The following is a 57,671-nucleotide window of genomic DNA, read 5'->3' as shown; positions in this document are numbered from 1 at the left end:
ATACGAACAGCAATGCGCCGATCAGGTTGCCAACATAAACATTTAGCCAATTTTTGGCCAGTTGGCCCCAGGTGATACGGCCACTGGCTTTGGCGACGACGATCAATACGGTTGAAGTAAAGAGGTCTGCGCCGCAAATAACACAAAGAATCAGCCCCAGAGAGAAGCAGATACCCCCCACCAATTTAGCCATACCGAACGGCATCGTTCCGGTACCGGTTGTGGCGGTAATATAGAAAACAAAGGCGATTGAGATGAATACACCGGCAGTAATCGCCAGATAGAAAGTCTTTAGCGGATGTTTCGTTGCTTTATAGACACCTGCTTCTTCGGCCACTTTGGCCATTGCAGCAGGGAGTAAAAGATCAAAAGGGTTGTCAGCTTTCACACTAACTCTCTCTTTATTAAGTCGGCGACGAGATACTAACAAAGCATTATAGATGAGAATTTGATATAGATCATATCTCACCTGGCTTATAGGCCCTCAAGTCGCATGGTTTTTGCACGATTGTGATGTAATTTGTTGATTTATAAAATAAAAATAAATTTTAAAAGTTATAATGTGAGTTGAATTTTTTCTTTGAACCTCTGAAAATGCAGTTAATTAAAATGGAGTAATTGGTATGTACAGCAACACTTACGCATTATTTTATGTAATATCAACTACCAATATTTAACCTTGTTATTACATTTATTTTTGATAATTCAAAAATAAGTAAAACGGGGCACTAAAAGCGCCCCGTAATATAGCTCAACCGAGTGTTTAAGCCTACTTAGCGTAAGCTATTCGGTTTTATTTTGACCACCAGAGGGCTTTTGCACGTTGCAGTTTCTCATAGGCCTTCAGCAAAGACTGGTGCGATGGGAAAGCCAGTAAGTCGCCGTCAACTGCCTGTAGTCCATAAAACGCCGATTCGCCGCTTAATGCTGCGCTTGCCGCTTCAACGGCTTCTGCGCCATACATGCGAACAAAGGCATTCAGATATTGCAACGGTTCACGGTCGTCTTCCTGCGCCAGCAGCAGTAGTGTTTGCAGGCAACGGTAGTAGTTCGTGCGTTCAGCGCTGAAGACGGAGGCGTTAAATTCCATCGTCCATTCGGTCCAGATCAGCGCCTGTTCAAGGTCGCCGCCTGCTAACGCCAGCATCGCTTTTAGCTCGCCAATGCGCAGCGTATACCAGCCGTTATCCGGCCCGGTTGCCAGTCCCAGCAGTTCGCGTACGCGAGTAAAGTCGTCAAAACCTTCTTCATCGAGTTGTTCGATCAGATTCAGGTAGGCTTCTTTTTCCCACTCGCTGCCAGGCAGAGCAAGGATCGTTTCGCGCAGATGGCTACCCATGCTGTTATTGGCTAACCACAGATCTTCGGCTGGGTAGATATCAGACATACCCGGCACAATAATACGGCAGGCATATACGCCCAGGTGCTCATAATCGGCGATGTACACTTCTTTATCTTCAGCATTGAAGATAGCCATCAGGGTAGCGAACTCTTCTTCAGTGGTGCCGGAGAAATTCCAGTCAATGAAGGGATAATCAGCATTCTGCTTAAACAGATCCCAGGAGATCAGACCGCTGGAATCGATGAAGTGAGTTTCGAGATTAGTGTGTTCAGCCACTTCTTCGTCATCAAAGGTTGGCGGGGTGAAGACATCCAGATCCTTCAGACCACGGCCCTGCAGCAATTCGGTGACCGTGCGCTCCAGCGCCACGCCAAAATCCGGATGTGCGCCGAAGGAAGCAAAGCAAGTTCCGTTGGCCGGGTTGAACAATACAACACAGATCACCGGGTACTGACCGCCCAGTGAACCGTCGTAAGCGAAAATGGGGAAACCTTCAGCTTCCAGTTTCGCGATGGACTCCACCACTGCCGGATAACGCGCCAGGACATCGGCAGGGATTTCCGGCAGGCTGATGCTTTCAGCAATAATGCGGTTCTTCACATAACGTTCGAAGACTTCAGACAATCCCTGTACGCGCGCTTCATTAGGTGTGTTACCGGCCGACATCCCGTTAGAGACATACAGGTTGCCGATAATATTCATCGGAATATACACGGTCTTGTTATCAGACTGGCGGGTAAATGGCAGACCGCAGACGCCACGCTCTTCGTTACCGGACTGCAGGTCAATCAGCATGCTTCCGGTCAATTCATTTTCCGGATCGTAGAACGCGCGCAGACGCGCATCCAGCAGACCTTCAGGCATGTCGTCATCTTCGGTTAATGGAAACCATTTTTCGTTCGGGTAATGTACAAACGGACCATTGGCAATGGTTTCACCGAGCCAGAAATCAGCAAAGAAATAGTTAGTCGACAGACGCTCAAAATATTCGCCCAGCGCGGAGGCCAGTGCCGCTTTTTTTGTCGCGCCCTTACCGTTGGTGAAGCACAGTGCGCACTCTTTGTCGCGAATGTGTACAGACCAGACGTTTGGTACCGGATTCAGCCAGGAAGCCTCTTCAATATGGAAACCAAGGTCGAGCAGTTTTTGCTGGAAGCGAGCGATGGAATCTTCCAGGGCAGCGTCTTTGCCAGGGATAAATGTTTGCGTCATGAAAATCACTTTTGTCGTACGGAAAGCGCGCAATGATACGGGTTTTAAAGGCATGGCGCTATCATCACCAGTTCTTCGGCGTAAATAAAAGTATTGACTATGCTTTTACAAAACTCCCCCACGCAAAGGCATAAAAATGAAGGCGTTCGATTGGCAACGTATGGCGCTGGATAACGTGCCGCTGGCGTTTCTGGGTGAAGTCGCGCTGCGAAGTTTCTATACCTTTGTTCTGGTTTTCCTTTTTTTGAAAATGACTGGCCGCCGTGGCGTACGGCAGATGTCGCTGTTTGAAGTGTTGATCATTTTGACGCTGGGGTCGGCTGCCGGGGATGTCGCGTTTTATGATGATGTTCCGCTGCTCCCGGTGTTGGTCGTTTTTCTCTCGTTGGCCTTGCTTTATCGGCTGGTCATGTGGCTGATGGCGCACAGCGAGAAACTGGAAGATATGCTGGAAGGCAAGCCTGTGGTGATCATTGAAGACGGCGAACTGGCCTGGTCGAAGCTCGGGCGGGCGAACATGACCGAATTTGAGTTCTTTATGGAGCTGCGTCTAAATGGCGTTGAACAACTGGGGCAGGTGAAACTCGCTATCCTGGAAACCAATGGACAAATTAGCGTCTATTTTTTGCCGACGAAGAGGTGAAGTCTGGACTCAGTATTTTGCCTAAGCAGTGTACGCAGCGATTTCGTGTCGTTCCGGAGGCGGGGGACTACGCCTGTGTGCGTTGCAGCGAAGTGGTCGCGATGAAAGCCGGTGAGAATCAATTATGTCCACGCTGTGCAAATCCAGAATGGTCGAAGGCAAGTCAGGCAAAACGCATCACCTGACAGCCAAATTATCGGTTTTACCCCGGTAAACCGACAGATTCTGTTGTGTGATGTATTGCACATTTTTGCTCCGGTCAGTTTTACCCATTGCGGCGCGTGCCACTGAAATGATAAAACCGATATCCACAGGAATAACATATATCCAATGTCTGTCGTTCTGCTGTTCGCAACCGACGGGATGTTGAGTTGATAACAATACAACGTGGTGAGGGGAAATGGCTCAGGTCTTCAATTTTAGTTCAGGTCCGGCAATGCTACCGGCAGACGTGCTTAAACTGGCGCAACAAGATCTCTGTGACTGGCAGGGTCTTGGCACATCAGTAATGGAAATTAGCCACCGCGGCAAAGAGTTCATCCAGGTCGCAGAGGAAGCAGAGAAAGATTTTCGCGATCTCCTCACTATCCCCTCTAACTACAAAGTCTTGTTCTGTCATGGTGGTGGTCGTGGACAGTTTGCCGCTGTTCCGCTCAATATTCTGGGTGATAAAACGACGGCAGATTATGTTGATGCCGGATACTGGGCCGCCAGCGCCATTAAAGAAGCCAAAAAATACTGCGCCCCTCATGTGATTGACGCCAAAATCACCGTTGACGGTCTGCGTGCGGTTAAGCCAATGAGCGAATGGCAGCTGTCCGATAATGCAGCCTATTTGCACTACTGTCCGAACGAAACCATCGACGGCATCGCGATCGATGAAACGCCGAATTTTTCGTCTGATGTGGTCGTGACCGCCGATCTCTCTTCTACTATTCTCTCCACGCCGTTGGATGTTTCCCGTTATGGGGTGATTTACGCGGGGGCGCAGAAAAATATCGGTCCTGCAGGTCTGACGATTGTTATCGTTCGTGAAGATTTACTGGGCAAAGCGCATACATCCTGTCCGTCAATCCTTGACTACAGCGTGCTGAACGAGAACGACTCAATGTTCAATACGCCACCGACTTTCGCCTGGTATCTCTCTGGCCTGGTCTTTAAATGGCTGAAAGAGCAGGGTGGCGTGGCTGCGATGGATAAAATCAATCAGCAAAAAGCAGATCTGCTGTATGGCGTGATTGATAGTAGTGATTTCTATCGTAATGATGTGGCGAAATCTAACCGCTCCCGCATGAACGTGCCGTTCCAGTTGGCAGATAGTGCGCTGGATAAACTCTTCCTGGAAGAGTCATTTGCCGCAGGTTTGCATGCGCTGAAAGGTCACCGTGTGGTGGGAGGAATGCGTGCCTCTATCTATAACGCAATGCCGCTTGAAGGCGTTAAAGCGCTGACCGATTTTATGATCGATTTCGAGCGCCGCCGCGGCTAATGTGCTGTACTTTTTCATCCCCACAGCTTGTCTGTGGGGTTTTTATTTCCGTTTTTGAGAGTTGAGTTTCATGGAATCCCTGACGTTACAACCCATCGCGCGGGTCGATGGCACCATTAATCTGCCTGGCTCCAAAAGTGTGTCAAACCGCGCTTTGTTATTGGCGGCGTTAGCACACGGCACAACTGTTTTGACTAACCTGCTGGACAGCGATGACGTTCGCCATATGCTTAATGCGCTGAATGTGTTGGGGATTGATTACACCCTTTCTGCCGATCGTACCCGTTGCGAGATCAACGGCAACAGTGGTGTGTTACAGGCGGACGGATCGGTGGAACTGTTCCTCGGCAATGCGGGAACCGCCATGCGCCCACTGGCGGCAGCGTTGTGCCTGGGGATGAACGATATCGTGCTGACGGGTGAACCGCGCATGAAAGAACGTCCAATTGGACACCTCGTGGATGCCTTGCGTCAGGGCGGGGCGAATATCGAGTACCTGGAACAGGAAAACTATCCGCCGTTACGTCTTCGCGGTGGATTTACCGGTGGGCAGGTTGAGGTCGACGGCAGTGTTTCCAGCCAGTTTCTCACCGCATTGTTGATGACCGCGCCGCTGGCTGCGCAAGATTCGACGATTGTGATCAAAGGTGAGCTGGTGTCGAAACCGTATATCGATATCACGCTGAATATGATGAAAACGTTTGGCGTTGAGATTGAGAACCAGAATTACCAGCGTTTTGTCGTCAAGGGGAGGCAGCAGTATCAGTCTCCGGGCGGGTATCTTGTCGAAGGCGATGCTTCTTCTGCCTCGTATTTTCTGGCGGCTGGTGCCATTAAAGGCGGTACGGTGAAAGTGACCGGTATTGGCCGTAACAGCATGCAGGGCGATATTCGCTTTGCCGATGTGCTGGAAAAAATGGGCGCAACAGTAACCTGGGGCGACGATTTTATTGCCTGCACACGTGGTGAATTAAATGCCATTGATATGGACATGAACCATATCCCGGATGCGGCAATGACCATTGCAACAGCCGCATTGTTCGCGAAAGGCACGACGACGCTGCGTAATATCTATAACTGGCGTGTGAAAGAGACCGATCGCTTATTTGCCATGGCGACCGAACTGCGTAAGGTGGGGGCTGAAGTGGAAGAAGGGCACGATTTCATTCGCATCACGCCGCCTGCTCAATTACAGTTTGCCGAGATTGGAACGTACAACGATCACCGCATGGCGATGTGCTTCTCGCTGGTGGCGTTGTCTGATACGCCAGTGACGATCCTCGATCCGAAATGCACCGCCAAAACCTTTCCTGACTATTTCGAGCAACTGGCGCGAATGAGTACGCTTGCTTAATCTGAATGATTAGCGATGAACGCCGACCTTGAGTCGGCGTTTTTTTTCGGACTTTCTGGTCGCTCGCGACAATGTTAATCTCCGCGTGTATTTGTAACTCATTAATATTTCTATTAATTATGTTTAATCAACGGATGATTCACATGAATAATGCAAAGCTACTGCTGGCACTGGCCGTTTCCGCTACGCTGCTGAGCGGCTGTCAGAATACACACGGTATCGACACTAATATGGCGGTCAGTTCTGGGTTGTCTGCCTACAAAGCAGCGACGCTGACGGATGCTGATGCTAAAGCGATCGCGAACCAGGGTTGTCAGGAACTGGATAGCCAAAATCAAATGGCCAGCTCGTCCAGCAAATACAGCAAACGCTTAGCCAAAATCGCCAAAGCGCTGGGGAATAGTATCAACGGTACACCGGTTAACTATAAGGTTTACATGACCAGCGATGTTAACGCCTGGGCGATGGCAAACGGCTGCGTACGCGTCTATAGCGGCCTGATGGACATGATGAACGACAACGAAATCGAAGGCGTTCTGGGTCACGAACTGGGTCACGTCGCGCTGGGGCACTCGCTGGCAGAAATGAAAGCATCTTACGCTATCGTTGCCGCACGCGACGCTATCTCCGCCACCAGCGGCGTCGCGGCTCAGCTTTCTCAATCTCAGCTTGGCGATATCGCTGCAGGGGCTATCAATGCCAAATACTCGCGTGATAAAGAGTCGGAAGCGGATGATTTCTCTTACGATCTGATGAAAAAACGCGGTATCAGCACGCAAGGGTTAGTTGGCAGCTTTGATAAGCTGGCAACCATGGATGCGGGTCACGCTAAATCGATGTTCGATTCTCACCCGCCATCAGCTGAGCGTGCGCAGCATATTCGTGACCGTATCGCCGCGGATAAAAAGTAAAAGTTTGTCATCTTCCGGGCTGATACCCTCTCAGCCCGCTATAATTGCGTAATTATTCTGCATTCCATCTCCTGTTATCCGTAATTTGCAAGCAATACTCACTTTCCGTCGTACAGACGCGTATAATGCGCGGCGTTCACGTTAACGGTATGCCTTATAGGAGATAAAGATGACAGCAATTGCCCCGGTAATTACCATTGATGGCCCAAGCGGTGCAGGTAAAGGCACCTTGTGCAAGGCAATGGCGGAAGCATTGCAGTGGCATCTGTTGGACTCTGGTGCGATTTATCGTGTACTGGCGTTGGCAGCGTTACATCACCATGTCGATGTAACCTCTGAAGACGCGCTGGTGCCACTGGCGTCTCATCTGGATGTCCGTTTTGTCTCAACAAACGGCACACTGGAAGTGATACTGGAAGGGGAAGATGTGAGTGGCGAAATACGGACTCAGGACGTCGCCAATGCCGCCTCGCAAGTGGCCGCATTTCCACGCGTTCGCGAAGCGTTATTACGCCGTCAGCGCGCGTTCCGTGAGCTGCCTGGTTTGATCGCTGACGGACGTGATATGGGCACGGTGGTATTCCCTGATGCGCCTGTAAAAATTTTTCTTGACGCCTCTTCTGAAGAACGTGCTCATCGCCGTATGCTACAGTTGCAGGAGAAGGGCTTTAGTGTTAACTTTGACCGCCTTTTGGCCGAGATCAAGGAACGCGACGATCGCGATCGTAATCGTGCTGTAGCACCGCTGGTTCCTGCTGCTGATGCTTTAGTTTTGGATTCTACCCGATTAAGCATTGAGCAAGTGATTGAAAAAGCGCTACAATACGCGCGCCAAAAACTGGCACTCGCTTAAACGCGACCGAATTTGTAGTACCCCCGTTGCAATGGAATGACAGCGGGTATGTTAAACAACCCCATCCGGCATGGAGCCAGGTGGACGTTAAATATGAAACCTGAAGATTAAACATGACTGAATCTTTTGCTCAACTATTTGAAGAATCCTTAAAAGAAATCGAAACCCGCCCGGGTTCCATCGTTCGTGGTGTTGTTGTTGCTATCGACAAAGATATCGTACTGGTTGACGCTGGTCTGAAATCTGAGTCCGCCATTCCGGCAGAGCAATTCAAAAATGCCCAGGGTGAGCTGGAAATCCAGGTTGGTGACGAAGTTGACGTTGCTCTGGATGCAGTAGAAGACGGCTTCGGTGAAACCCTGCTGTCCCGTGAAAAAGCTAAACGTCACGAAGCTTGGATCACGCTGGAAAAAGCTTACGAAGACGCTGAAACTGTAGTCGGTGTTATCAACGGCAAAGTTAAAGGTGGCTTCACTGTTGAGCTGAATGGTATTCGCGCGTTCCTGCCGGGTTCCCTGGTAGACGTTCGTCCGGTTCGCGACACACTGCACTTGGAAGGCAAAGAGCTTGAATTCAAAGTAATCAAGCTGGACCAGAAGCGTAACAACGTTGTTGTTTCTCGTCGTGCCGTTATCGAATCCGAGAACAGCGCAGAACGCGATCAGCTGCTGGAAAACCTGCAGGAAGGCATGGAAGTTAAAGGTATCGTTAAGAACCTCACTGACTACGGTGCATTCGTTGATCTGGGTGGTGTTGACGGCCTGCTGCACATCACCGACATGGCATGGAAACGCGTTAAGCATCCGAGCGAAATCGTAAACGTGGGCGACGAAATCACTGTTAAAGTGCTGAAGTTCGACCGCGAGCGTACCCGTGTATCCCTGGGCCTGAAACAGCTGGGCGAAGATCCGTGGGTAGCTATCGCTAAGCGTTATCCGGAAGGTACCAAACTGACTGGTCGCGTGACCAACCTGACCGACTACGGCTGCTTCGTTGAAATCGAAGAAGGCGTTGAAGGCCTGGTTCACGTTTCCGAAATGGATTGGACCAACAAAAACATCCACCCGTCCAAAGTTGTTAACGTTGGCGATGTAGTGGAAGTTATGGTTCTGGATATCGACGAAGAACGTCGTCGTATCTCCCTGGGTCTGAAGCAGTGCAAAAACAACCCATGGCAGCAGTTCGCGGAAACCCACAACAAGGGCGACCGTGTTGAAGGTAAAATCAAGTCTATCACTGACTTCGGTATCTTCATCGGCCTGGACGGCGGCATCGATGGCCTGGTTCACCTGTCTGACATCTCCTGGAACGTTGCAGGCGAAGAAGCAGTTCGTGAATACAAAAAAGGCGACGAAATCGCAGCAGTTGTTCTGCAGGTTGACGCAGAGCGTGAGCGTATCTCCCTGGGCGTTAAACAGCTCGCAGAAGATCCGTTCAACAACTGGGTTGCACTGAACAAGAAAGGCGCAATCGTAAACGGTAAAGTGACTGCAGTTGACGCTAAAGGCGCAACCGTAGAACTGGCTGATGGCGTTGAAGGTTACCTGCGCGCTTCTGAAGCTTCCCGTGACCGCGTTGAAGATGCAACTCTGGTTCTGAGCGTTGGCGACGATGTTGAAGCTAAATTCACCGGCGTTGATCGTAAAAACCGTGCAATCAGCCTGTCTGTTCGTGCAAAAGACGAAGCTGATGAGAAAGATGCAATCGCAACTGTTAACAAACAGGAAGATGCAAACTTCTCTAACAACGCAATGGCTGAAGCTTTCAAAGCAGCTAAAGGCGAGTAATTCTCTTAATCTTCGGTTTTTTTCATCCTGAAGAATCACGAGTTTACTTGACAGATTGCGGGATTCGTCCTGTAATCAAGCACTAAGGGCGGCTACGGCCGCCCTTAATCAATGTAGCGACAGCAACAGCTAATTTTGCCTTTAAGGAACCGGAGGAATCATGACCAAGTCAGAATTGATTGAAAGACTTGCAACCCAGCAATCTCATATTCCCGCGAAAGCGGTTGAAGATGCAGTGAAAGAGATGCTGGAGCATATGGCCTCGACTCTTGCGCAGGGCGAGCGTATTGAAATCCGCGGTTTCGGCAGTTTTTCTTTGCACTACCGCGCACCTCGTACCGGACGTAACCCGAAGACTGGTGACAAAGTGGATCTGGAAGGGAAATATGTCCCACACTTTAAACCGGGTAAAGAACTGCGCGATCGCGCCAATATTTACGGTTAAGTTTTGCGTTAAAACTTGAGCCAGAAAAAAGCACCGTTGAGGTGCTTTTTTCGTTTCTGAAATCCCGTCAAATACGGGGAACTGGAATCCCCTTCGCATTTGTATTTATGCGTTTCAACTGCTACGTGAAAACAGCGGAACCCTTGCTGTAAATTGTCAAACCGCCACCGGACAACCACACCACAAAACGGCACACTTTCTCTAACAGGGAGGTGTCTATGAAAATAACAATAGTGAGCGCATGCGCATTGGCAGGCATTCTTCCTCTGTTGCTATTACCCACACTACCGGATACGAAGTATCTCGCTATGTTGTTCCTTCTGGCGTGTGTGTTCTGTTTTATTCCCCAGCGATGGGCGCGTTATGTCGCACTGATCATGCTCTTCTTTCTGTGGGGGATATTCGCGGCAAAACAGACTCTCTGGCCGGGAAACACATTGCCTGGAGCAACGCAACAGGCTGTAGTACGAATAACGGCGACAGACCATATGATGACGCATTATGGGCAAATTACACATGTGCAAGGGAAGCGACTATTTCCTGCGGTGGGCATCGTTTTAAACGATCAGTATTTGCCGGGCAGCGTGTGCGCCGGTCAACAGTGGGCGATGGCGCTAAAGATACGTGCGGTACATGGTCAACTGAATGACGGAGGGTTCGATAGCCAACGTTATGCGCTGGCCCAACATCAGCCCCTGACGGGACGTTTTTTGCAGGCAAGTGTGATTGACTCCCGGTGCAGCTTACGCGCTCGTTACTTGTCTTCTCTCACGACGGCGCTGGCAAACTATCCCTGGCGGCAGGTTATTCTGGGGCTGGGGCTGGGGATGGGGGAGCGTTTGTCGGTGCCGCGTGAGGTGACAGACCTCATGCGGGATACTGGCACAACACATCTGATGGCGATTTCCGGGCTGCATATTGCCTTTGCAGCGTTGCTCGCAGGGGGAATCATTCGATGTGTGCAGTTTGTTTTCCCGGCGGAGTGGATACGCTGGCCGGTTCCTCTTATTGGTGGGATAGGCAGCGCTCTGTTTTATGCCTGGCTTACGGGATTGCAACCCCCCGCGTTACGGACAGTCATCGCTTTGAGTGCATGGGGAGCACTTAAATTAAGCGGACGGCAATGGAGTGGATGGGAAGTCTGGCTTTGTTGTCTGGCGGCGATTGTTATTGCTGATCCTGTTGCCATTCTGTCGCAGAGTTTGTGGTTATCGGCATTGGCGGTTGCCGCACTTCTATTTTGGTATCAATGGGGGCCAGCTCCAGTCTGTTTGGTATCACGCGCGGGACGTTTGATATGGAGTCTTATCCATCTGCAGCTAGGTATTACGGTGTTGCTCTTACCCATGCAAATTGCGATTTTTCATGGCATCAGTGTGACCGCATTTCTGGCAAATCTGTTTGCTGTACCACTGGTGACATTTATTTCTGTCCCGCTCATTCTGGCAGGTATGGTGGTACACCTGACGGGACCACTCCTCATTGAAGAGGGGGGCTGGTATCTGGCAGATCGTTCACTGGCGCTCTTGTTTTGGTTACTCAGGAATTTACCGGAAGGCTGGATCAGTATCGATAAGCGGTGGCAATGGCTGGCATTGTCTCCCTGGTTAATAATTATTGTCTGGCGATTTGCTGTCTGGCGTACCTGGTCTGGGGTCTGCCTGGCAGGGACGATTTTAGTCAGTTGGCCCGTATGGCGTACTGAGCCCAAAGATGAATGGCAGGTTCACATGCTGGATGTCGGGCAGGGGTTGGCGATGGTTATTGCCCGCAATGGTAAGGCCATTCTCTATGATACCGGACGGGCCTGGCCGGAGGATGACAGCGGGCAGCAACTGATCATTCCCTGGCTACGCTGGCATAACCTGAAACCTGAAGGCATTATTCTCAGCCACGAACATCTGGATCATCGCGGTGGATTGCGCTCATTGCAGAAAGCCTGGCCAACGCTTTGGATAAGAAGTCCGTTAGGATGGGAAGGGCATCAGCCCTGTTTTCGGGCAGAGCAGTGGAAATGGCAAGGACTGACCTTTCGTGCGCACTGGCCGGTCAAAGGTAATAAAGATCTCGGGAATAACCGTTCCTGCGTCGTCAAAGTCGATGATGGTAAGTACAGTGTTCTGTTGACGGGGGACATTGAATCCGGCGCAGAACAAAAAATGCTAAGTCATTATTGGCGACATTTACAGGCGACATTTATTCAGGTTCCGCATCATGGCAGCAATACGTCATCGTCGCTGGCATTAATTCAACGTGTTGATGGTCAGGGGGCGCTGGCTTCAGCATCGCGTTACAATGCCTGGCGGCTGCCTTCATGGACAGTCAGGCAGCGTTACCGGCAACAGGGATATCAATGGCTGGATACGCCGCATCAGGGGCAGATTTCGCTTATCTTTTCCTCGCAAGGTTGGCAAGTACGCAGCCTGCGAGAGCAAATTTTACCTCGTTGGTATCATCAGTGGTTTGGCGTGTCAGAGGATAACGGGTAGAATATGCGGCTATTTCAACAAATGCTGGTTTTTTGAATGCATAACGATAAAGATCTCTCTACGTGGCAGACATTCCGCCGACTGTGGCCCACTATTGCGCCGTTCAAATTAGGTCTGATCGTGGCGGGGGTAGCGTTAATCCTTAACGCAGCTAGCGATACCTTCATGTTATCGCTCCTGAAGCCGTTACTGGATGAAGGTTTTGGTAAAACAGACCGTTCGGTGTTGCTTTGGATGCCATTAGTGGTTATTGGTCTGATGATATTACGTGGCATCACCAGCTATATCTCCAGCTACTGTCTTTCGTGGGTATCAGGTAAAGTCGTGATGACCATGCGTCGTCGCCTGTTCGGTCATATGATGGGGATGCCCGTCTCTTTTTTTGATAAGCAGTCGACAGGCACTTTGCTCTCTCGTATTACCTATGACTCAGAGCAGGTCGCATCTTCCTCTTCCGGGGCACTGATCACCGTTGTGCGCGAAGGGGCCTCGATTATTGGTCTGTTTGTCTTGATGTTTTACTACAGCTGGCAACTGTCGATCATTCTGATCGTACTGGCGCCGGTTGTCTCAATTGCGATTCGCGTAGTTTCTAAGCGTTTTCGTAGCATCAGTAAAAACATGCAGAACACGATGGGGCTGGTCACGACCAGTGCTGAGCAGATGCTGAAAGGCCACAAAGAAGTGTTAATTTTTGGTGGTCAGGAAGTCGAAACCAAACGTTTTGACAAAGTCAGCAATAAAATGCGTATGCAGGGTATGAAGATGGTTTCGGCTTCTGCTATCTCTGACCCCATCATCCAGCTGATTGCGTCTTTGGCGCTGGCCTTTGTCCTGTATGCGGCAAGTTTCCCGAGCGTAATGGAAAATCTGACCGCTGGGACGATCACCGTTGTCTTCTCGTCCATGATTGCACTGATGCGCCCGCTGAAGTCACTGACCAACGTCAATGCGCAGTTCCAGCGTGGGATGGCAGCTTGCCAGACCCTGTTTGCGATTCTGGACAGCGAGCAAGAGAAAGACGAAGGCAAACGTGTTATTGAGCGTGCGAGCGGCGATCTGGAATTCCGTAACGTGACCTTTACCTATCCAGGACGTGAAGTGCCTGCGCTGCGCAATATCAACCTGAAGATTCCGGCAGGTAAGACCGTGGCGTTAGTTGGGCGTTCAGGTTCAGGAAAATCGACGATCGCCAGCCTGATCACCCGTTTTTATGACATTGATGAAGGTCATATCCTGATGGACGGGCATGACCTGCGCGAATATACGCTGGCATCCTTGCGTAATCAGGTTGCTCTGGTTTCGCAGAACGTACATCTTTTTAACGATACCGTCGCCAACAACATTGCCTACGCACGTAATGAACAGTACACCCGCGAGCAGATAGAAGAGGCTGCACGTATGGCGTATGCGATGGACTTTATCAATAAAATGGATAATGGTCTGGACACGATCATTGGTGAGAACGGCGTCCTGCTGTCTGGCGGTCAGCGTCAGCGTATTGCGATTGCGCGTGCTCTGCTGCGCGACAGTCCGATTCTGATTCTGGATGAAGCCACTTCCGCACTGGATACCGAGTCGGAACGTGCGATCCAGGCTGCGCTGGACGAACTACAGAAAAACCGTACATCGCTGGTGATAGCCCACCGTCTCTCCACCATTGAACAGGCTGATGAGATTGTAGTGGTGGAAGACGGGCTGATTGTTGAGCGTGGAACCCATACTGAGCTGCTGGAACATCGTGGTGTCTATGCTCAGTTGCACAAAATGCAATTCGGTCAATGATCGCACGAATCTGGTCCGGTGAGTCGCCCTTGTGGCGACTGTTACTCCCGCTTTCCTGGCTATACGGTCTGGTGAGTGGGGGTATCCGCTTGTGCTACAGGCTGGGATTGAAACAATCCTGGCGTGCTCCAGTGCCGGTCGTTGTCGTGGGGAATCTGACGGCGGGCGGCAATGGTAAAACGCCTGTCGTAATCTGGCTGGTTGAACAACTCCAACAACGCGGTATTCGCGTGGGAGTGGTTTCACGTGGTTACGGTGGAAAGGCGTCATCCTATCCGTTACTCCTGGCGCATGAGACCACGACAGCAGAAGCGGGCGATGAACCGGTACTGATCTTTCAACGTACTGGCGCGCCCGTTGCCGTTTCGCCAGTCCGCTGCGATGCGGTGAAAGCCATTCTGGCTGATCATGATGTGCAAATTATTGTGACGGATGATGGGCTACAACATTACCGTCTGGCGCGAGATGTTGAAATTGTGGTGGTTGACGGGGTTCGTCGATTTGGCAATGGTTGGTGGCTACCGGCAGGCCCGATGCGCGAACGCGCGGGGCGGCTTAAATCGGTGGATGCGGTTATTGTTAATGGCGGTGTTGCTGAACCGGGTGAAATTCCTATGCATCTGGAACCCGGTCAGGCTGTTAATTTGCGTACCGGTGAGCGTTGTAACGTGGCACAACTGCGTAATATCGTGGCTATGGCGGGCATCGGTCATCCTCCCCGTTTCTTTGCGACGCTCTCAGCATGCGGCGCGCACCCGCAAAAATGTGTCGCGCTGGCAGATCATCAGTCGCTCAGTTATGGTGATGTCAACGCATTGCTCACCGAAGGCCAGACGCTGGTGATGACGGAAAAAGATGCCGTTAAATGCCGCTCGTTTGCCGACGATAACTGGTGGTATTTGCCCGTTGATGCTCAGCTATCTGGTGATGCACCAGACGCCTTGCTTAAGCAACTCACTTCGCTGGTTCGTTAGCTGATCAGGCTGCGGCGGCGAACGATTTATGGAGTGATAAATGTCGTTGCCGCAACTCTCTCTTACCGATGCTCGTCACCTTCACCTTGCAGCCCAGGGGCTGTTAAAGAAATCACGCCGTCGCGCGCAGCCCGGCGATATTCTCGCCACCATTTCGCGCATGTCACTGCTGCAAATCGATACCATCAACATTGTCGCGCGTAGCCCATATCTGGTGCTATTCAGCCGCCTTGGGAACTATCCGCCGCAGTGGCTGGATGACGCATTATTGCGCGGTGAGTTGATGGAGTACTGGGCGCATGAGGCCTGTTTCCTGCCGCGTAGCGACTTTACGCTCATACGCCACCGAATGCTGTCGCCAGAGAACATGGGCTGGAAGTATAAAGCGGCCTGGATGAAAGAACATGCTCATGAAATCGAGCAACTGATGCAGCATATTCATCACAACGGCCCGGTACGCTCTGCGGATTTTGAACATCCACGCAAAGGGGCCAACGGCTGGTGGGCGTGGAAGCCCCATAAACGTCATCTTGAAGGGCTGTTTACTGCGGGAAAAGTGATGGTCGTGGAGCGTCGCAACTTTCAGAGGGTATATGATGTGACTCAACGCGTCATGCCCCACTGGGATGATAAGCGTGACTTACTTTCTCAGGCGCAAGCGGAAATTGCCATGCTTGATAACAGTGCGCGCAGTCTGGGGATATTCCGTGAACAGTGGCTGGCAGACTACTACCGCTTAAAACGTCCCGCGTTGAATGCGTGGCGGGATACGCGCTCAGAGCAGCAGCAGATCATTCCGGTAGAGGTTGAAACATTAGGCACGCTGTGGCTCCATGCAGACCTTCAGCCGTTTCTTGAACAGGCAATAGCGGGCCAATTAACGGCGACGCACAGTGCCGTTTTGTCGCCGTTTGACCCTGTTGTCTGGGACCGAAAACGGGCTGAGCAACTGTTTGATTTCACCTATCGTCTTGAGTGCTACACTCCGGCGTCTAAACGACAATATGGTTATTTTGTCTTGCCGTTGTTGCATCGAGGGGCGTTGGTCGGGCGGATGGATGCCAAAATGCACCGTAAAACGGGGGTGCTGGAAGTCATTGCGCTGTACCTACAAGAAGGGACCAGGCCCGGTGCAACACTGCAAAAAGGTCTGTTTCAGGCGATTAGCGATTTTGCGCGTTGGCAACAGGCAAGTCGCGTGACGTTGGGCTTGTGTCCCCAGGGGGTGTTTAGTGATTGCCGCCAGGGCTGGGAAATAGACGCAGAGGTATAGACGATTATGATAATATTTACAGATTCACAATCCGGTCCATCTGGAGGAACTATGGATCATCGTCTGCTCGAAATCATTGCCTGCCCGGTATGTAACGGCAAACTCTGGTACAACCAGGAAAAACAAGAACTGATTTGCAAACTGGATAACCTTGCTTTCCCATTACGCGATGGTATTCCGGTATTACTGGAAACCGAAGCCCGTCCTTTGACCTCCGACGAGAGCAAATCATGAGTTTTGTGGTCATTATTCCTGCCCGTTTTGCATCGACACGCTTGCCTGGTAAACCATTGCTGGATATCAACGGCAAGCCGATGATTGTGCATGTACTGGAACGTGCGCGTGAATCCGGTGCCGATCGCATTATCGTGGCGACCGATCATGAAGATGTGGCGCGTGCGGTAGAGGCGGCTGGCGGTGAAGTGTGCATGACCCGCGCCGATCATCAGTCGGGTACGGAGCGACTGGCGGAAGTCGTGGAAAAATGCGGATTCAGCGATGATACCGTCATTGTGAACGTACAAGGCGATGAGCCGATGATCCCGGCGGTGATTATTCGCCAGGTCGCGGATAACCTGGCGCAGCGTCAGGTTGGTATGGCAACGCTGGCGGTGCCGATTCACAGTGCGGAGGAGGCATTCAATCCAAACGCAGTGAAAGTGGTGCTGGATGCTGAAGGTTACGCGCTTTACTTCTCTCGCGCGACGATCCCCTGGGATCGCGACCGTTTTGCAGATAGCCGTGAGACTATTGGCGATACCTTGCTGCGTCATTTGGGGATCTATGGGTATCGTGCTGGATTTATTCGCCGCTATGTGAACTGGCAGCCAAGCCCTCTCGAACATATTGAGATGCTGGAGCAGCTTCGTGTGTTGTGGTACGGCGAAAAAATCCATGTTGCCGTCGCTAAAGAAGTTCCCGGTACTGGCGTGGATACTGCCGAAGACCTTGAGCGCGTTCGCGCTGAAATGCGTTAAGCTTCAATACTGACACCCCTCTCAGTTATGAGAGGGGTGTCGTACCGTTACGATTTTCCTCCACTTTTCTTTTCATCAATTGATCTCATCAGGGTGACATCTGTCCATACGACGCTCATTATGAAAGCAGTAGCGTTTATGAGGGCAATCTGAAATGGAACAGCTGCGAGCCGAACTGAGTCATTTACTGGGTGAAAAACTCAGCCGTATAGAGTGCGTGAATGAAAAAGTAGATACGGCGTTGTGGTCACTGTATGACAGCCAGGGAAAACCGATGCCGCTCATGGCGAGAAGTTTCACCACACCGGGGATGGCGCAACAGTTGGCGTGGAAAACGACCATGCTGGCGCGTAGCGGTACGGTGCGTATGCCGGTCATTTACGGCGTCATGACCCATGAAGAGCATCCCGGTCCTGATATTTTACTGCTGGAAAGGATGCGTGGCGTACCCGTAGAAGCCCCCGCGCGAACGCCTGAACGGTGGGAACATTTAAAAGACCAGATTGTTGAAGGTTTGCTTTCCTGGCATCGTCAGGATAGCCGTGGCTGTGTGGGCGCGGTGGATAACACGCAGGAAAATATCTGGCCTTCCTGGTACCGTCAGCGTGTTGAAGTGTTATGGAGCACGTTAAACCAGTTCAACAATACGGGCTTAACGATGCATGACAAGCGCATTCTGTTCCGTACCCGCGAATGCCTGCCCGCGTTGTTTGAAGGATTTAACGACAATTGCGTACTGATTCACGGCAATTTTAGTTTGCGCAGTATGCTTAAAGATGCCCGCAACGATCAGCTTCTGGCGATGGTGGGGCCTGGTGTGATGCTGTGGGCGCCACGGGAATACGAGTTATTTCGCTTGATGGACAACGCACTGGCGGAAGGATTGCTCTGGCATTACCTGCAACGCGCGCCAGTCGCAGAATCCTTTATCTGGCGGCGTTGGCTCTATGTGTTGTGGGACGAGGTTGCGCAACTGGTCAATACAGGGCGTTTTAACCGCGCTAACTTTGATCTGGCAACCAAATCACTCTTGCCCTGGCTCGCCTGACGATCCTTTGAGCCACTGCCAGACTCGCCCTAATGTTTCATATCCGACGCGATCGCTGTGCATCAACCAGACGGGAGAAGGGATCGCGCGTTCCCACGGATTGAGTGGCGAATCAATCGCCAGCTGATTTGCCGGGGCCGGGAGCGGGTGAAGCCCCGCCTGCTGGAAGAAAATCATCGCGCGCGGTAAATGCGACGCAGAGGTGACCAGCAGGAACGGCGCGTCGCCGATAGCCTGTTTAACGGCAGCCGCTTCTTCTTCAGTGTCTTTGGGGGTATCCAGCGTGATGATATCGCTTAGCGGCACGCCGAGTGACTGTGCGACTCTGGCTCCGGCTTCAGCGGTACTGACATTATTCGTTTTTGCTCTTGCGCCGGTAAAAATCAGTTTTGCACCCGGATTGGCCAGCCAAAGCCGTACGCCTTCATTGAGACGCGGCAGACTGTTGCTGATCAAGTTGGAACTTGGCGCCCACTGCGGGTTCCAGGTATAACCGCCGCCCAGCACCACGACATACTCAACTTTTTGTCTGTTTTGCCAGGTGGGATACTGGTCTTCAAGCGGTTTCAGTAAGCGATCGGCGACCGGTTGCAGGCTTAACAGCAGCAATGCGAGCCAGCCCAGACTCAGACACACCTTTCCGGTTTTTTGAAAGCGACTAAACCACACCAGAGCCAGCCCCACCCCCATGATCAAGAGCATGAGCGGAAGCGGAAGCATCATACCGCCAATCACTTTCTTCAGAGTAAAAAGCATCCTTTTTGGTTCCTTTTTTAACCATACAGCAGGGGATCTGCAGGGATATTACACCAGACAGGTTCATTCTCGGCGTGGCTGTGACAAAATAGCGGTTTTATCAGAGAACCCCTTTGTTAGCCTGTGGAGAGCCCGATGCGGGATCGCAATTTTGATGACATTGCTGAAAAGTTTTCCCGTAACATTTACGGAACCACCAAAGGGCAATTGCGGCAGGCCATTTTGTGGCAAGACCTTGACCGTGTACTGGCGGAAATGGGTGAGCAAAAACTGCACATCCTGGATGCTGGTGGTGGTGAAGGGCAAACCGCGATCAAAATGGCTGAACGGGGTCATCGGGTCACGCTATGCGATCTGTCTGGCGAAATGATTGCGCGCGCGCAACTGGCGGCAGAGGCGAAAGGCGTAAGCGGAAACATGCATTTTATACAATGCGCCGCTCAGGATGTTGCTTCGCATTTGGAAAGCCCTGTTGATCTGATATTGTTTCATGCTGTGCTTGAGTGGGTCGCTGACCCCGTCAGCATGTTACAAACGCTTTGGTCTGTATTACGTCCCGGCGGCGTACTGTCATTAATGTTCTACAATGCTAACGGCCTGTTGATGCACAACATGGTGGCAGGGAACTTTGACTACGTGCAGGTAGGGATGCCAAAACGTAAAAAACGTACGCTTTCGCCAGACTATCCGCGTGAACCGGAGCAGGTTTACCAGTGGCTGGAAGAGATTGGCTGGCAGATTACCGGCAAAACAGGTGTACGTGTGTTTCATGATTATCTGCGTGAGAAACATCAACAGCGTGACTGTTATGAAATGTTAGTCGAATTAGAAACGCGCTACTGTCGCCAGGAGCCTTACATTAGCCTTGGCCGTTACATTCATGTCACCGCTCGCAAACCGCAGATGCAAGGATAACTTATGAGTGAATTTTCCCAGACAGTCCCCGAACTGGTTGCCTGGGCCAGAAAAAATGACTTCTCCATCTCGCTGCCGGTAGACAGACTTTCGTTCCTGCTGGCGGTGGCCACGCTCAACGGCGAGCGTCTTGACGGTGAGATGAGTGAAGGGGAACTGGTGGATGCATTCCGCCATGTCAGTGATGCGTTTGAGCAAACCAGCGAAACCATCGGCGTGCGCGCCAACAACGCCATCAACGATATGGTTCGTCAACGTCTGCTGAACCGCTTTACCAGTGAGCAGGCTGAAGGGAATGCCATATACCGTCTGACGCCGCTTGGGATCGGCATTACCGACTACTATATTCGTCAGCGCGAGTTTTCCACGTTGCGTCTCTCAATGCAGCTGTCCATTGTGGCGGGTGAATTGAAGCGTGCCGCAGATGCGGCGAGTGAGGGCGGCGACGAATTCCACTGGCATCGTAATGTTTACGCGCCGTTGAAATATTCCGTGGCGGAAATCTTCGACAGTATCGATCTGACGCAGCGCATCATGGATGAGCAGCAACAGCAGGTGAAAGACGACATTGCCCAGTTACTGAACAAAGACTGGCGCGCCGCGATTTCAAGTTGCGAAATGCTGCTGTCTGAAACGTCGGGTACGTTGCGCGAACTCCAGGATACACTGGAAGCGGCAGGCGATAAGTTGCAAGCTAATCTGTTGCGCATTCAGGACGCCATAATGACGCGCGACGATCTGCATTTCGTCGACAAGCTGGTCTTCGATCTCCAGAGCAAACTGGATCGCATTATTAGCTGGGGTCAACAATCCATCGATTTGTGGATTGGCTATGACCGGCACGTGCATAAATTTATCCGTACTGCGATTGATATGGATAAAAACCGCGTCTTTGCTCAACGTCTACGTCAGTCTGTTCAGACCTATTTTGACGATCCGTGGGCGCTAACCTATGCCAATGCAGACCGCCTGCTGGACATGCGTGATGAAGAGATGGCCCTGCGTGACGAAGAGGTGACCGGGGAGTTGCCGCCGGATCTGGAATATGAAGAGTTTAATGAGATTCGGGAACAGCTGGCGGCGATCATCGAAGAACAGCTGGCTGTCTATAAATCCAGACAAGCACCACTGGATCTTGGTCTGGTAGTGCGCGAGTATTTGGCGCAATACCCGCGTGCGCGCCATTTTGACGTCGCGCGTATTGTTATTGATCAAGCGGTACGTCTTGGCGTAGCGCAAGCAGATTTCACCGGACTGCCGCCTAAATGGCAGCCGATTAATGATTACGGAGCCAAGGTACAGGCGCATGTCATTGACAAATATTGAACAAGTGATGCCAGTTAAACTGGCGCAGGCGCTGGCAAACCCGTTATTTCCGGCGCTGGATAGCGCATTACGTTCGGGCAGACATATTGGTCTGGATGAACTGGATAACCATGCATTTTTGATGGATTTTCAGGAATATCTGGAAGAGTTTTACAGCCGCTATAACGTTGAGTTAATTCGCGCGCCGGAAGGTTTCTTCTATCTTCGCCCGCGTTCTACAACAATTATTCCGCGCTCCGTGTTGTCTGAACTGGACATGATGGTCGGTAAAATCCTGTGCTATCTCTACCTCAGCCCGGAACGTCTGGCGAATGAAGGGATTTTTACCCAGCAAGAGTTGTACGACGAACTGCTCACGCTGGCTGACGAAGCCAAATTGTTGAAGCTGGTGAATAACCGCTCGACCGGTTCGGACGTTGACCGTCAGAAGCTGCAGGAAAAGGTCCGTTCATCGTTAAACCGTCTGCGTCGTCTGGGGATGGTGTGGTTTATGGGTCATGACAGCAGTAAATTCCGCATCACCGAGTCGGTCTTCCGCTTCGGGGCGGATGTCCGTAGCGGCGACGATCCTCGCGAAGCGCAGCGCCGCTTAATTCGTGATGGCGAAGCGATGCCAGTCGAAAACCATCTACAGCTCAATGATGAGCCAGAAGAGAATCAGGCGGACAGTGGAGAGGAAGAATAATGATTGAACGCGGTAAATTTCGCTCACTCACGCTGATTAACTGGAACGGTTTTTTCGCGCGAACCTTTGACCTTGATGAACTGGTTACGACGCTATCCGGGGGGAACGGAGCCGGGAAATCCACCACCATGGCGGCGTTTGTCACGGCGCTTATCCCGGATCTGACCCTGTTGCACTTCCGTAACACCACCGAGGCCGGGGCGACCAGCGGATCGCGAGACAAAGGTCTGCACGGTAAGCTAAAAGCGGGCGTCTGTTACTCAATGCTGGATGTCCTCAACTCACGCCATCAGCGAGTGGTCGTGGGCGTACGTTTGCAGCAGGTTGCCGGGCGGGATCGTAAAGTCGATATCAAGCCATTCTCCATTCAGGGACTGCCGATGTCGGTACAGCCGACGCAACTGGTCACGGAAACCCTCAACGAACGCCAGGCTCGCGTGCTGACGCTTGCGGAACTGAAAGAAAAGCTCGACGCGATGGAAGGCGTGCAGTTTAAGCAGTTTAACTCGATTACCGACTATCACTCGCTGATGTTCGATCTGGGTATTATTGCTCGCCGTCTCCGCTCCGCGTCAGACCGCAGCAAGTTCTATCGCCTGATCGAAGCGTCTCTTTACGGCGGTATCTCCAGCGCGATTACGCGCTCGCTGCGTGACTACCTGCTGCCGGAAAACAGCGGTGTACGTAAAGCGTTCCAGGATATGGAAGCCGCGCTGCGTGAAAACCGTATGACGCTGGAAGCGATTCGCGTCACCCAGTCTGACCGCGACTTGTTTAAGCATCTGATCAGCGAAGCCACTAACTATGTGGCGGCTGACTACATGCGTCATGCTAACGAGCGACGGATCCATCTGGATAAAGCCCTTGAGTATCGCCGCGAATTGTACACGTCACGTAAGCAACTGGTGGCGGAGCAGTACAAGCATGTAGAAATGGCGCGTGAACTGGGCGAGCACAACGGTGCTGAGGGCGATCTGGAGGCCGACTATCAGGCAGCGAGCGATCATCTGAATCTGGTGCAAACGGCCCTGCGTCAGCAAGAAAAAATAGAACGTTACGAGGCGGATCTGGATGAATTACAGATCCGCCTTGAAGAACAAAATGAAGTGGTCGCCGAAGCGGCCGATCGTCAGGAAGAGAATGAAGCCCGCGCAGAAGCCGCGGAGCTGGAAGTGGATGAGTTGAAAAGTCAGCTCGCCGATTATCAGCAGGCGTTGGATGTACAGCAAACGCGTGCCATTCAATACAACCAGGCGATTCAGGCGCTTGCCCGGGCTAAAGAAATTTGTCATCTGCCGGATTTAACGGCGGACAGCGCGGCGCAGTGGCTGGAAACGTTCCAGGCCAAAGAGCAGGAAGCAACGGAAAAACTGCTCTCGCTGGAACAGAAAATGAGTGTGGCGCAAACCGCGCACAGTCAGTTTGAGCAGGCATATCAGCTGGTCGTGGCGATCAACGGCCCGCTGGCGCGCGGTGAAGCGTGGGATGTTGCGCGCGAACTGCTGCGCGATGGCGTCAACCAGCGCCATCTGGCAGAACAGCTGCAGCCGTTGCGCATGCGTCTGAATGAGCTGGAACAGCGTCTGCGTGAACAACAGGAAGCCGAACGTCTGCTGGCTGAGTTTTGTAAGCGTCAGGGCAAGCATTTCGATATTGATGAACTGGAAGCCCTGCATCAGGAACTGGAAGCACGCATCGCAGATCTTTCTGACAGCGTATCGAATGCGCGCGAACAGCGGATGACCCTGCGTCAAGAACAAGAACAGGTTGAGTCGCGCATTCAGCATTTGATGCAGCGAGCCCCTGTCTGGCTGGCGGCGCAAAATAGCCTGAACCAGTTGTGCGAGCAGAGTGGCGAAGAGTTTACCTCCAGCCAGGATGTGACCGAGTATCTGCAACAATTGCTCGAACGTGAACGCGAAGCGATTGTTGAGCGCGACGAAGTGGGCGCGCGTAAAAATGCGATAGATGAAGAGATTGAACGCCTAAGCCAGCCGGGTGGCTCGGAAGATCAGCGTCTTAATTCTCTGGCCGAACGCTTTGGCGGCGTGCTGCTGTCAGAAATTTATGATGACGTCAGCCTTGAAGATGCGCCGTACTTCTCCGCGCTGTACGGTCCTTCGCGTCATGCGATTGTTGTGCCGGATCTGTCTCTCATCAGCGAACAACTGGAAGGGCTGACGGATTGCCCTGAAGATCTCTATTTTATCGAAGGTGACCCGCAGTCGTTTGATGACAGCGTCTTTAGCGTCGATGAACTGGAAAAAGCGGTGGTGGTGAAAACGGCCGAGCGCCAGTGGCGCTATTCCCGCTTCCCGGAAGTGCCAATCTTCGGACGCGCCGCGCGTGAAAACCGTATTGAAAACCTGCACGCCGAGCGTGAAGGGCTTTCCGAACGTTTCGCGACGCTCTCTTTCGATGTACAGAAAACCCAGCGTTTGCACCAGGCGTTCAGCCGTTTTATCGGCAGCCACTTAAGCGTTGCCTTTGACGCCGATCCAGAAGCGGAAATCCGCCAGCTGAATGGTCGCCGTATTGAACTGGAACGCGCGCTGACGAATCATGAAAATGAGAATCAGCAGCAACGAGTCCAGTTTGAACAGGCTAAAGAGGGCGTTTCCGCACTGAACCGCTTGTTGCCGCGCCTGAATTTGCTGCGTGATGAAACGCTGGCGGATCGTGTTGATGAAATTCAGGAGCGTCTGGATGAAGCTCAGGAAGGCGCGCGCTTCGTGCAGCAACACGGTAACGCGTTGGCAAAACTGGAGCCGATCGTTTCCGTTTTGCAGAGCGATCCGGAACAGTTTGAGCAGTTGAAAGAAGACTATGCGTATTCTCAGCAGGTACAGCGTGATGCGCGTCAGCAGGCCTTTGCGCTGACTGAAGTGGTACAGCGTCGTGCGCACTTTAGCTACTCCGACTCGGCGGAAATGCTCAGCGGCAACAGCGATCTGAACGAGAAACTGCGCGAACGTCTGGAGCATGCTGAAACAGAGCGGACCCGTGCTCGCGAAGCATTGCGTGGACATGCCGCGCAGTTGGGTCAGTACAATCAGGTTCTGGCGTCGTTGAAAAGTTCGTACGACACCAAAAAAGAGCTGCTTAACGATTTGCAGCGCGAATTGCAGGATATCGGCGTTCGTGCTGACAGCGGCGCGGAAGAGCGTGCACGCATTCGTCGTGATGAGCTGCATGCGCAGCTGAGTAACAACCGCGCGCGTCGTAACCAACTGGAAAAAGCGCTGACCTTCTGTGAAGCGGAAATGGATAACCTGACCCGCAAACTGCGCAAGCTTGAGCGTGATTATCATGAAATGCGTGAGCAGGTGGTGACCGCGAAAGCAGGGTGGTGCGCCGTCATGCGGATGGTGAAAGACAACGGCGTTGAACGTCGACTTCATCGTCGCGAACTGGCTTATCTGTCGGCAGATGAACTCCGTTCAATGTCGGATAAGGCGCTGGGTGCGCTGCGCCTGGCTGTGGCGGATAACGAACATCTGCGCGATGTTCTGCGGATGTCTGAAGATCCTAAACGTCCTGAGCGTAAAATTCAGTTCTTCGTGGCGGTCTATCAACACCTGCGCGAACGTATCCGCCAGGACATCATCCGTACTGACGATCCGGTTGAAGCCATTGAACAAATGGAGATCGAACTGAGTCGCCTGACGGAAGAGCTGACCTCCCGTGAACAGAAACTGGCGATCAGTTCACGCAGCGTGGCGAACATTATTCGCAAGACGATCCAGCGTGAGCAGAACCGTATTCGTATGCTGAACCAGGGATTGCAGAGCGTTTCCTTCGGTCAGGTCAACAGCGTGCGTCTGAACGTCAATGTCCGCGAAACCCATGCCACGTTGCTGGATGTTCTTTCTGAGCAGCATGAACAGCATCAGGATCTGTTTAACAGTAACCGCCTGACCTTCTCAGAAGCGTTGGCGAAGCTGTATCAGCGTCTGAATCCGCAGATCGATATGGGGCAGCGTACGCCGCAGACGATTGGCGAGGAGCTTTTGGATTACCGGAACTACCTGGAAATGGAAGTCGAAGTCAACCGTGGGTCTGACGGCTGGTTGCGGGCAGAATCCGGCGCCTTGTCTACCGGTGAAGCGATCGGTACTGGGATGTCCATTCTGGTGATGGTGGTACAAAGCTGGGAAGATGAAGGACGCCGACTGCGCGGAAAAGACATCTCCCCATGCCGTCTGCTGTTCCTTGATGAAGCGGCCCGTCTGGATGCGCGTTCCATTGCGACGCTGTTCGAACTGTGCGAACGCTTGCAGATGCAACTTATCATCGCAGCGCCAGAAAACATCAGCCCGGAGAAAGGCACCACCTACAAACTGGTGCGTAAAGTTTTCCACAATACGGAACACGTTCATGTGGTCGGGTTGCGTGGTTTTGCCCCGCAATTACCTGAGCCTCTTCCAGGCATTGATGACGCCTCATCGCAGGCAAGCTAGATGAAAAGGGCGGCTGAAAGGCCGCCTTTTCCTTTTCGGAATACAGCAAAACTGGGTGAAATATCTTTAAACTTCTTTACATTAGGTCAGGCAAAAACTTTTTGATGTTTATATACTGAAGGTAAGCCTGACGAGTAAGCAGGCTTACTCGTCATACTTCCCGTGTGTATTGGCGTTAAGCAGACGGTGTTGCAATGTAAAGTATGATTAAGAAAACAGGGGGCAAGGGATGTTGCTTAATAAAATATGTGGTCGTCGACTCTCGGCAATCAGTTTATGCCTGGTCGTAATATTTGCTCCACTGTTTAGTGTGCAGGCTGACGAGCCTGAAATGATCCCTGGTGACAGTTCCGCCGCGCTCAGCGAACAACCTACCGCGTTGTCGCAGCCGCAAGCGCAATCGCCCGTCACGGCGATGATGGCCGGGATCCAACCTCTTCCAGAAGGCGCTGCGGATAAAGCCCGCGCTGAAATACAATCGCAATTACCGTCCGGGTATACACCGGTCTACATGAATCAGCTCGAGCTTCTGTACGCGGCGCGAGAGATGAAACCGATGTGGGAGAACCGCGAGGCGGTAAAAGCGTTCCAACAGCAGTTGGCTGAAGTTGCGATTGCAGGATTTCAGCCGCAGTTTACCACCTGGGTTGCCTTGCTGACCGAGCCTTCGGTGACGGGCCTGGCGCGGGATGTTGTTCTTTCCGACGCGATGATGGGGTATCTCCATTTTATCGCCAACATTCCCGTGAAAGGCACGCGCTGGCTGTATAGCGATAAACCCTATGCGCTGGCGACACCGCCCATTTCGGTCATTAACCAGTGGCAGGTCGCGCTGGAAAATGGCCAACTCACCCCGTTTGTGGCGAGTCTGGCACCTCAGCACCCTCAGTATGCGGGAATGCATAGCGATTTGCTGAAGCTGGTGGGGGATTCTCGCCCGTGGCCGCAGTTGAGCAGCACCGCGACACTGCGCCCCGGCCAATGGAGTAATGATGTACCTGCGCTGCGGGAAATTTTACAGCGGACAGGTATGCTGGAAGGTGGGCCTAACATCGCGTTACCTGGCGATGAAACGCCAGCCGATGCGGTGGTCAGCCCTTCTGCGGTTGCCGTTGAAGGCTCCACCACAAAACCGGTGGCGCGACAAACTAAGCCGCAACGCAAATCTGCTGCGGCCGTTCGTGGTGTTTACGATCGCGAGCTGGTCGAGGCCGTCAAACGTTTTCAGGTATGGCAGGGGCTGGGGGCTGATGGCTCCGTGGGGCCGGCTACCCGTGACTGGTTAAACGTGACCCCCGCGCAACGTGCGGGGGTCCTGGCGCTGAATATTCAGCGTTTGCGGCTACTGCCGGGTGATTTATCCACCGGTATTATGGTGAATATTCCGGCCTATTCGCTGGTGTATTACCAGAACGGTAACCAGGTACTGGCATCGCGCGTTATTGTTGGGCGTCCCGATCGCAAAACGCCAATGATGAGCAGCGCATTGAATAATGTGGTCGTTAACCCACCGTGGAATGTCCCGCCAACGCTGGCGCGAAAAGACATCCTGCCGAAGTTATGGAATGACCCCGGTTATCTGGAGCGTCACGGTTATACCGTGATGCGTGGCTGGAACAGTAAACAGGCAATCGACCCCTGGCAGGTTGACTGGGGGACGATTACCGCGTCAAATCTTCCGTTCCGCTTCCAGCAGGCACCGGGCGCGCGCAACTCATTGGGGCGCTATAAATTCAATATGCCCAGTTCTGAAGCGATTTATCTGCACGATACGCCAAACCACAATCTGTTCCAGAAGGATACACGAGCGCTCAGTTCTGGATGTGTACGTGTGAATAAAGCGTCGGAGTTGGCGAACATGCTGCTGCAGGATGCGGGCTGGAATGATACCCGCATCTCCGATGCACTGAAGCAAGGTGATACACGGTATGTCAACATTCGGCAAAACATACCGGTTAACCTCTATTACCTGACGGCGTTCGTCGGTGCTGATGGGCGCACCCAGTATCGTACAGATATTTACAATTATGATCAGACTGCGCGATCCAGTGCACAGATCATGTCAAAAGCAGAACAATTAATCAGGTAAATGAAGACGTTCTGCTTAATGTGTTGTCGTAATACTTAGCCGCAACGGGGCCGATTGGCTGCAGGCCCCGTCGTTGCTGGGGATGGGCTATCTTGACGTCGGCTTTTTTGCCAGTTAAGGTGCCCTTCGTGCGCCAGAAGTGCATATTAACGATAACATTTACCGTAGACCTGATTATCATGGACAAATTCAACGCTAATCGCCGCAAATTGCTGGCGCTAGGTGGTGTTGCCCTCGGTGCAGCCATCTTGCCTACGCCTACGTTTGCAACCCTCTCTACCCCTCGTCCGCGCATTTTGACACTCAGTAATCTCCATACCGGAGAGTCGATCAAAGCGGAGTTTTTCGATGGCAGAGCCTATATTCAGGATGAATTAGCAAAACTTAATCATTTTTTCCGTGATTTTCGCGCGAATAAAGTGAAGTCCATCGACCCAGGATTGTTTGACCAGCTCTTTCGCCTTCAGGGGCTTTTAGGAACCCGTAATCCCGTACAGCTTATCTCGGGTTATCGCTCGGTTGATACCAACAACGAATTACGTTCGCGCAGTCGTGGCGTAGCGAGAAAAAGCTATCACACGAAAGGGCAGGCAATGGATTTCCATATTGAAGGCGTTTCATTGAGTAATATTCGCAAAGCTGCGTTATCTATGCGCGCAGGTGGTGTAGGATACTACCCACGCAGTAACTTTGTGCATATTGACACCGGTCCGGCACGGCACTGGTGATCCACAGGCTTAACGAAACAGGAGCAGTATGAACTATCGTATTATTCCGGTCACCGCATTCGCACAGAATTGTTCATTAATCTGGTGTGAGCAAACCCGTCTGGCCGCGCTGGTTGATCCCGGTGGCGATGCAGAGAAAATCAAACGTGAAGTCGATGCCAGCGGTGTTACGCTAACGCAGATTCTGATCACGCATGGTCATCTTGATCACGTCGGTGCCGCGGGCGAACTGGCTGAGCATTATGGCGTGCCTGTGATCGGCCCGGAAAAAGAAGATGAGTTCTGGCTGCAGGGTTTACCGGCGCAAAGTCGCATGTTTGGCCTCGGAGAGTGTCAGCCACTGACGCCTGACCGTTGGCTGAATGAAGGAGATCGTGTGAACGTAGGGAATGTGACTTTACAGGTGTTGCATTGCCCGGGACACACACCAGGCCATGTCGTCTTCTTCGATGAACAATCGCAGTTACTGCTTGCGGGTGATGTCATTTTCAAAGGCGGCGTTGGGCGCAGCGATTTCCCACGTGGGGATCACAATCAGCTGATTGATTCAATTAAACGTAAATTGTTGCCGTTGGGCGACGACGTTACGTTTATCCCGGGACACGGTCCGCTTTCCACGCTGGGTAACGAACGGTTGCATAATCCGTTCCTGCAGGACGAAATGCCTGTCTGGTAAACGAATAAAAAAGCCCGCATAGCGGGCTTTGTTTTTTTCAGTCTGTTTTACAGCACGGCAACGATGGCTTCGCACAGAGGTGCCATGTTATCTGGCGTCATGCCTGCCACGTTAACACGACCCGAAGCCACCGCGTAAACACCAAACTCTTCACGCAGACGCAGTACCTGTTCTTTGGTCAGACCGCTGAACGAGAACATGCCGTTTTGTTTGATGATAAAGCTGAAGTCGCGGTTTGCGCCTTTCTCTTGCAGGGTATTCACAAACAACAGACGCATACGCTGAATACGTTGGCGCATATCGGTCAGTTCTTGTTCCCAGATAGCGCGCAGAGCGTCGTTGCTCAGAATGGTCGCCACCACCGATGCGCCGTGCGCCGGCGGGTTAGAGTAGTTCGCGCGAATAACGGACTTCATCTGGCTGAAGGCGCGGTCAACGGTATCAGCATCCGCCGCCACCAGCGTACAGGCACCAACACGTTCGTTATACAGGCCAAAGTTTTTGGAGTAAGAACTCGCGACGATCAGCTCTTTATGCAGCCCGGCGAAAGCACGCAGACCTTCCGCATCTTCTTCCAGACCACGGGCAAAGCCCTGGTAGGCGAAGTCGAACAGCGGCAGCCAGCCTTTCTCAACGGAAAGCTGCGCCAGCGTTTGCCATTGTTCAAGCGTAGGATCAATACCGGTAGGGTTGTGACAGCAACCGTGGAACAGAACAACATCGCCAGCCTGAGCGTCGCTCAGGCTACTCAGCAGCGCGTCAAAGTCCAGGCAATGGTTTTCTGCATCGTAATACGCGTATTCACGCACTTCCAGGCCCGCGGAATTAAATACGCTCTTATGGTTTGGCCAGCTCGGGTTGCTCACCCATACGCGTTTGACTGCCGTGTTTTTTGCCAGGAAATCCGCAGCAACACGCAGAGCGCCTGTACCGCCAGGGGTTTGCGCAGTGCGGGCACGTTTGTCATTAATCAGGGCGTTACCTTTGCCAAATAACAGTTCCTGAGTGCAACGACCAAACTCCGGAATACCGTCAATGCCGAGGTAGTTTTTCGTCGTTTCATTTTCGAGTAAATATTGCTCGGCTTTTTTAACGCTGGTTAGCACCGGCGTTTTGCCAGTCTCATCTTTATAGACACCGATACCCAGGTTAATTTTCCCAGGGCGGTCATCGGCACGAAACAAATCGGCCAGACCCAGAATGGGGTCGGCAGGCGCGGCGGTAATGTTCTCAAACATGACGAGGTTCCATTGTAGTTACAGAAGGGAAATCCGTAATCAGGTTAACGGTAGATTTACAAAATGCCAACTGTTAGTGACAAAAAGCCTGATTGTTTTTAGAAGACACGAGAATTTGCTGGTAGACATAAAAAAACAGGACCGAAGTCCTGTTTTTTAGGCATTTAACAAAGAGGTCTGCTATTAGAACTGGTAAACGATACCGACAGCAACGGTGTCGTCTGAACCTACACCCAGTTCGTTGTCAGAATCGATCTGGTTGATGATGTAGTCGACGTAGGTGGACATGTTTTTGTTGAAGTAGTAGGTTGCGCCCAATTCAACGTAGTTGACGAGATCAACATCGCCGATGCCTTCGATATCTTTACCTTTAGATTTGGTATAAGCGATGGACGGACGCAGACCGAAGTCGAACTGATACTGAGCAACCAGCAGGACGTCTTGAGTTTTGTTCGCGTAGCCATTAAGGCCATTGATGCCGTTAGAAATACGGGTTGCGTTATGCGTTTCGCTGTAGTTAGCCGCCAGGTAGATGTTGTTTGCATCATACTTCAGGCCAGCGGCCCACTGTTCAGCTTTAGCGCCACCGTTAGCGTAAGTCAGACCTTCCTGAGCGTTGGTGCGGTCAGCCGCGCCGTAGGCACCAACAACACCGAAACCTTCGTACTCATAGCTGATTGAACCGCCAACACCGTCACCGTTAGAGCGACGAATATCGCTGTCACGCTCGTTTTTACCCAGGTACTGTACCGCGAAGTTCAGACCATCAACCAGGCCGAAGAAGTTGGCGTTACGGTAGGTCGCCAGACCGCCGTTACGCTGAGCGAAGAACATATCAGATGCGGCGGTATCACCACCAAACTCTGGCAGCATATCGGTGTAACCCAGTGCATCGTAAACCACACCGTAGTTACGACCATAGTCGAAAGAACCAAAGTCGCCGTATTTCAGACCCGCGAAGGCCAGACGGGTTTTGTTGCCGTCCTGAGCGTCACTACCGCCTTCGGAGTTGTTACCGGCAAAGTTATATTCCCACTGACCGTAACCGGTCAGATCGGAGTTAATCTGTGTTTCCCCTTTGAAACCAAGACGGGCATAAGTTTCGTCGCCGTTACCGCCGTAGCTGTTTTTGCCATTGTCTTTAGAAAAATAACGTAAACCTACCGCTTTACCGTACAGGTCCAGCTTATTGGCATCTTTGTTGTAGATTTCTGCTGCGTTTGCGGTACCTGCTGCCAGCAGTGCAGGGATAACCACTGCCAGAATGTTGCGCTTCATCATTATTTATTACCCTCATTGGTTTTTTTATGACACCTGCCACTGCCGTCAATAAATTCTGTCAATAATAATTTACGAAACTATTGATGAGAGTTTGGTGTCTTTATGTGTCTGACAGGCATCTTTCCATTCAAACTACCGTTTCGCTACAGTGAAAATGCTACAAAGTTAAAGATTATGTTTCTAAGAGAAAAAATATGTAACAAAAAATTAAAATTGATGAACTTTGTGAGCGGCGTCATGTTTCAGCCCCTTTTCTTGATTTGAAACACCATTTTTAATTCTATTTATATGATTTTCTTATATTTAATTTATATAAGGTGAATGCGGTTGCTTGATTTAGCCGCTGGCAGGCTGACGTGCATTTGATTTTTAGACTTCTGGATTTCTGAATTGAAGGTCAAAAAATGTGCTATAAGCTAAGGGAAAACTTATCTTCAACATAAAATTGAATATATTTTGTGCATAAATATTGCAGAGAAATATCACGTAACAAGAATGTGGGTTTTGAGGGGTTGCTATTAGATTTGGTTACTTAATGCTCACAAAACTTGACAATTGCACCGATAAAAAAGGCCAGCAAAGCTGGCCTTTAAACGGTGATGGGTGATTAGAAGCTGGCGTTACGAGGTGTACGCGGGAACGGAATCACATCACGGACGTTTTGCACACCCGTGACATACGCGATAAGACGCTCGAAGCCCAAACCGAAACCTGAGTGTGGCACAGTACCGTAGCGACGCAGATCGCGATACCACCAGTAATCTTCTTTGTTCAGGCCCATTTCTGCCATACGTGCATCCAGCACATCGAGACGCTCTTCACGCTGGGAACCGCCAATAATTTCGCCGATACCCGGCGCCAACACATCCATTGCAGCCACGGTTTTACCGTCTTCGTTAAGGCGCATATAAAACGCCTTAATGTCTTTCGGGTAGTTTTTAACGACCACAGGGGCTTTAAAGTGTTCTTCAGCAAGGTAACGTTCATGCTCGGAAGACAGATCCACACCCCAGAACACCGGGTTTTCAAATTTCTTACCGCAGTTTTCCAGAATGGTCACCGCATCGGTGTAATCAACCTGAGCAAAATCAGCGTCGATGAAACGTTCCAGACGGGAAACGGCATCTTTGTCGACGCGTTCGGCAAAGAACTTCATATCATCTGCACGTTCTTCCAGTACGGCCTTAAAGACGTACTTCAGCATCGCTTCCGCCAGACCCGCAACATCGTTCAGGTTGGCAAACGCCACTTCCGGCTCCAGCATCCAGAACTCCGCCAGATGACGGCTGGTGTTGGAGTTTTCCGCACGGAAAGTCGGTCCGAAGGTATAGATTTTGGACAGCGCACAGGCGTATGTTTCACCGTTCAACTGACCGGAAACGGTCAGGAACGCTTCTTTACCAAAGAAGTCTTTGTCGAAATCGACTTTGCCTTGATCGTTGCGTGGCAGATTCTCCAGATCCAGCGTGGATACGCGGAACATTTCACCGGCGCCTTCGGTATCAGAGGCGGTGATCAGCGGCGTGGAAACCCAGAAGAAACCCTGCTCGTCAAAAAAACGATGCAGCGCTTGCGCCAGCGTGTGGCGAACGCGGGCTACTGCGCCAATCATGTTGGTGCGCGGACGCAGGTGCGCCACTTCACGCAGATATTCAATGCTGTGACGTTTTGCTGCCATCGGATAGGTGTCTGGATCTTCAACCCAACCCGTCACTTCAACGTGAGTAGCCTGGATTTCAAAACTTTGTCCCTGACCAGGCGACGCAACGACATGACCCGTTACAACGACCGAGCATCCAGTCGTCAGACGTAAAACGTCTTCATTGTAATTGGGCAGAGAATTATTGATGACAGCCTGTACAGGATCAAAGCAGGAACCGTCATAAACGGCGAGGAAGGAGATGCCAGCTTTTGAATCTCGGCGGGTACGTACCCATCCGCGCACGGTGACTTCGCTGTCAACGGCTACGCGGCCCTGGAGTACGTCGGCAACAGGCGCAACGCTCATAATATTCTCTCTGTTAATAGTCGGAAAAAATAAACACTTGTCCACCCCTGATTGGGGGGATACCTATGTTACCTGGCATCTGCAATCAGACAAGCAGAATTCACAGGCAAAGTGAAAGATTTCGGAAATAAACAAGAAATGGGGGGCCCCAAACGGACCCCCGGGGAGATTAACTGGCTTTTTTGATATGCGGAAGGTCGAACGCTTTACGCAGTGCGCGCACAAACGCTTTGTCATGACAGATGGTTTTCCCTGGGCTGTCTGACAATTTGGCCACGGGTTTACCGTTGCATTCCACCAGCTTAATGACAATATTCAGTGGCTTCACTTGCGGTAAGTCACAAGTCAGACGTGTACCAATGCCAAAACTGAGTTGAACGCGCGGTGCGAAGTGACGGTAAAGATCGATCGCTTTTCTCAGGTCAAGATTGTCTGAGAAAACCAATGTTTTGGTTAACGGATCAATGCCCAGTTTCTCATAATGCGCGATCGCCTTTTCGCCCCATTCGACAGGATCGCCAGAGTCATGGCGCAGCCCTTGATAACGGGTCGCAAACTCCATACCGAAATCGCGCAAAAACGCGTCCATCGTGATGCAGTCGGTGAGTGCGATGCCGAGTTGGTCAGGATATTCATTCAGCCAGGCGGCAAGAGCAGCACGCTGACTGGTCGCCAGATCGGGGCTAATTTGCTGGTGCGCCTGAAACCACTCATGCGCCTGCGTGCCCATCGGGGTGAGGGACAACCGACGCGCGAGGTCGTAGTTACTGGTACCGACAAACCACGGTTCCCGCTGAAGGCGTTCAACGATCGCCTGCTGCACCTCACGTGAGAAACGGCGTCGCGTGCCAAAATCCATCAGATGGAAGCGGGACATATCGAGATCGGCCGTTAAAGCAGAGAAATCGACTAGTTTACTTTCCAGCGCATCAAGCGCCTGGGCCACACCCGCTTCTGGCGTACGATACCGGTGCACCAGTTCACTGATCACTGCCAACAGCGGGACTTCCCACAGAATGACTTCACGCCACGGGCCGGTTAAGCGGATATTCAGCTTACCGTTATCATTTGTGACGCTCACCTGTTCGGGGTTGTAGCGGAAATCCCGTAACCAGTTAAGGTAATCAGCATTAAAGAAGGGCAGGTTGGAGAGCCATGTAAACTCGTCCTCCTGAAGTTGCAGGTGCTGCATTGCATCCACCTGCTCGCGAATTGCATCGGCATAAATACCCAGCAGGTCGTCGCCACGGCAACGAAATTCCGCCGCTACGTGAACATCGTAGTAGTGGTGAAAAACGGCTTGCTGCATATGCAACTTATAAGCATCTGTATCCAGCAGCGAATGCAGAACAGGAGAAGCGAATTGTGTCATAGGTGCGCAGTAGCATCCTCTCACGGGAGCGTTTAGTACAATAAACAACTAAGAAAACCGCTGGAGTATACCTTGTTTAGCGATTTATTGAACCCCGATCACAACATAAGCGCTCTTTGGGGTCGAGTACATTTCGTGCCTCGTGTTATAAAAATGTAGCGAAAAGAGTGTTTGTGACTGAAAAGATGAACATTCTGCGTAGCGTGATTTACACAACAGGAATAGACTGGAGTCGAGACTCTATAGAAGATGCTAAAGGTTTTTTTATGACACAACAGCCACAAGCCAAATACCGTCACGACTATCGTGCACCGGATTACCAGATTACTGATATTGATTTGACCTTTGACCTGGATGCTGAAAAAACCGTGGTCACTGCCGTGAGCCAGGCTGTTCGTCATGGCGCGTCGGATGCCTCACTTCGCCTCGACGGCGAAGATTTGACGCTGGTATCAATCCACGTGAACTCTCTGCCGTGGACAGCGTATAAAGAAGAAGAGGGCGCGCTGATCCTCAGTAACTTGCCGGAACGTTTTACCCTGCGCATTGTCAATGAAATCAGCCCGGCGGCGAATACCGCGCTGGAAGGGTTATACCAGTCTGGCGATGCGTTATGTACTCAGTGTGAAGCTGAAGGCTTCCGTCATATTACCTGGTATCTCGACCGTCCGGACGTACTGGCGCGTTTTACCACCAAAATCATTGCTGACAAAAGCAAATATCCGTTCCTGCTCTCCAACGGCAACCGTGTTGCGCAGGGCGAACTGGAAAACGGACGTCACTGGGTACAGTGGCAGGACCCGTTCCCAAAACCCTGTTACCTCTTTGCGCTGGTCGCCGGTGATTTCGACGTACTGAGCGATACCTTCACCACCCGTTCCGGGCGGAAAGTGGCGCTGGAATTGTACGTTGATCGCGGTAATTTGGATCGCGCGCCGTGGGCGATGACGTCGCTGAAAAACTCCATGAAGTGGGATGAAGAGCGCTTCGGTCTCGAATATGACCTCGACATCTATATGATTGTCGCCGTCGACTTCTTTAATATGGGCGCGATGGAGAATAAAGGTCTTAACATCTTTAACTCCAAATACGTGCTGGCGCGTACCGATACCGCCACCGATAAAGATTATCTCGACATCGAGCGCGTCATTGGGCACGAATATTTCCACAACTGGACCGGTAACCGCGTGACCTGTCGCGACTGGTTCCAGTTGAGTCTGAAAGAAGGGCTAACGGTGTTCCGCGATCAGGAGTTCAGCTCCGATCTCGGTTCCCGCGCGGTTAACCGCATCAGTAATGTGCGTACGATGCGTGGTTTACAGTTTGCTGAGGACGCCAGCCCGATGGCGCATCCCATCCGCCCGGATATGGTCATTGAGATGAACAACTTCTACACCCTGACCGTGTACGAAAAGGGCTCCGAAGTCATTCGTATGATCCACACCTTGCTGGGTGAAGCGAATTTCCAAAAGGGGATGCAACTTTACTTTGAACGTCACGATGGCAGCGCGGCGACCTGCGATGATTTCGTACAGGCGATGGAAGATGCGTCAAACGTCGACCTCTCCCATTTCCGTCGCTGGTACAGCCAATCCGGGACACCGGTCGTCACCGTAAAAGACGACTACAACCCCGAAACGGAGCAGTACACTCTGACCATCAGTCAGCGCACGCCAGCAACGCCGGATCAGGCGGAGAAGAAACCGCTGCATATCCCGTTTGCTATCGAACTGTATGATAACGAAGGTAAAGTTATTCCATTACAGAAAGGGGGGCATCCGGTCAATTCCGTGCTCAATGTGACGCAGTCTGAACAGACGTTTGTCTTCGATAACGTTTATTTCCAGCCGGTGCCGGCGCTGCTGTGCGAGTTTTCCGCGCCGGTGAAACTGGAATATAAATGGAGCGATCAGCAACTGACCTTCCTGATGCGTCACGCGCGCAATGATTTCTCCCGCTGGGATGCGGCGCAAAGCCTGCTGGCGACCTATATCAAGCTGAACGTTGCGCGCCATCAGCAAGGGCTACCGCTCTCTCTGCCAGCCCATGTTGCTGACGCCTTCCGCGCGGTACTTCTGGACGAGAAGATTGATCCCGCGCTGGCGGCTGAGATCCTGACGCTGCCTTCAGCCAATGAAATGGCCGAACTGTTTGAGATTATCGATCCAGTGGCGATCTCCGCCGTGCGCGAAGCATTAACCCGCACGCTGGCGACGGAACTGGCCGATGAGTTTCTGGCGATTTATCACGCTAACCATCTGGATGAATATCGGGTCGAACATGCCGATATCGGTAAGCGTACGCTGCGCAACACCTGTCTGCGATTCCTGGCCTTTGGTGAAACTGAACTCGCCAATACGCTGGTGAGCCGACAGTACCAGAACGCCAACAATATGACGGATGCGCTGGCGGCGCTTTCTGCGGCGGTGGCAGCGCAACTGCCGTGTCGCGACGCCCTGATGCAAGAGTACGACGATAAGTGGCACCAGGATGGTCTGGTGATGGATAAATGGTTCATCCTGCAATCCACAAGCCCGGCCGACAACGTGCTGGAGACGGTACGTAGCCTGCTGCAACATCGCTCCTTCACTCTGAGTAACCCGAACCGTATTCGTTCATTGATTGGCGCGTTTGCCAGCAGCAACCCGGCGGCGTTCCACGCCGAAGATGGCAGCGGCTATCAGTTCCTGGTCGAAATGCTGACCGAACTCAACAGCCGCAACCCACAGGTGGCTTCACGGCTTATCGAGCCGCTGATCCGACTGAAACGTTATGACGCCAAACGGCAGGCGAAGATGCGTGCAGCGCTGGAACAGTTGAAAGGTCTGGAAAATCTCTCCGGCGATCTGTTCGAGAAAATCACCAAAGCGTTGGCCTGATACATTGGCAGGTACGTGTAGGCCGGATAAGGCGTGACGCCGCCATCCGGCAAAAAAAGGCCCGGTGGCGCTCGCGCTTACCGGGCCTGGAATAGAAGGCATTATCAGGCGTGTCGACGAACCCGTTGTTCCGTGTCCCCCCGTTGCATCACCCGGTTTAACACTTCCGCTTCCAGTTCTGCTAAACGTACCGAACCTCGTCGGTGCGGGCGCGGGATATCCACCGTCAGATCCAGACCAATTTTCCCGTTCTCAATGAGCAGCACGCGGTCGGCCATCGCCACCGCTTCACTCACGTCATGGGTGACCAGCAGCACGGTAAAGCCATGCTCCTGCCACAGCGAGACGATCAACGCCTGCATCTCCAGACGGGTTAAGGCATCCAGTGCGCCGAGCGGTTCATCTAATAGCAGCAGACCGGGTCGATGGATCAAGGCACGCGCCAGCGCCACCCGTTGTTTTTGCCCTCCAGAGAGCGCGGCAGGCCATTCGGTTGCGCGATTTTCCAGGCCGACTGCCATCAGCGCTCGATGAGCGGCATCCTGCCAGTAACCTTTCAGACCCAGCCCAACATTGTCGAGAACGGACTTCCACGGTAGCAGGCGCGCATCCTGAAACATCATTCTTGTATCGTCCTGGATTTCCGCCAGCGGGGTGGTTCCGGCGAGCAGTTCGCCTGCCGTTGGGGTTTCCAGTCCGGCCAGCAGGCGCAACAGGGTACTTTTACCCCCGCCGCTACGCCCGACCACGGCGACAAACTGGCCTGCCGGGATATGCAGATCCAACTGATTGAGCACGGTATTACTGGCGTAACGTTGGGTGACCGCATTGAGCAGCAAAGGGGTACCCTGATTCAGACGTGCAGTGTTCATACGGTTGCCTCCTTCACGTAATATGCCGGGTTCCAGCGTAGCCAGACGCGCTCCAGCCGTTGTGCGCTGACATCGGCGAGTTTACCGAGCAGGGCATAGAGAATAATGGCGACCACGACCACATCGGTTTGCAGAAATTCGCGGGCATTCATCGCCAGGTAGCCAATCCCGGCGTTCGCTGAAATCGTTTCCGCCACAATCAGCGTCAGCCACATCAATCCAAGCGCAAAACGAACGCCAACCATAATCGAGGGGAGGGCGCCGGGCAGGATCACATGGATAAACAACGGAAAACCCGACAGTCCGTAGCTGCGCGCCATCTCCACTAATCCGCGATCGATATTGCGGATCCCATGCCAGGTGTTGATATACAAAGGAAACAGTGTCCCCAGCGCGACCAGAAAGATTTTCGCGGACTCATCAATACCAAACCACAGGATAACCAGTGGGATCAGCGCCAGATGCGGTACGTTACGCAGCATCTGGATCGAGGTATCCAGCAGGCGTTCCCCCCAACGTGAAAGACCGCTGATAAGCCCCAGCATCAGGCCAATCGATCCACCAATCGAGAATCCGATCAGCGCGCGCCAGGCGCTGATGGCTAAATGCTGCCACAGTTCACCGCTGACGGAGAGTGTCCAGAACGCGGTAATCACACCCTCCGGTGAGGGCAATATGCGACCGGAAAGCCAGCCGATTGAGGATGCAAGCTGCCAGACCGCGATGATGCCCACCGGTAAAAACCAGGGGGCAGCGCGCAGCAACCCTTTATGTGTTCGCGTTGCCATCAATGTATTCCTTAACGTTGCGCGACGTTACGCGGGATAAATTCGTTGGCGACGGCTTCGCCCTGCTGATGCAGCGACTGCGGTTGCGGAATTTCTGGTATGGCGACATCAAGATGAGGGAATAACAACTCACCCACTTTCCAGGCTTCTTCGAGATGCGGATAACCGGAGAGGACAAAACTGTCGATACCGAGGGCTGCATACTCATTAATACGCGCCGCTACCGTTGGGCCATCCCCCACCAACGCGGTTCCTGCACCGCCACGCACCAGCCCGACGCCTGCCCACAGGTTTGGGCTGATCTCCAGTTTGTCCCGCTTGCCGTTATGCAGCGCCGCCATACGGTGCTGACCGACAGAGTCGGTTCTGGCGAAAGCCGCCTGTGCTTTGGCGATGGTGTTATCATCCAGATGCGCAATCAGCCGATCTGCGGCCTGCCAGGCTTCCTCATTGGTTTCGCGAACAATGACATGCAAGCGAATGCCAAAACGGATCTTTCGCCCGCGTGCGGCGGCTTTGGCGCGAACCTGTTCGATCTTCTCTCTTACCAGCTCCGGCGGCTCGCCCCAGGTGAGATAAAGATCAACCTGTTCGGCGGCCAGATCCTGCGCCACGTTGGAAGATCCGCCAAAGTAGAGGGGAGGGTACGGCTGTTGTATCGGCGGGAAAAACAGCTTTGCCCCGCGAACGTGAATATGTTTGCCGTGAAAATCGACGGTTTCTCCTTGCAATAACCGCCGCCAGACCTGGGTAAATTCAGAAGAGGCGGCATAGCGTTCGCTGTGATCGAGGAAAACGCCGTCACCTGCCAGTTCTTGTGGATCGCTACCCGTGACCAGATTAAAGAGCGCGCGGCCATTGGAGAGTCTGTCGAGCGTCGCGGCCTGGCGTGCGGCGACCGTGGGTGATGTGACGCTGGGGCGCAACGCCACGAGGAATTTAAGCCGCTGCGTTACCGGGATCATTGACGCTGCAACCAGCCACGCATCTTCACAGGAGCGTCCGGTGGGGATCAGCACACCGGTAAAGCCAAGACGGTCTGCGGTTTGCGCGATTTGCTGCAGATAGCCATGATCGACCGGGCGCGAACCGGCTTCGGTTCCCAGATAGTGCCCGTCACCGTGTGTCGGTAAAAACCAGAACATATTCAAACTCATAATTTTGCTCCTTCCTGCTGAGTGGGTTGCCAGATGCGTTCACGGATGTCGATTTTTTTCGGCACCAGGCGGTTGTCGTAAAACAGATCGGCGGTTTGTTGCTGCAGTGCGGCAACCGTGGCGTCAACCGGAGCGATCGTGGTGGGGGGGCGATGATCCAGATAGCTGGCGATCACCGGCGCGGGCAATCCCATCGTTTTGGCAAGTAGCGCGATACTGTGTTCGCGTTGGCTAAGCGTCAGCGCATCGGCCTGACTGAATGTGTTGAGCACGCCCTGAATAAAGGCGCCATTTTTTTCAGCATACGGGCGTGCCGCCAGTTAGAACGACCCGGTTTGTTTTAAGTCAGAGCCGTCCTTCAGTACGCGCACGCCGCCTTGCAACAGGGCTGCTGAATAGTAGGGATCCCAGATAGCCCAGGCATCGACGTTACCCTGCTGGAAGGCGGCGCGCGCATCCGCCGGGGTCAGAAAGGTGGGTTGAATATCGGTAAATTTTAACCCGGCCTGCTGTAAAGCCCGGAGCAGCAGATTATGTGAACTGGAACCTTTCTGGAACGCGACCTTACGCCCTTTTAAATCCGCCACACTCTGAATTGGGCTGTTCTGAGGGACCAGAATCACTTCCGCCTTTGGTTTAGGCGGTTCAACACCGACATACACCAGATCCGCTCCGGCGGCCTGTGCGAAGATCGGTGGAATATCGCCCGTGCTGCCCAGATCGATACTGCCGACATTCAGCGCTTCCAGCATCTGCGGCCCCGCCGGGAATTCTATCCAGGCGATTTTCGTTTGCGGATAGCGCGTTTCCAGAAGTTGGTGGCTTTTTGCCAGCACCATACTGATGCTGCCTTTCTGATAACCGATACGCAGCGTCTCTGGCGCGGAGGTTGTTGCGTGAGACAGGGCTGAAAGTGACAGTAAACCGGTCAGCGCCAGCCAGGGGGAATGACGTTTGAGTCGTTTAAACATGGGCGATCCCCTGTGATGGGTGAAAGGTGGGAGTCTGTACATCCCGACGATGCAGTGCCTGCCAGAATGTCTCCAGCGCGTGGTCCAGACGCAGTTGTAGATTCGGTGTAAAGTGCGGTTTATGTTGATAATCAATAACCTGAGAGTCATCAGCAAACACGCCATGCAGAATTTCCTGCGCTTTAAGGGCGCTTAATACCGGCTTGAGCGCATAGTCGACCGCCAGTAAATGTGCGACGGTACCGCCGGTCGCGAAAGGCAACACCACTTTCCCTTCGAGCGCCCGCTCAGGCAGCAGATCAAGCAACGTTTTTAACGCCCCGGAATAGGCTGCTTTATAAACGGGCGTGGCGACAATCAGTCCATCGGCCTCTTTTAACTGGCCGACCAGGGTTTTCAGCGCGGGGCTGCCGAATCGCGCATATAAAAGATCGTCGGGCGCAAAGTTGTGGAGGTTCCAGTGGGCGACCTCGACATTCAGAGCACTGAGTTTTTCACGGGCATATTCCAGTAACGCACTGGAACGAGAGGGAAAACGTGGACTTCCAGCCAGAGTGATGATGCGCATATTCTCAATCTCTCCTTATAACTAATTGTTTATTTTTTTTCTAACATTGATAACAATTCGTGCAGTCTGACAGAGAGATTTTGCGAATCGAAATGATTTATCCGGCAGAGAAAATCTGAAAAACGCATAATTACGCGGGGGAGAAAGAAAACGATTGCGTAGACATTGCCATTTATTGCCGCAGGTCAATTCCCTTTTGCTTCAACATCGCACATAATACGCCCCCGGTTTGCACACCGGGAATCCAGGAGAGTTCATGTACTACCCCTTCGTTCGTAAAGCCCTTTTTCAGCTCGATCCAGAGCGCGCTCATGAATTAACATTTCAACAATTACGCCGTGTCACAGGTACACCGCTGGAAGCGCTTGTGCGCCAGAAAGTGCCAGCAAAGCCTGTTACCTGTATGGGGCTGACGTTTAAGAACCCGCTTGGTCTGGCAGCAGGTCTGGATAAAGATGGGGAGTGCATCGATGCGCTGGGCGCAATGGGATTTGGCTCGATAGAAATCGGCACCGTGACGCCACGCCCTCAGCCTGGTAATGATAAACCCCGCCTTTTCCGTCTGGTCGATGCGGAAGGGTTGATCAATCGAATGGGCTTCAATAACCACGGTGTTGATAACCTGGTGGAGAACGTTAAAAAATCACATTTTGACGGCATCCTGGGGATTAATATTGGTAAAAATAAAGATACGCCGGTTGAGCAGGGCAAAGAGGACTATCTGATTTGTATGGAAAAAGTCTATGCTTATGCGGGTTACATCGCGATCAATATCTCTTCACCGAATACGCCAGGATTACGCACACTGCAATACGGCGATGCGCTGGACGATTTATTAACGGCAATTAAAAATAAGCAAAACGATCTGCAGGCGACCCATCAAAAATATGTGCCAGTGGCCGTAAAGATCGCGCCGGATCTTTCTGAAGAAGAACTGATCCAGGTTGCCGACAGTTTAGTCCGTCATAATATTGATGGTGTTATTGCGACCAATACAACGTTGGATCGTTCTCTGGTTCAGGGAATGAAAAACTGTGACGAAATGGGTGGTTTGAGTGGACGACCGCTGCAATTAAAAAGTACAGAAATTATTCGACGTCTGTCGCAGGAATTAAACGGACGGTTGCCGATTATTGGTGTCGGGGGGATTGATTCGGTGATAGCGGCGCGTGAAAAAATGGCGGCCGGAGCTTCACTGGTTCAAATTTATTCCGGCTTTATTTTTAAAGGTCCGCCGCTGATTAAAGAAATCGTTACCCATCTCTAACCTTTTCCCTTAATCGAACAACCATGGCTTTATTTCCAGTCCTGGTTGTTTTATATTCCTTCACTGTTGCTTATTTAAACATTATGGTCTTTTCTTATTAAGGCAATTAACGAAGCGGCAATCAGGACAATCTTACAACAGGATGTTAAGCCCAGGAGATAAACGAATGCGAATTAAACCTGACGATAACTGGCGCTGGTATTATGATGAAGAGCATGACCGAATGATGCTCGATCTGGCCAATGGCATGTTATTTCGCTCGCGTTTTGCTCGCAAAATGCTCACTCCTGATGCTTTTTCACCTGCCGGTTTTTGCGTAGAAGATGCAGCGCTTTATTTTTCCTTTGAAGAAAAATGCCGCGATCTCGAATTATCGAAAGAACAAAAAGCGGAACTGGTGCTTAATGCGCTGGTGGCTATTCGCTACCTCAAACCCCAAATGCCCAAAAGCTGGCACTTTGTTGCGCATACCGAAAACTGGTCGCCCGTCTCCGGCGATGCGGCTTGCGTTTATTTGAGCGACACCGAAGAGCAGGTCAATTTACTGGTGGTGGAGCCGGGAGAAAATGCAGCGCTTTGTCTGCTGGCTCAGCCTGGTGTTATGGTCGCGGGCCGAACAATGCAGTTGGGTGATGCGATAAAGATCATGAATGACAGACTGAAACCACAAACCATTATTGACAGTTTCAGCCTTGAGCAAGCCGTTTAACTTTCCAGTCTCAGCGCCGTTTTCGGCACACAACTACAGCAAAGAATCGTGCCATCCTCGCCTATCGCGGATTTTTTCAGTGGGCTGACTTCGCCCTCCAGTAACCGTACCCGACAGCAACCGCAAATACCTGCCCGACACGAATAGGGAACCCGGATTCCCTGGTTTTCCAGCTGTTCTAATAAAACCTGTTGGTTGTTGCCACGAAAAGTGTGTCCGTGCCAGTCGATATTCACCGCTGCATCAGGGCGTTTTTCTGCGGTTACAGTATCGTCAGGCACTGTCGCGCCATAAGCTTTTGCCGGTCCTGTGGCCAGTATTTCGACATCATCACCTGTGCGAATCACGCCGCTGTTGCGCGCAATCAGATTCTGACCGAAATCAACATCGCCATTATCCAGCGCTGTACGAAAACGCTGCAACGTGGCTAACGGTTCGCCGGAGGGATGTTTTTGACCTTTCTCCGGGCTGACAGTGGTGAAAATACAGCGGCTGCACGGTTTTGCCACGTCAAAAATAACGTCGCCAATACGGATCACTTTCCAGCTGTCCTCCTCCCAGGCGGCGGCACCGCTTACCACCAAGTTAGGCCGAAACTGTTCCATTTTCACGCTGGCAGGGCAGCGTTGTTGTAAATCCCGCAGAGAGGCTTCACTGGCCAGCAGGTAGGGGAAGCCATCAGCGAAGGAGAGCGGTACGCCGCTGTGTTGTTTAACACGTCGCGTCAGATTTGGCCCGACCCAACGTAGTTGCACCTTGCGGGAAAAGAAACCACTCAGCCACCGATTGACAGCGTCGGGTGCGATGCGGGCGGTAAAATGGTTCCCCCAGACTTCTGTTGGGGCATCTTGTTCGGCGAAATCAGCGAACCGCACCAGCGCGCTGCTGCCGTCAGGAGTCGTGAAATGCAACCCGTCGTGCAATAGGGAAGGGGTAAAACGGACCATTTGCGGAAACTGTCGGGCAGTGATGAAGGTTCCATCGGGTTCGGTGATCATAAAAATACGATCAAACGCCAGACCGCTGGCGTCGGCCAGCGCGTGTGTCAGGCCAATGCCGCGCATTGATTTAACCGGATGAACAAAAAGTCGGGTTAGCGTCACCACAGTACAGCCCTCAAATGAAAATAAGCCCTCAACTTTATGACATACAGCCCATATTAGCTATAATGCGCAGCAATTTTCCCGGAGTAAAAGTGACGATATGAATTCTCTGTTTGCCAGTACGGCCCGTGGGCTGGAAGAGCTGTTAAAAACTGAACTGGAAAACCTGGGCGCCAATGAGTGCCAGGTCGTTCAGGGTGGGGTCCATTTTAAGGGCGACACACGGCTTGTTTACCAGAGCCTGATGTGGAGCCGACTGGCCTCTCGCATCATATTGCCGATGGGGGAATGCAAGGTTTATAGCGATCTGGACTTGTATCTCGGCGTTCAGGCAATCGACTGGACAGAGATTTTTAATCCCGGAGCGACGTTCGCCGTGCACTTCAGCGGCCTGAATAACACTATCCGTAACAGTCAGTACGGCGCAATGAAAGTGAAGGATGCCATTGTAGATGCCTTCACCCGCAAGAATCTGCCGCGCCCGAATGTTGATCGTGAATCCCCGGATTTACGTATTAATGTCTGGCTGAACAAAGACACCGCCAGTATCGCCCTCGATCTGAGCGGTGACGGTCTGCATCAGCGTGGGTATCGCGATCGTACGGGTCAGGCACCGATTAAGGAAACGCTGGCGGCAGCGATTGTAATGCGTTCTGGCTGGCAGCCGGGCACGCCACTGCTCGATCCGATGTGCGGTTCGGGTACGCTGTTAATTGAAGCGGCAATGTGGGCGACCGATCGTGCCCCTGGCTTGCACCGTGGATACTGGGGTTTCAGCGGTTGGGCGCAGCATGATGATGCACTGTGGCAGGAAGTGAAAGCCGAAGCGCAGGTCCGTGCTCGCAAAGGGCTGGCCGACTACAGTTCGCGCTTTTATGGTTCAGACAGCGATGCTCGCGTGATTGAGCGTGCGCGCAGTAACGCCCGCCGCGCAGGCATCGGCGATCTCATCACCTTCGAAGTAAAAGACGTTGCACAACTGAGCAATCCGCTGCCTGCGGGTCCTTACGGGACAGTTATCAGTAACCCACCGTACGGTGAGCGTCTGGACAGCGAGCCAGCGCTTATCGCGTTGCATAGTCTGCTCGGCCGTACCATGAAAAACCAGTTTGGCGGCTGGAATTTGTCATTGTTTAGCGCGTCTCCGGACTTGCTCAGCAGCCTGCAATTGCGCGCCGATAAACAATTCAAGGCGAAAAACGGTCCGCTGGATTGCGTGCAGAAAAACTACCACGTCGCAGAAACCACCTCCGAAAGTAAACCTGCCACGGTGGCGGAAGATTACGCCAACCGACTGCGTAAAAATATTAAGAAGCTGGAGAAGTGGGCGCGTCAGGAAGGGATTGAATGCTATCGCCTTTATGATGCCGACCTCCCGGAATACAACGTGGCGGTTGACCGTTACGGTGACTGGGTGGTGATTCAGGAATATGCGCCGCCGAAAACGGTCGATGCGCAGAAAGCGCGTCAGCGTCTGTTTGATATTATCGCGGCGACCCTCTCTGTGCTGGAGATGGCGCCGAACAAGCTGGTGCTGAAAACGCGTGAGCGTCAGAAAGGGAAAAACCAGTACCAGAAGATGAACGAGAAGGGTGAGTTCATCGAAGTGAGCGAATACAACGCGCGTCTGTGGGTCAATCTGACTGACTATTTGGATACAGGTCTGTTCCTTGATCACCGTATTGCGCGCCGCATGCTGGGTCAAATGAGCAATGGAAAAGATTTCCTTAACCTCTTCTCCTATACCGGTAGCGCCAGCGTACATGCTGGTTTGGGTGGCGCCCGCAGCACCACCACGGTAGATATGTCACGCACGTATCTGGAGTGGGCGGAGCGCAACTTGCGTCTGAATGGCCTGAGCGGTCGTGCGCACCGTTTAATCCAGGCCGATTGCCTGGGATGGCTGCGTGAGGCGGATGAGCAATTCGATCTTATTTTCATCGATCCCCCGACGTTTTCTAACTCAAAACGTATGGAAGATTCGTTTGATGTGCAGCGCGATCATCTGGCGCTGATGAAGGATCTGAAACGTCTGCTGCGTAAGGGCGGCACCATCATGTTCTCTAACAACAAACGTGGATTCCGTATGGATCTCGACGGACTGGCGGCACTGGGACTGAAAGCACAAGAAATTACGCAGAAAACGCAATCCCAGGACTTTGCCCGTAACCGCCAGATCCACAACTGCTGGCTGATTACCTCGGCCTGAAAGGAAAAGTAAATGTCATTGATCAGTATGCATGGCGCATGGCTGTCGTTTAGCGATGCGCCGCTTCTTGATAATGCAGAATTGCATATCGAAGATAACGAACGCGTCTGTCTGGTTGGCCGTAACGGCGCCGGAAAATCGACCCTGATGAAGATCCTCAACCGCGAACAAGGTCTGGATGACGGGCGCATCATCTATGAGCAGGATCTGGTGGTTGCGCGTTTGCAACAGGATCCCCCGCGAAACGTTGCGGGCAGCGTGTATGATTTTGTCGCCGAAGGCATTGAGGAACAAGCGGAATATCTGAAGCGTTATCACGATATTTCTCGTCTGGTGATGACGGATCCAAGCGATAAGAATCTCAATGAACTGGCGCGGGTACAGGAACAACTCGACCACCATAATCTGTGGCAGCTCGAAAGCCGTATTAATGAAGTGTTGGCGCAATTGGGGCTTGATCCTAACGCGGCGCTCTCTTCCCTTTCTGGCGGATGGCTGCGTAAAGCTGCGCTGGGCAGAGCATTGGTGAGCAACCCGCGCGTATTGCTGCTGGACGAACCGACTAACCACCTGGATATTGAAGCCATCGACTGGCTGGAAGGATTCCTGAAATCCTTCAATGGCACGATCATTTTTATCTCTCACGACCGTTCGTTCATTCGGAATATGGCGACCCGTATTGTCGATCTGGATCGCGGTAAGTTGGTCTCTTATCCGGGCGATTACGATCAGTATCTGCTGGAGAAAGAAGAGGCGCTGCGCGTCGAAGAGCTACAGAATGCAGAGTTTGATCGCAAGCTGGCGCAGGAAGAAGTGTGGATCCGTCAGGGGATTAAGGCGCGTCGTACGCGTAACGAAGGTCGCGTGCGTGCACTGAAAGCCATGCGTCGCGAGCGTGGCGAACGCCGTGAAGTCATGGGTACTGCGAAGATGCAGGTCGAAGAGGCGACGCGCTCGGGCAAAATCGTCTTTGAAATGGAAAACGTCGATTACCAGGTTGATGGCAAACAACTGGTGAAAGATTTCTCCGCGCAGGTACAACGCAGCGACAAAATTGCGCTGATTGGGCCAAATGGCTGCGGTAAAACGACGTTGCTGAAACTCATGCTGGGTCAGCTCCAGGCCGATAGTGGGCGTATTCATGTGGGTACAAAGCTCGAAGTAGCCTACTTTGATCAGCATCGTGCCGAACTGGACCCCGATAAGACGGTGATGGACAACCTCGCGGAAGGCAAACAAGAGGTCATGGTTAACGGTAAACCACGCCATGTGCTGGGTTACCTGCAAGACTTTTTGTTTCACCCTAAACGTGCCATGACGCCGGTTCGCGCATTGTCAGGGGGCGAACGTAACCGTCTGCTGCTGGCGCGGTTATTCCTCAAACCCAGTAATCTTTTAATTCTCGATGAACCAACTAACGATCTCGACGTCGAAACCCTCGAGCTGTTAGAAGAACTGATTGATGGTTATCAGGGGACGGTCTTACTGGTGAGCCACGATCGCCAGTTTGTGGATAACACCGTGACAGAGTGCTGGATCTTCGAAGGTGACGGCAAAATTGGACGTTATGTCGGCGGTTATCACGACGCTCGTGGACAACAGGTACAACATCTGGCGTTTAAACAACCTGTTGTGAAAAAAAATGAGGAATCTGTTGCACCTAAAGCAGAAATTGTAAAACGAGCGAGCGGCAAACTAAGCTATAAACTACAGCGCGAACTGGAACAGCTACCCCAGCAGCTTGAAGAGCTGGAAGCTAAACTGGAAACGCTGCAGGCGCAAGTTGCTGACGCCACCTTTTTTAGTCAGCCGCATGAGCATACACAAAAGGTTCTGGCTGACCTGAGTGACGCGGAACAAGAACTTGAGCAAGCCTTTGAGCGCTGGGAGTATCTTGAAGCCTTGAAGAATGGCGCATAATTAAAGGAGCACATATGTGCGAACATCACCATGCTGCGAAGCATATATTATGCTCGCAATGTGACATGCTGGTGGCATTACCCCCGTTAGAGCATGGTCAAAAAGCGGCATGCCCACGATGTGGCACAACATTAACAATCGAGTGGGACGCGCCAAGGCAGCGTCCCACCGCGTATGCGATAGTTGCTTTATTCATGCTGGTACTCTCCAATCTCTTCCCTTTTGTGAGTATGAATGTGGCGGGAGTAAGCAGCGAAGTTTCATTCCTGGAGATTCCGGGCGTTTTATTTTCTGAAGATTACGCCAGTCTCGGTACTTTCTTTTTATTATTTGTTCAGGTGGTTCCCGCCTTTTGTCTGATCACGATATTACTGCTCGTTAATCGTGTCGCCATGCCGGAAAAACTCCAGGCGAGGCTGGCGCGTGTTTTGTTCCAGTTAAAATCCTGGGGGATGGCTGAAATATTCCTCGCTGGGATTTTGGTGAGTTTTGTCAAACTGATGGCCTACGGCGATATTGGCGTAGGCAGCAGTTTCATTCCGTGGTGCCTGTTTTGTATTTTGCAGCTCCGCACATTTCAGTGTGTGGATCGTCGCTGGTTGTGGGATGACATCGCCCCCGCGCCGCAAATAGCGCAGCCGCTGAAAGTGGGAACGACGGGAATTCAACAAGGGTTACGCTCCTGTTCTTGCTGTACAGCGATACTGCCTGCCGATGAACTGGTGTGTCCTCGTTGTCATACCAAAGGGCATGTGCGACGTAAAAACAGCCTGCAGTGGACGATGGCATTGTTGTTTACGTCAATCATGCTTTACCTTCCAGCCAATATCATGCCGATCATGATTACTGATTTGCTGGGTTCAAAATTGCCATCAACCATTATTGCCGGGGTGGTGTTACTGTGGAGTGAGGGATCTTATCCAGTTGCAGCTGTCATATTTATTGCCAGTATTATGGTGCCAACGTTAAAAATGATTGCGATTGCGTGGTTATGTTGGGACGCAAATGGGCATGGAAAGCGTGACAGCGAAAGAATGCATTTGATTTACGAAGTCGTGGAATTTGTCGGTCGTTGGTCAATGATCGATGTTTTTGTTATTGCCGTACTCTCTGCGCTGGTGCGCATGGGAGGGTTGATGAACATTTATCCTGCAATGGGTGCTTTGATGTTTGCTTTAGTCGTCATTATGACAATGTTTTCTGCGATGACGTTTGATCCTCGTCTGTCGTGGGACCGTAAACCAGAACCAGACCATGAGGAGTCCTGACAGCATGGAATCTAAAAGTGGGGAAGCCAAAGTGCAGAAGGTAAAGAACTGGTCTCCCGTGTGGATTTTCCCCATCGTCACTGCACTTATTGGGGCATGGGTTCTGTTTTACCACTACAGTCATCAGGGGCCAGAAGTTACCCTGATTACCACCAATGCGGAAGGCATTGAGGGCGGTAAAACCACCATAAAAAGCCGTAGCGTGGATGTCGGCGTGGTCGAAAGCGCGACGCTGACCGATGACTTAACCCATGTAGAAATCAAAGCACGCCTCAATTCCGGTATGGAAAAGTTGCTGCATAAAGATTCTGTCTTCTGGGTGGTTAAGCCACAGGTAGGGCGTGAAGGGATCAGCGGCTTAGGTACGCTGCTGTCTGGTGCCTATATTGAACTACAGCCAGGTAATAAAGGAAACAAACTCGATAAATACGATCTACTGGACTCTCCACCGCTGGCGCCGCCGGATGCGAAAGGGATCCGCGTGATCCTGGACAGCAAAAAGGCAGGGCAGTTAAGCCCAGGCGATCCGGTGCTGTTTCGCGGTTATCGTGTCGGTTCAGTTGAAGCCAGCACGTTTGATCCGCAAAAGCGCAGCATGAGTTATCAGCTCTTTATCAATGCGCCGAATGACCGCCTGGTCACCAGTAATGTGCGTTTCTGGAAAGACAGCGGTATCGCGGTCGATCTCACCTCTGCGGGGATGCGTGTAGAGATGGGCTCGTTGACGACCTTGTTTGGCGGCGGTGTCAGTTTTGACGTCCCGGAAGGGCTTGATCAGGGACAACCGGTTGCGGAAAAATCAGCGTTCGTTCTCTATGACGATCAGAAGAGCATTCAGGATTCGTTGTTTACCGACCACATTGACTATCTGGTGTTCTTCAAAGATTCGGTTCGTGGATTACAACCCGGTGCGCCACTGGAATTCCGTGGCATTCGTCTGGGTACTGTCAGCAAAGTACCGTTCTTTGTGCCAAATATGCGTCAGGTATTTAACAATGACTTCCGCATTCCGGTTCTGATCCGTATCGAGCCTGAGCGTCTGAAAGCGCAGTTAGGCGAAAATACGGATGTGGGAGCACATCTGCAGGAGTTGCTGAACCGTGGCTTACGCGCATCGTTAAAAACGGGGAACCTGGTGACCGGCGCACTGTATGTCGACCTCGATTTCTATCCGAAGGAACCACCGCTTAAGGGCATCCGTGAGTTTAGCGGCTATCAGATCATTCCAACCGTGAGTGGGGGTCTGGCGCAGATCCAGCAACGTCTTATGGAAGCGCTGGATAAAATCAACAATCTGCCGTTGAATCCGATGATCGAGCAGGCGACGAATACGCTCACTGAAAGCCAGCGTACGATGAAGCATCTGCAAACCACGTTGGACAACATGAACAAGATTACGTCCAGTGAGTCGATGCAGCAGCTTCCGGCGGATATGCAAACTACGCTACGCGAACTGAACCGCAGTATGCAAGGCTTCCAGCCGGGTTCTGCCGCGTATAACAAGATGGTGGCGGATATGCAGCGCCTTGATCAGGTACTCCGTGAACTGCAACCGGTTCTGAAAACGCTCAACGATAAGAGTAACGCGCTGGTGTTTGAAGCGAAGGACAAGAAAGATCCAGAGCCGAAGAGGGCGAAACAATGAAAAAGTGGCTAGTGGTAATGATGTCGGTCTGGCTGACGGCGTGCAGCTCCGGTGGAGAAAGTAAAAGCTATTACCAACTGCCCATTGCGCAGGGGGGCGTGCAAAGTACCGCGAATCAGGGAAACCGTCTGCTGTGGGTGGAACAGGTATCTGTACCTGATTACCTGGCAGGTAATGGAGTGGTCTATCAGACCAGCGATGTGAAGTATGTGATTGCGAATAACAATCTCTGGGCCAGTCCACTGGACCAGCAATTGCGCAATACGCTGGTGGCCAGCCTGAATACCCAGCTTCCGGGCTGGGTTGTCGCTTCCCAGCCACTGGGAAGCACTCAGGACACGCTAAACGTCACGGTGACCGGATTCCACGGTCGCTATGATGGTAAGGTTATCGTGAGTGGTGAGTGGCTTCTCAATCACCAGGGGCAGCTGATTAAGCGTCCATTCCATCTTGAGGCTGTGCAGCAGCAGGATGGCTATGATGAGATGGTCAAAGTGCTGGCGACGGCATGGAGCCAGGAGGCCGCGTCTATCGCCCAGGAGATAAAACGCCTGCCTTAAAGTTTAAACAATTGTAAATTAAACCGCCTCAGGCTGCTCCCTGAGGCGGTTTTTTTTCGTTTTTATTCCGCAAAAATAGCTGTTCTTGCTCACATTTTTTGTACAAATGATTTATTGAGTAGCTCACAAATATGACACTGGCGTGAATTTTGCGCATTGACGGAACCAATGTTTCGCGGTATTCGTTTTAGTGTGATTGCACACTTCGTAATCACTGTTTTCTTTTCCACCAGATAAAAGATGAGGGAAACGAGGCATGAAGAGACAAAAACGAGATCGCCTGGAACGGGCACATCAACGCGGATATCAGGCCGGCATCGCCGGACGCTCAAAAGAAATGTGTCCCTATCAGACGCTGAATCAGAGGTCGTACTGGCTGGGAGGCTGGCGAGAAGCCATGGCGGACAGGGTAGTAATGGCCTGATTCTGTCTCTTTAGAAAAAAGAAACCTCCGCATTGCGGAGGTTTCGCCTTTAATCACCTAGTCAGCAAACGTTGCTGGCTGTAAAAGCTCAGGATTAGAACGCGGAAGTGTCCTGGAACAGGCCCACTTTCAGGTCATTAGCGGTGTAGATTAGACGACCGTCAACCAGAACTTCACCATCAGCCAGACCCATGATCAGGCGACGGTTAACGATGCGCTTGAAGTGGATACGGTAAGTGACTTTTTTCGCGCTCGGCAGAACCTGACCCGTAAATTTCACTTCACCTACGCCCAGGGCACGGCCTTTACCTTCACCGCCCAGCCAGCCGAGATAGAATCCAACCAGCTGCCACATTGCGTCCAGACCTAAACAACCCGGCATGACCGGATCGCCGATAAAGTGACATCCGAAGAACCAAAGATCCGGGTTAATATCCAGCTCAGCTTCGACATAACCTTTGTCAAAGTTACCACCGGTTTCAGTCATCTTGACGACACGGTCCATCATCAACATGCTTGGTGCTGGCAGTTGTGGGCCTTTAGCGCCAAACAGTTCACCGCGACCAGAGGCAAGAAGGTCTTCTTTTGTATAGGATTCGCGTTTATCTACCATGTTCTCTGTAAGCCTTATTTTATTGAAGCACGCAGGATAGCTAACACGTGTACGCTGAACAAGTCCGATCAGTTCGGAACAAACCAATTCAGCCAACGCAGTGGCCAGGGAAAACGGTGACGGCTTTCCAGTTGCGTTGCTGCTGCAATACGCTCCTGGATAGTTTGCATCAGCGTTGTCTGACCTTCACCGTCCCACACCAGATTTAACAGAAGCGGCAGGGCGTCTGTGACGTCATCCACCGCCCAGATACTGAATTTATCTTCTTCAACAGCCTGTAGCAGCGCAGGTTGTAGACTAAGATGCCTGACGTTGGCCGCTGGAATGATCACGCCTTGCTTGCCTGATAATTCCCGCTGCTGACAAATAGTAAAGAAGCCTTCAATTTTCTCGTTTAAACCGCCGACCGGTTGCGCCCGACCGAATTGATCGACAGAACCGGTAATGGCGATATTCTGATTAACCGGAACATCAGCCAGCGCACTGATCAACGCGCATAATTCAGCCATTGATGCGCTGTCGCCATCGACTTCACTGTAGGATTGCTCGAAGGTCAGTGAGGCGGAAAATGGGATCTGCTGCTCAAGCTGTAGCTCAGACATCAGGAAGGCCTGCATGATCATCATTCCTTTGGCATGGATATTCCCGCCAAGTTCCGCTTTTCGCTCAATGTCAGTGAATTCACCATCGCCAATATGCACCACGCAGCTAATACGTGACGGTTCGCCAAATGCGCGAGGGTGGCCGGGAAACTCAATCACCGAGAGCGCGTTGATTTGACCAATGCGTTCACCTTCGGTTTCGATCAGGATCTGTTCCTGGAGGATTTCATCCTGCATCCGCTCGGCAAGGAAGCCCTCGCGCCATTCGCGCTGGGCGAGCATCAGGCTAAGTTGTTCTGCATTACAGGTCTCCCCATCACACAGCGGGGCAACTTCTTTGAACTGACGGGCAATCCATAGAGGACAGAGCGGCAATGTACCCTGCTCGCCGGTATAGCGTACCGCTTCACGAATCAGGACCTGCCACGCATCTGGGCCGGGATAGGGCAGATTATTACTTCTGGCAACTTGGGTCACCCACTGGCACCACTGCGTCATGGACTCTTCATCCACTATCTGCAGATTGTCTTCAAATTCGCTATAGATAGCCTGCTCTGCGAGTTCTGGCTCCATTTCCTGGAAGTCCGCTAACGACTCACGGTCACCCACCAGGACCACTTTCATTTTGAGCGGCATAGAGGGCACGGAAACAGGCAGAGGGCGAGACTCATCGAATGCGACCCAGTCAAACCTTTCGCGACTCACGATGGCTTTCAGGCGCATCCATAACAGAGGCTGGGCCAGAAGCGTGCGCAGAGAAATAACCAGAATGCCGCCATTAGCCTGATGCACCAGACCGGGTTGCAGGGTGATTTCTCCGTTAAACTGGCGCAGGCAGCCAAACAGTTGTTCGGCTTCAACCCAGTCGGCACTGACTACCTGAGTTAACGTCGCAAAATTGTCTTCTGCTTTTTCTGCTTCGCGAAAACGAATGTGATGACCTGAAATCTCGTAATGACCACCGGCTAACTTGCCGCCGTCGGTGTGCAGCGTTCGGACTGCATCGGCCAGAAGGTTAATATACTCAAGCTCTTGCGGGGCTTTCGCCAGCATAAAAGAGGACGAGGCACATGGCTGGAGAAGTTGTTCCAGAGCAAATTGCAGTCGCGGTTGAGTATCACTGAGTAAGGTATCGTTTTCGTCAGTAAAGTGTGGCTGTGCAAATATCTCCTGATAACTGTCGGTATCAGGAACCAGATCACGCCATGCTAGTTTCGTAATGGTCAAAGTTGAGGTTTTTTAGTCTGTTGTAAAAAACGCGATTATACCGTAACAGGCAACACTGCACACGTGGAAAGCGAACGGAAACACGCAGTATGACGCGCGACAGTTCACAGGCTGGATATTCTTTTCTTCAGAAGCTTAAAAAGCTGATATTCTGATAAGAGTTACACGGTAACATTGAGATCGCAATGAAATATCAACAACTTGAAAATCTTGAGAGCGGCTGGAAGTGGAAGTATCTGGTGAAAAAGCACCGCGAAGGGGAGTTGATTACCCGCTACGTGGAGGCTAGCGCAGCCAAAGAGGCCGTCGATTTGTTGCTAACCCTCGAGAATGAACCGGTTCGGGTCAATACCTGGATTGAAGAGCATATGAATCCTGCGCTGCTAAATCGGATGAAACAGACGATACGGGCACGACGCAAACGACACTTTAATGCTGAGCATCAGCATACGCGTAAGAAATCGATCGATTTAGAATTTATCGTCTGGCAACGTCTGGCTGGACTTGCGCAGCGCCGTGGTAAAACGCTTTCAGAGACGATAGTGCAGTTGATTGAAGACGCGGAACATAAAGAGAAGTACGCCAGTAAGATGTCTACGCTAAAGCAGGATTTGCAGGCCTTATTGGGTAAAGAATAGTGTGTGACTCTGCCTGCGTGTTTTGAGACCAATGGCACGGCGAAAAAAAAACCCGCAAAGCGGGGTTTTTTATTGTCTATAGAAAACCCCCAGCTAGGCTGGGGGTTCAGTAAAGCTTTCAGCTTTGAGCCAGTT

44 protein-coding genes and 2 pseudogenes (1 of these 46 running past the window's edge) are annotated in these 57,671 nt (G+C 52.0%); 31 read left to right on the top strand and 15 right to left on the bottom strand.

Annotated features, from left to right (window positions below):
• Together focA and ycaO are read right to left on the bottom strand one after the other, a co-directional pair.
• Positions 1 to 388 carry the beginning of a formate transporter FocA gene (focA, locus tag CJP72_RS06495; protein ID WP_162380068.1) on the bottom strand. 470 nt of this gene lie to the left of the window's left edge, so 388 of the gene's 858 nt are visible here — the first part of the coding sequence; it begins with the start codon at positions 386 to 388; the stop codon falls past the left edge of the window.
• A 405-nt stretch (positions 389 to 793) separates the two neighbouring features.
• Positions 794 to 2,554, bottom strand: a complete 1,761-nt coding sequence (gene ycaO / locus CJP72_RS06490; RefSeq protein WP_162380067.1) for a 30S ribosomal protein S12 methylthiotransferase accessory factor YcaO — start codon at positions 2,552 to 2,554, stop codon at positions 794 to 796.
• Positions 2,555 to 2,690: 136 nt separating this feature from the next.
• On the opposite strand from ycaO, the pseudogene CJP72_RS06485 reads away from it, so the two are divergent.
• The 14 genes and pseudogenes from CJP72_RS06485 to CJP72_RS06420 all read left to right on the top strand — a co-directional run bounded on the left by CJP72_RS06485 (position 2,691) and on the right by CJP72_RS06420 (position 18,582).
• Positions 2,691 to 3,382 (top strand): annotated as a pseudogene (locus CJP72_RS06485) (DUF421 domain-containing protein).
• Positions 3,383 to 3,597: 215 nt separating this feature from the next.
• Complete coding sequence (serC, locus tag CJP72_RS06480; protein WP_162380066.1) at positions 3,598 to 4,686, top strand: 3-phosphoserine/phosphohydroxythreonine transaminase; 1,089 nt, start codon at positions 3,598 to 3,600, stop codon at positions 4,684 to 4,686.
• A gap of 70 nt (positions 4,687 to 4,756) precedes the next feature.
• Positions 4,757 to 6,040 (top strand): 3-phosphoshikimate 1-carboxyvinyltransferase, encoded by a 1,284-nt coding sequence (gene aroA, locus CJP72_RS06475; RefSeq protein WP_162380065.1) that lies wholly within the window; start codon positions 4,757 to 4,759, stop codon positions 6,038 to 6,040.
• Positions 6,041 to 6,183: 143 nt separating this feature from the next.
• A complete protein-coding gene (gene loiP, locus CJP72_RS06470) occupies positions 6,184 to 6,951 on the top strand; it encodes a metalloprotease LoiP (protein WP_162380064.1) in 768 nt (255 codons plus the stop codon).
• Between the two features lie 169 nt (positions 6,952 to 7,120).
• On the top strand, positions 7,121 to 7,804 hold the full coding sequence (gene cmk / locus CJP72_RS06465; protein WP_162380063.1) for a (d)CMP kinase: 684 nt from the start codon (positions 7,121 to 7,123) through the stop codon (positions 7,802 to 7,804).
• Positions 7,805 to 7,917: 113 nt separating this feature from the next.
• Positions 7,918 to 9,591, top strand: a complete 1,674-nt coding sequence (rpsA, locus tag CJP72_RS06460) for a 30S ribosomal protein S1 (protein WP_162380062.1) — start codon at positions 7,918 to 7,920, stop codon at positions 9,589 to 9,591.
• 160 nt (positions 9,592 to 9,751) lie between these two features.
• On the top strand, positions 9,752 to 10,036 hold the full coding sequence (ihfB, locus tag CJP72_RS06455; RefSeq protein ID WP_002463068.1) for an integration host factor subunit beta: 285 nt from the start codon (positions 9,752 to 9,754) through the stop codon (positions 10,034 to 10,036).
• Positions 10,037 to 10,254: 218 nt separating this feature from the next.
• The gene (locus CJP72_RS06450; RefSeq protein ID WP_162380061.1) at positions 10,255 to 12,525 is read left to right on the top strand and encodes a ComEC family protein; all 2,271 of its coding nucleotides are present in this window, start codon (positions 10,255 to 10,257) and stop codon (positions 12,523 to 12,525) included.
• Between the two features lie 36 nt (positions 12,526 to 12,561).
• The gene (gene msbA, locus CJP72_RS06445; protein ID WP_162380060.1) at positions 12,562 to 14,310 is read left to right on the top strand and encodes a lipid A ABC transporter ATP-binding protein/permease MsbA; all 1,749 of its coding nucleotides are present in this window, start codon (positions 12,562 to 12,564) and stop codon (positions 14,308 to 14,310) included.
• Positions 14,307 to 15,284 carry a tetraacyldisaccharide 4'-kinase gene (lpxK, locus tag CJP72_RS06440; protein ID WP_162380059.1) on the top strand — a complete coding sequence of 326 codons (978 nt, stop codon included), beginning with the start codon at positions 14,307 to 14,309 and terminating at the stop codon, positions 15,282 to 15,284. Before msbA ends, lpxK begins: the two co-directional genes overlap by 4 nt.
• Before the next feature lie 40 nt (positions 15,285 to 15,324).
• Positions 15,325 to 16,557: a winged helix-turn-helix domain-containing protein gene (locus CJP72_RS06435; RefSeq protein ID WP_162380058.1), complete on the top strand. Its 1,233-nt coding sequence runs from the start codon at positions 15,325 to 15,327 to the stop codon at positions 16,555 to 16,557.
• Between the two features lie 51 nt (positions 16,558 to 16,608).
• A complete protein-coding gene (gene ycaR, locus CJP72_RS06430; RefSeq protein WP_162380057.1) occupies positions 16,609 to 16,791 on the top strand; it encodes a protein YcaR in 183 nt (60 codons plus the stop codon).
• Positions 16,788 to 17,534: a 3-deoxy-manno-octulosonate cytidylyltransferase gene (kdsB, locus tag CJP72_RS06425; RefSeq protein WP_162380056.1), complete on the top strand. Its 747-nt coding sequence runs from the start codon at positions 16,788 to 16,790 to the stop codon at positions 17,532 to 17,534. The genes ycaR and kdsB overlap by 4 nt, the downstream gene beginning before the upstream one ends.
• Positions 17,535 to 17,688: 154 nt before the next feature.
• Positions 17,689 to 18,582 (top strand): YcbJ family phosphotransferase, encoded by an 894-nt coding sequence (locus tag CJP72_RS06420; RefSeq protein WP_162380055.1) that lies wholly within the window; start codon positions 17,689 to 17,691, stop codon positions 18,580 to 18,582.
• Here CJP72_RS06420 and elyC read toward each other — a convergent pair.
• Positions 18,559 to 19,338 carry an envelope biogenesis factor ElyC gene (gene elyC / locus CJP72_RS06415; RefSeq protein WP_162380054.1) on the bottom strand — a complete coding sequence of 260 codons (780 nt, stop codon included), beginning with the start codon at positions 19,336 to 19,338 and terminating at the stop codon, positions 18,559 to 18,561. The genes CJP72_RS06420 and elyC overlap by 24 nt on opposite strands.
• A gap of 135 nt (positions 19,339 to 19,473) precedes the next feature.
• Here elyC and cmoM point away from each other — a divergent pair, with 135 nt between their 5' ends.
• The 7 genes from cmoM (at position 19,474) to CJP72_RS06380 (ending at position 30,217) form a co-directional block, all read left to right on the top strand.
• On the top strand, positions 19,474 to 20,253 hold the full coding sequence (cmoM, locus tag CJP72_RS06410) for a tRNA uridine 5-oxyacetic acid(34) methyltransferase CmoM (protein ID WP_162380053.1): 780 nt from the start codon (positions 19,474 to 19,476) through the stop codon (positions 20,251 to 20,253).
• Between the two features lie 3 nt (positions 20,254 to 20,256).
• Positions 20,257 to 21,579: a chromosome partition protein MukF gene (gene mukF / locus CJP72_RS06405; protein ID WP_162380052.1), complete on the top strand. Its 1,323-nt coding sequence runs from the start codon at positions 20,257 to 20,259 to the stop codon at positions 21,577 to 21,579.
• Positions 21,560 to 22,264 (top strand): chromosome partition protein MukE, encoded by a 705-nt coding sequence (mukE, locus tag CJP72_RS06400; protein WP_162380051.1) that lies wholly within the window; start codon positions 21,560 to 21,562, stop codon positions 22,262 to 22,264. The genes mukF and mukE overlap by 20 nt, the downstream gene beginning before the upstream one ends.
• Entirely contained in the window at positions 22,264 to 26,724 is a 4,461-nt protein-coding gene (gene mukB, locus CJP72_RS06395; protein ID WP_162380050.1) for a chromosome partition protein MukB, read from the top strand. Before mukE ends, mukB begins: the two co-directional genes overlap by 1 nt.
• Positions 26,725 to 26,953: 229 nt before the next feature.
• Complete coding sequence (gene ldtD / locus CJP72_RS06390) at positions 26,954 to 28,813, top strand: L,D-transpeptidase (RefSeq protein ID WP_162380049.1); 1,860 nt, start codon at positions 26,954 to 26,956, stop codon at positions 28,811 to 28,813.
• A 179-nt stretch (positions 28,814 to 28,992) separates the two neighbouring features.
• Positions 28,993 to 29,541, top strand: a complete 549-nt coding sequence (locus tag CJP72_RS06385; RefSeq protein WP_162380086.1) for a YcbK family protein — start codon at positions 28,993 to 28,995, stop codon at positions 29,539 to 29,541.
• A 28-nt stretch (positions 29,542 to 29,569) separates the two neighbouring features.
• Positions 29,570 to 30,217, top strand: a complete 648-nt coding sequence (locus CJP72_RS06380; RefSeq protein ID WP_162380048.1) for an MBL fold metallo-hydrolase — start codon at positions 29,570 to 29,572, stop codon at positions 30,215 to 30,217.
• A 47-nt stretch (positions 30,218 to 30,264) separates the two neighbouring features.
• Here the strand turns inward: CJP72_RS06380 and aspC are convergent, their stop codons facing one another.
• From aspC to pncB, 4 genes are all read right to left on the bottom strand, one after another.
• A complete protein-coding gene (aspC, locus tag CJP72_RS06375; RefSeq protein WP_162380047.1) occupies positions 30,265 to 31,455 on the bottom strand; it encodes an aspartate transaminase in 1,191 nt (396 codons plus the stop codon).
• Between the two features lie 183 nt (positions 31,456 to 31,638).
• Complete coding sequence (gene ompF / locus CJP72_RS06370) at positions 31,639 to 32,736, bottom strand: porin OmpF (RefSeq protein ID WP_162380046.1); 1,098 nt, start codon at positions 32,734 to 32,736, stop codon at positions 31,639 to 31,641.
• Positions 32,737 to 33,343: 607 nt separating this feature from the next.
• Positions 33,344 to 34,744: an asparagine--tRNA ligase gene (asnS, locus tag CJP72_RS06365; RefSeq protein WP_162380045.1), complete on the bottom strand. Its 1,401-nt coding sequence runs from the start codon at positions 34,742 to 34,744 to the stop codon at positions 33,344 to 33,346.
• Positions 34,745 to 34,913: 169 nt separating this feature from the next.
• Positions 34,914 to 36,116 (bottom strand): nicotinate phosphoribosyltransferase, encoded by a 1,203-nt coding sequence (gene pncB, locus CJP72_RS06360; RefSeq protein WP_162380044.1) that lies wholly within the window; start codon positions 36,114 to 36,116, stop codon positions 34,914 to 34,916.
• A 266-nt stretch (positions 36,117 to 36,382) separates the two neighbouring features.
• Here pncB and pepN point away from each other — a divergent pair, with 266 nt between their 5' ends.
• Positions 36,383 to 38,995, top strand: coding sequence for an aminopeptidase N (pepN, locus tag CJP72_RS06355; protein ID WP_162380043.1), 2,613 nt, complete (start codon positions 36,383 to 36,385; stop codon positions 38,993 to 38,995).
• Positions 38,996 to 39,099: 104 nt separating this feature from the next.
• On the opposite strand, the gene ssuB is transcribed toward pepN, so the two are convergent.
• From ssuB to ssuE, 5 genes and pseudogenes are all read right to left on the bottom strand, one after another.
• Positions 39,100 to 39,867, bottom strand: coding sequence for an aliphatic sulfonates ABC transporter ATP-binding protein (gene ssuB / locus CJP72_RS06350; protein ID WP_162380042.1), 768 nt, complete (start codon positions 39,865 to 39,867; stop codon positions 39,100 to 39,102).
• Positions 39,864 to 40,655: an aliphatic sulfonate ABC transporter permease SsuC gene (gene ssuC / locus CJP72_RS06345; RefSeq protein WP_162380041.1), complete on the bottom strand. Its 792-nt coding sequence runs from the start codon at positions 40,653 to 40,655 to the stop codon at positions 39,864 to 39,866. Before ssuC ends, ssuB begins: the two co-directional genes overlap by 4 nt.
• An 11-nt stretch (positions 40,656 to 40,666) precedes the next feature.
• Positions 40,667 to 41,812, bottom strand: a complete 1,146-nt coding sequence (gene ssuD / locus CJP72_RS06340; RefSeq protein ID WP_162380040.1) for an FMNH2-dependent alkanesulfonate monooxygenase — start codon at positions 41,810 to 41,812, stop codon at positions 40,667 to 40,669.
• Positions 41,809 to 42,783: pseudogene (locus CJP72_RS06335) on the bottom strand (aliphatic sulfonate ABC transporter substrate-binding protein). The gene ssuD and the pseudogene CJP72_RS06335 overlap by 4 nt, the downstream one beginning before the upstream one ends.
• Positions 42,776 to 43,351 (bottom strand): NADPH-dependent FMN reductase, encoded by a 576-nt coding sequence (gene ssuE / locus CJP72_RS06330; RefSeq protein WP_162380039.1) that lies wholly within the window; start codon positions 43,349 to 43,351, stop codon positions 42,776 to 42,778. The pseudogene CJP72_RS06335 and the gene ssuE overlap by 8 nt, the downstream one beginning before the upstream one ends.
• A 256-nt stretch (positions 43,352 to 43,607) precedes the next feature.
• Between ssuE and pyrD the strand changes: the two genes are divergently transcribed.
• Both pyrD and zapC read left to right on the top strand, forming a co-directional pair.
• Positions 43,608 to 44,618 (top strand): quinone-dependent dihydroorotate dehydrogenase, encoded by a 1,011-nt coding sequence (gene pyrD / locus CJP72_RS06325; RefSeq protein WP_162380038.1) that lies wholly within the window; start codon positions 43,608 to 43,610, stop codon positions 44,616 to 44,618.
• Positions 44,619 to 44,784: 166 nt separating this feature from the next.
• Positions 44,785 to 45,327: a cell division protein ZapC gene (zapC, locus tag CJP72_RS06320; protein WP_162380037.1), complete on the top strand. Its 543-nt coding sequence runs from the start codon at positions 44,785 to 44,787 to the stop codon at positions 45,325 to 45,327.
• On the opposite strand, the gene CJP72_RS06315 is transcribed toward zapC, so the two are convergent.
• On the bottom strand, positions 45,324 to 46,433 hold the full coding sequence (locus CJP72_RS06315) for an MOSC N-terminal beta barrel domain-containing protein (RefSeq protein WP_162380036.1): 1,110 nt from the start codon (positions 46,431 to 46,433) through the stop codon (positions 45,324 to 45,326). The two genes, zapC and CJP72_RS06315, sit on opposite strands and share 4 nt — an antisense overlap.
• Before the next feature lie 97 nt (positions 46,434 to 46,530).
• Here CJP72_RS06315 and rlmKL point away from each other — a divergent pair, with 97 nt between their 5' ends.
• From rlmKL to rmf, 6 genes are all read left to right on the top strand, one after another.
• The gene (gene rlmKL / locus CJP72_RS06310) at positions 46,531 to 48,639 is read left to right on the top strand and encodes a bifunctional 23S rRNA (guanine(2069)-N(7))-methyltransferase RlmK/23S rRNA (guanine(2445)-N(2))-methyltransferase RlmL (protein WP_162380035.1); all 2,109 of its coding nucleotides are present in this window, start codon (positions 46,531 to 46,533) and stop codon (positions 48,637 to 48,639) included.
• 12 nt (positions 48,640 to 48,651) lie between these two features.
• A complete protein-coding gene (locus tag CJP72_RS06305; protein ID WP_162380034.1) occupies positions 48,652 to 50,559 on the top strand; it encodes an ABC transporter ATP-binding protein in 1,908 nt (635 codons plus the stop codon).
• A gap of 14 nt (positions 50,560 to 50,573) precedes the next feature.
• Positions 50,574 to 51,827, top strand: coding sequence for a membrane integrity-associated transporter subunit PqiA (pqiA, locus tag CJP72_RS06300; RefSeq protein ID WP_162380033.1), 1,254 nt, complete (start codon positions 50,574 to 50,576; stop codon positions 51,825 to 51,827).
• Positions 51,828 to 51,831: 4 nt separating this feature from the next.
• Positions 51,832 to 53,472, top strand: coding sequence for an intermembrane transport protein PqiB (gene pqiB, locus CJP72_RS06295; RefSeq protein ID WP_162380032.1), 1,641 nt, complete (start codon positions 51,832 to 51,834; stop codon positions 53,470 to 53,472).
• A complete protein-coding gene (gene pqiC / locus CJP72_RS06290) occupies positions 53,469 to 54,032 on the top strand; it encodes a membrane integrity-associated transporter subunit PqiC (RefSeq protein ID WP_162380031.1) in 564 nt (187 codons plus the stop codon). Before pqiB ends, pqiC begins: the two co-directional genes overlap by 4 nt.
• 256 nt (positions 54,033 to 54,288) lie before the next feature.
• The gene (gene rmf, locus CJP72_RS06285) at positions 54,289 to 54,456 is read left to right on the top strand and encodes a ribosome modulation factor (RefSeq protein WP_042320000.1); all 168 of its coding nucleotides are present in this window, start codon (positions 54,289 to 54,291) and stop codon (positions 54,454 to 54,456) included.
• A 94-nt stretch (positions 54,457 to 54,550) separates the two neighbouring features.
• Here the strand turns inward: rmf and fabA are convergent, their stop codons facing one another.
• Together fabA and CJP72_RS06275 are read right to left on the bottom strand one after the other, a co-directional pair.
• Entirely contained in the window at positions 54,551 to 55,069 is a 519-nt protein-coding gene (fabA, locus tag CJP72_RS06280) for a bifunctional 3-hydroxydecanoyl-ACP dehydratase/trans-2-decenoyl-ACP isomerase (RefSeq protein ID WP_042319996.1), read from the bottom strand.
• 68 nt (positions 55,070 to 55,137) lie between these two features.
• On the bottom strand, positions 55,138 to 56,898 hold the full coding sequence (locus CJP72_RS06275; RefSeq protein WP_162380030.1) for an AAA family ATPase: 1,761 nt from the start codon (positions 56,896 to 56,898) through the stop codon (positions 55,138 to 55,140).
• 185 nt (positions 56,899 to 57,083) lie between these two features.
• Between CJP72_RS06275 and matP the strand changes: the two genes are divergently transcribed.
• On the top strand, positions 57,084 to 57,536 hold the full coding sequence (gene matP, locus CJP72_RS06270; RefSeq protein WP_162380029.1) for a macrodomain Ter protein MatP: 453 nt from the start codon (positions 57,084 to 57,086) through the stop codon (positions 57,534 to 57,536).
• The last annotated feature ends 135 nt before the right edge of the window (positions 57,537 to 57,671 follow it).

The sequence above is a fragment of the Citrobacter sp. NCU1 genome, from assembly GCF_010231475.1.
Taxonomy (GTDB): domain Bacteria; phylum Pseudomonadota; class Gammaproteobacteria; order Enterobacterales; family Enterobacteriaceae; genus Citrobacter_D.
This window is presented reverse-complemented; position numbering and strand designations above follow the sequence as displayed.

Excerpts from the sequence above, each read along its gene's own strand:
- ycaO (WP_162380067.1), bottom strand. The coding sequence starts at position 2,554 with ATGACGCAAACATTTATCCCTGGCAAAGACGCTGCCCTGGAAGATTCC.
- serC (WP_162380066.1), top strand. The coding sequence starts at position 3,598 with ATGGCTCAGGTCTTCAATTTTAGTTCAGGTCCGGCAATGCTACCGGCA.
- aroA (WP_162380065.1), top strand. The coding sequence starts at position 4,757 with ATGGAATCCCTGACGTTACAACCCATCGCGCGGGTCGATGGCACCATT.
- loiP (WP_162380064.1), top strand. The coding sequence starts at position 6,184 with ATGAATAATGCAAAGCTACTGCTGGCACTGGCCGTTTCCGCTACGCTG.
- cmk (WP_162380063.1), top strand. The coding sequence starts at position 7,121 with ATGACAGCAATTGCCCCGGTAATTACCATTGATGGCCCAAGCGGTGCA.
- rpsA (WP_162380062.1), top strand. The coding sequence starts at position 7,918 with ATGACTGAATCTTTTGCTCAACTATTTGAAGAATCCTTAAAAGAAATC.
- ihfB (WP_002463068.1), top strand. The coding sequence starts at position 9,752 with ATGACCAAGTCAGAATTGATTGAAAGACTTGCAACCCAGCAATCTCAT.
- CJP72_RS06450 (WP_162380061.1), top strand. The coding sequence starts at position 10,255 with ATGAAAATAACAATAGTGAGCGCATGCGCATTGGCAGGCATTCTTCCT.
- msbA (WP_162380060.1), top strand. The coding sequence starts at position 12,562 with ATGCATAACGATAAAGATCTCTCTACGTGGCAGACATTCCGCCGACTG.
- lpxK (WP_162380059.1), top strand. The coding sequence starts at position 14,307 with ATGATCGCACGAATCTGGTCCGGTGAGTCGCCCTTGTGGCGACTGTTA.
- CJP72_RS06435 (WP_162380058.1), top strand. The coding sequence starts at position 15,325 with ATGTCGTTGCCGCAACTCTCTCTTACCGATGCTCGTCACCTTCACCTT.
- ycaR (WP_162380057.1), top strand. The coding sequence starts at position 16,609 with ATGGATCATCGTCTGCTCGAAATCATTGCCTGCCCGGTATGTAACGGC.
- kdsB (WP_162380056.1), top strand. The coding sequence starts at position 16,788 with ATGAGTTTTGTGGTCATTATTCCTGCCCGTTTTGCATCGACACGCTTG.
- CJP72_RS06420 (WP_162380055.1), top strand. The coding sequence starts at position 17,689 with ATGGAACAGCTGCGAGCCGAACTGAGTCATTTACTGGGTGAAAAACTC.
- elyC (WP_162380054.1), bottom strand. The coding sequence starts at position 19,338 with ATGCTTTTTACTCTGAAGAAAGTGATTGGCGGTATGATGCTTCCGCTT.
- cmoM (WP_162380053.1), top strand. The coding sequence starts at position 19,474 with ATGCGGGATCGCAATTTTGATGACATTGCTGAAAAGTTTTCCCGTAAC.
- mukF (WP_162380052.1), top strand. The coding sequence starts at position 20,257 with ATGAGTGAATTTTCCCAGACAGTCCCCGAACTGGTTGCCTGGGCCAGA.
- mukE (WP_162380051.1), top strand. The coding sequence starts at position 21,560 with ATGTCATTGACAAATATTGAACAAGTGATGCCAGTTAAACTGGCGCAG.
- mukB (WP_162380050.1), top strand. The coding sequence starts at position 22,264 with ATGATTGAACGCGGTAAATTTCGCTCACTCACGCTGATTAACTGGAAC.
- ldtD (WP_162380049.1), top strand. The coding sequence starts at position 26,954 with ATGTTGCTTAATAAAATATGTGGTCGTCGACTCTCGGCAATCAGTTTA.
- CJP72_RS06385 (WP_162380086.1), top strand. The coding sequence starts at position 28,993 with ATGGACAAATTCAACGCTAATCGCCGCAAATTGCTGGCGCTAGGTGGT.
- CJP72_RS06380 (WP_162380048.1), top strand. The coding sequence starts at position 29,570 with ATGAACTATCGTATTATTCCGGTCACCGCATTCGCACAGAATTGTTCA.
- aspC (WP_162380047.1), bottom strand. The coding sequence starts at position 31,455 with ATGTTTGAGAACATTACCGCCGCGCCTGCCGACCCCATTCTGGGTCTG.
- ompF (WP_162380046.1), bottom strand. The coding sequence starts at position 32,736 with ATGATGAAGCGCAACATTCTGGCAGTGGTTATCCCTGCACTGCTGGCA.
- asnS (WP_162380045.1), bottom strand. The coding sequence starts at position 34,744 with ATGAGCGTTGCGCCTGTTGCCGACGTACTCCAGGGCCGCGTAGCCGTT.
- pncB (WP_162380044.1), bottom strand. The coding sequence starts at position 36,116 with ATGACACAATTCGCTTCTCCTGTTCTGCATTCGCTGCTGGATACAGAT.
- pepN (WP_162380043.1), top strand. The coding sequence starts at position 36,383 with ATGACACAACAGCCACAAGCCAAATACCGTCACGACTATCGTGCACCG.
- ssuB (WP_162380042.1), bottom strand. The coding sequence starts at position 39,867 with ATGAACACTGCACGTCTGAATCAGGGTACCCCTTTGCTGCTCAATGCG.
- ssuC (WP_162380041.1), bottom strand. The coding sequence starts at position 40,655 with ATGGCAACGCGAACACATAAAGGGTTGCTGCGCGCTGCCCCCTGGTTT.
- ssuD (WP_162380040.1), bottom strand. The coding sequence starts at position 41,812 with ATGAGTTTGAATATGTTCTGGTTTTTACCGACACACGGTGACGGGCAC.
- ssuE (WP_162380039.1), bottom strand. The coding sequence starts at position 43,351 with ATGCGCATCATCACTCTGGCTGGAAGTCCACGTTTTCCCTCTCGTTCC.
- pyrD (WP_162380038.1), top strand. The coding sequence starts at position 43,608 with ATGTACTACCCCTTCGTTCGTAAAGCCCTTTTTCAGCTCGATCCAGAG.
- zapC (WP_162380037.1), top strand. The coding sequence starts at position 44,785 with ATGCGAATTAAACCTGACGATAACTGGCGCTGGTATTATGATGAAGAG.
- rlmKL (WP_162380035.1), top strand. The coding sequence starts at position 46,531 with ATGAATTCTCTGTTTGCCAGTACGGCCCGTGGGCTGGAAGAGCTGTTA.
- CJP72_RS06305 (WP_162380034.1), top strand. The coding sequence starts at position 48,652 with ATGTCATTGATCAGTATGCATGGCGCATGGCTGTCGTTTAGCGATGCG.
- pqiA (WP_162380033.1), top strand. The coding sequence starts at position 50,574 with ATGTGCGAACATCACCATGCTGCGAAGCATATATTATGCTCGCAATGT.
- pqiB (WP_162380032.1), top strand. The coding sequence starts at position 51,832 with ATGGAATCTAAAAGTGGGGAAGCCAAAGTGCAGAAGGTAAAGAACTGG.
- pqiC (WP_162380031.1), top strand. The coding sequence starts at position 53,469 with ATGAAAAAGTGGCTAGTGGTAATGATGTCGGTCTGGCTGACGGCGTGC.
- rmf (WP_042320000.1), top strand. The coding sequence starts at position 54,289 with ATGAAGAGACAAAAACGAGATCGCCTGGAACGGGCACATCAACGCGGA.
- fabA (WP_042319996.1), bottom strand. The coding sequence starts at position 55,069 with ATGGTAGATAAACGCGAATCCTATACAAAAGAAGACCTTCTTGCCTCT.
- matP (WP_162380029.1), top strand. The coding sequence starts at position 57,084 with ATGAAATATCAACAACTTGAAAATCTTGAGAGCGGCTGGAAGTGGAAG.